The organism is Pedobacter soli, assembly GCF_900101435.1.
GTDB classification, from domain to species: domain Bacteria; phylum Bacteroidota; class Bacteroidia; order Sphingobacteriales; family Sphingobacteriaceae; genus Pedobacter; species Pedobacter soli.
This window is the reverse complement of record NZ_FMZH01000002.1, coordinates 288,357-346,027: the sequence shown is the minus strand read 5'-3', so window position 1 is coordinate 346,027 and position 57,671 is coordinate 288,357. Positions and strand designations below refer to the sequence as shown.

The following is a 57,671-nucleotide window of genomic DNA, read 5'->3' as shown; positions in this document are numbered from 1 at the left end:
AAAGTACGACCGCTACCGCAGGTTAATTGCTGTGGTAGTCAATACTAAAAAACAGGTGGTAAACCAGGAAATGATTAAGCAGGGTATGGCCTGGCACTACAAAAAATATTCTACAGATCAATTGTATGCTCAACTGGAAATAACTGCCCGCAAAAATAAGGTAGGCTTATGGAGTGATGCTAGCCCCACACCGCCCTGGGAATGGCGGAAACCGAAGCACAATAGCCTGCCTGGAATAAGTATTTCGAAATAAAAGGCGTAAAAAATAAACCAGCATTGTAGTTTGCTGTTATTACCTTTGAGCATCATCCTTTTTATATGAAGAAAGCTATTTCCATCTTTTGGTTCCGCCGCGATTTACGTTTAACCGATAATGCCGGATTTTACCACGCGTTAAAAAGTGGTCACCCGGTTTTACCCCTCTTTATTTTCGATAAAAACATTCTCGACAAACTGCCTGAAGACGATGCCCGCGTAACCTTTATTTACCAAACGATAGCAGATTTAAAAAAGGAGCTGCAAAAACACGATTCAGACCTTTTGGTTAAATACGGTAAACCCGAAAAAATCTGGTCCGAAATTTTAGGTGATTATGAAGTAGCTGCTGTTTACACCAACCACGATTATGAGCCTTATGCCCGCGAACGCGACGATAACATGGCCGAATTTTTAACCAGCGAGAAAATTGCCTTTAAAACCTACAAAGACCAGGTTATTTTTGAAAAAGGTGAGATTTTAAAAGCAGATAAAACACCCTACACTGTTTTTACGCCCTTTTACAAACAATGGCATGCCAAATTAAACCCTTTTTATACCAAAGCCTACCCTACTCAAAAGTATTATAAAAATCTGTTGCCTTGTAAGGATCTGCCCTTGCCTTCGTTAAAGGAAATGGGCTTTGAAAAAAGTAAGCTTAGCTTTCCAAAGCTCAGCTACAAAAGTAAACTGGATAGTTATGCGAAAGAGCGCGACTTTCCTGCTTTGGATGGTACTACGCATATTGGTTTACATTTACGTTTTGGTACCTTAAGCATCCGTAAGGCGGTACGTGATGCCATTGAAGCAAAATCGAATATCTGGCTTTCTGAGCTGGCCTGGCGTGAGTTTTACATGAGTATACTCTGGCATTTCCCCTATTCGGCTGCCGATTCTTTTAAAAAACAATACGATAAGATTAAATGGCGCAATAACGAAAGCGAATTTAAGGCTTGGTGCGAAGGCAATACGGGCTACCCTATTGTTGATGCAGGCATGCGGCAATTGAACCAAACGGGCTGGATGCATAACCGCGTGCGGATGGTAGTGGCAAGCTTCTTAACCAAACACCTGCTCATCGACTGGCGCTGGGGCGAAACTTATTTTGCCGAAAAGCTTTTAGACTACGAAATGGCCAGTAATGTAGGTGGCTGGCAGTGGGCAGCTGGCTCAGGTAACGATGCGGCTCCGTATTTCAGGGTATTTAACCCTGAACTGCAAACCAAAAAATTCGATCCGAAGCTGGAATATATTAAAAAATGGGTACTAGAGTTTGGCACAAAAAAATATGCCCAACCAATAGTTGAGCATACTTTTGCAAGGGAAAGAGTTTTAAAAGTTTTTAAAGAAGCTTTGGCTAATTCGTAACGCTTACAATTTCGATATCGAAATCCAGAACGGCATTGCCTGGGATAGTACCATTTCCTAATTGCCCGTAACCTAAATCAGATGGAATAAATAACCTGATTTTTGTTCCCGCCTTGAAATTTGTTAAAATACCCCAGCCTTTTATCGCATTTGCTAATTCGATAGAAACAGCTGTGCCATTGGTTTGATCAAAAATAGTTCCGCTCAATAATCTACCTGTATAGTTAACCGACAGTGTACTTGATGCCAGTACCTGATCGCCAGTTCCCTGTTGCGTAATGATATAACGTATTCTTGAAGGATCTTTTATTGCGGTTAATGAATTAGCCGATAAGAAATTGTTAATCTCCAATTCGTCAATTTGATGAACTTTCGATTCTGTATATATTCCTAAATCAACGAGGATATTCTCATTAGATCCAATGTTCAAAAAACTTATTCCATTTTTACCAAAAGCCATACTAGAAGGCATAATTAACGTTGCTTTACCACCTCTTTTTAGCTTAGTCAGCACTTCTCTTATCGGTTTAAATACATAAGATACATTGTTAATTGTAAACCGATCTGTATAACCTAAAAAAGTACCAGGAATCATGACATTTGATGTTTGATTTAACAACTGTCCAGATAAAGTCTTAAAAGTGTAAGAATAATATACTGAATCAGAATTTTTAATTACATCTCCTGTTCCATCAGTAGTAACTTTATAATAGTAGCCGCTGGTGTCTTTCTCAAAGCTTAAATTATTCTTTTTCAGGTAAGCCTGAATAGCTGCATCATCTATACTTTGGATAGACTCATACTCTTTTTTACACGAGCTGAAAATCACTGTAGCCAGCAAAAGCGTAAATAGGCTAAGTTGAGTAAATTTGTTCATTTATTATTGTACGTCTGTAAGTGTTATTGTAAAATCGAGTACTGCATTTGCCGGAACGGAACTTGAAGGCGACTGCGTTCCATAAGCATAATAAGAAGGGATAATCAACCTGATTTTGCCTCCTTTTTGTATCCGCTGGATACCGATCTGCCAGCCAGCAATTACATTTCCGAGTAAAAACGAAGTAGGTGTCCCTTTGGTGCTATCGAAAATGGTTCCGTTTAAAAGACGCCCTTCGTAATCGGCAGTAATTTTGGTAGAAGCGGTATAGGTTATACTTCCCGAGCCTGGTTCAATAATCTGGTAAAAAATACCATAGCCATCTTTTACAGCTGGAATATTATTGGTTTTCACAAAAGCACTAATTGCTGTTGTATCAGACTTAAACTGCGGTAGCGGATCATAATCGTCTACCGGTGTGTTCTTTTTACAAGCTGCGAAGCATGCTGTAATACAAACTAATAGGATAATATATTTAAACTTAGCCATTCCGCAAAAATAAGCTTTTAATACGGATGCTACAATTTTTAACCAATTTTAACAAATAGCGCCCTGCCCTTACTGGGTGTCGGAAAGTTGAATGGTAAAATCGAGAACCGAATTACCCGGTATTGGCCCTACAGCGCTGCTTCCATAACCTAAACCCGGTGGCACAATTAACCTGATTTCGCCCCCTTTTTGAATTTTCGGAATCCCGATTTGCCAGCCTTGAATTAATTCGGCCAGATTAAAAGTTTGTGCTTTACCACCACCGTTATCGAAAACACTTCCGTCTAATAAGCGGCCTTCGTATTTAATGGTAATTTTGGTATTGGCCGGATAAGTAAAAGAACCTGTGCCTGGTTTAATGATCTGGTAATATAATCCTGACGCATCTTTGGTTGCATTGATATTGTTCTTCTGGATAAATTCGGCAATCTGCTTTTCGGGATCTTCGTCTTTTTTACAGGCTGAAATGGCTACTAGGCAGCAAAAGAGTACGGTAAGCAATCTAAGTTTAATCATGCAGCGAAAGTAAAACTTTAATGTGGATGCTGCAATTATTAACCAAAACATTGGAGTTATTACGGTCGTTTTTTGCTATTGAATTATATTGCCAAGTCAATTTCAATTGGTTGGAGCAATCCTAATGCGTTTGCCATAATCATTCTGTAAGATTGCTTCCCCGAAAGTCGGGGCAGGCTGTCGTTCCTCTTCGCAATGACGAGGTAACGAAATCGCCAAAATAAAAAAAGGTCAAGTGCTTAATACACCTAACCCTTAAACCCTCAACCTGCTAACCCTCTACCTTAAAAGATATACTTATTAGCTTCGATTAATTGTTGCGCTACCCTTTGACGGGCATCTTTAACATTAAACGGTTCCATTTTGGTAAAACGGCGTAAACCTACCTGCATCATACGCAACTCATCGCCTTCGGCAAAAGCCCATAAGGCTTCTTTTCCTGCTTTGGCAATACCATCAACCGCTTCAACCAGGTAAATGCGCAGTAAATCCAGCTGACCTGCAACTGCGGCTTCGCCACGCATGGCAACCAGTTTTTCGGTTCTCAGCAATGCTGATTCGGCTACATACACGTAACTGGCCATGTCCGCAATGTTCATTAAAATTTCCTGCTCCTTGCTTAAAGTCATCATGAGCTTTTGCACCGCGGCACCAGCCACCATTAAGGTTGCTTTTTTCAGATTAGCCAATACTTTTTTCTCTGCAGCGAACAATGTGGTATCTTCTTCACCAAAATCAGGGATACTCATCAACTCGGCGGCAACCGCAGTAGCCGGAGTCATCAGATCGAGCTCTCCTTTCATGGCACGTTTTAACATCATATCAACGGTAAGCAAACGGTTAATTTCGTTTGTACCTTCGAAAATGCGATTAATACGGGCATCGCGATAGGCCCTGTCCATTGGTGCATCGGCAGAGAAACCCATACCACCATAAATCTGCACGCCTTCATCTACGGCATAATCTAAAGCTTCAGATCCCCAAACCTTTAAAATGGCACACTCAACGGCAAACTGCTCAACCGATTTCAACCTGGCCTTACCCGATTCCATTCCACCGGCAACCAATTGATCGTAAGTATCGTCGATATTTTGTCCGGCACGGTAATTTGCCGAATCAACAGCATAGAGTTTAGATGCAGTTTCGGCAATTTTAAAACGAATGGCCCCATATTTCGAAATCGGGCGATCAAACTGAATCCTTTCGTTCGAGTAATTAATTGCAGTATTTAAGGTAGCTTTTGAAGCGCCTATTGCCGCAGCCGATAGCTTGATACGACCAATATTTAAAATATTTACAGCAATTTTAAATCCATTCTCCCGATCGCTGAGCATGTTCTCAACCGGTACCGGGCAATCGTTAAAAAACACCTGGCGGGTTGATGAACCTTTGATACCCATTTTATGTTCTTCAGGGTTCATGGTAATACCACCAAAATCCTTTTCAACTATAAATGCGGTCAGGTTTTTATCATCTTCTATTTTGGCAAAAACGATAAAAATATCGGCAAAACCACCATTGGTGATCCACATTTTTTGGCCATTGATGATGTAATGTTTGCCATCTTCGCTTAATTTAGCCTTGGTTTTACCCGAATTTGCATCAGATCCCGAATTGGGTTCTGTTAAACAATAGGCTGCTTTCCACTCGCCAGACCCCAGTTTAGGAATATATTTAGCTTTTTGTTCTGCATTACCATAGTAGAGAATAGGCAGAGTACCAATGCCGGTATGGGCAGAAAGTGCAACGGCAAAAGAATGACCGGCACCTACCACATCGGCAACCAACATGGAAGTATTAAAATTCTTACCAAAACCACCGTATTCTTCAGGCACTGAAACACCTAAAATACCCAGTTCGCCGGCCTTGGTCAGCAATGAAGGCATTAACTCCGGATCTTCCTGTTTATCAATTTTATCTAAGTTCGGATAAACTTCTGCTTCGAGAAAATCGCGGCAGGTTTGTGCAATCATCTGCTGCTCTTCATCAAATTCTTCAGGGATAAATACTTCCTGATAAGTGGTGTCTTTAATTAAGAATTCGCCACCTTTAATTGTCTTTTTTTCAGTTGTTTCCATTGTTATAGTATCTAGTAGCAAGATTTAAGTATCAAGACATTAGTAGCAGGTATCAAGACATCAGTATCAAGATAAGTTTATATCAAAAAAACCTATTATGCAATCCAATCTTGATACTTGATACTCACATCCTGACTCCTAATACCCACATCAAATTAATTTTCTTTCCAGGGCATAAATCATCTTTTGAACCTCAGTAGTTTTTTCAATCAGATCAATAGTAAGCGGATCATCCAATAATCCCAGTCTATTTGAAATAATCACCTGAGTTTCCAGTTCAAAAGCAGAACCCTGACTTATAGTTAAAAAATATTTAAACTGTGCACCGGTTCCTCTACCCGCTCCTTCAGCAATATTGGAGGATATTGAAACAGCGCATCTTTTCATTTGAGAAATCAAACCGTATCTCTCATCAACAGGCAAAAACGAACTAGCTTTGTAAACATCAACTGCTAAATCAATTGATTTTTGCCAAACTTTTAATTCTTTAAAATTGTGCATATATGATTAGTATTAGTGACTGAGTAATATGTCGGGATGATTTTATAAACTGGTTTATTCACCTATTATTAAATCTTGATACTACATACTCATATCTCGATACTAATTAAAGCAATTCAAATATCCCCGCAGCGCCTTGCCCGGTTCCTACGCACATGGTTACCATTCCGTATTTTTTGTTTTGTCTTTTAAGTTCGTTCATGATTTGCACGGTAAGTTTAGCGCCTGTACAGCCCAGTGGATGCCCCAGTGCAATTGCCCCACCATTTACGTTAATCACATCAGGGTTTAAATCCAGGGTTCTGATTACCGCTAACGATTGCGAAGCAAAGGCTTCATTCAATTCAATCAAATCGATATCTTCTTTTTTCAAACCTGCCTGTTTCAACGCTTTTGGAATGGCTTCAATCGGACCAATACCCATAATACGTGGCGGAACACCTGCTACCCCGTAACTTACCAGCCTGGCAATGGGTTCGGCGTTTAACTCTTTCATTTTCTTTTCAGAAACCACCAGAACAAAGGCTGCTCCATCTGATGTTTGAGAAGAATTACCTGCTGTTACGCTACCAACGGCATCAAAAACAGGCTTCAATTTGGCGAGTTTATCCAGCGTAGTATCTGCACGCGGCCCTTCATCTGTATCCACCACGTAAGAACGGGTTTTCTTTTTCAGGTTAGCATCCAGATAATTTTCATTTACGGTAATGGGCAATACTCCATCTTTTAAATGACCATTTTTAATCGCGTGAACCGCTTTTTCGTGTGATTTTAAAGAAAATGCATCCTGGTCCTCGCGACTTACCTTATATTCTTTGGCAACAGCTTCGGCAGTTAAGCCCATTCCCCAGTACCAATCAGGATTATTTTTAGCTACTTCTGCATTCGGCACCAGTTTCCAGCCGCCGAAAGGCATCCCGCTCATTACCTCTACACCACCTGCAATGATACAATCGGCCATTCCGGCTTTGATCTTAGCCACCGCAGTAGCAATGGTATCTAAACCCGATGCGCAATACCTGTTAACAGTAACACCCGGAACCTTATCGGTATCTAAGCCCATTAGCGAAATCATCCGGCCAATGTTTAAGCCCTGCTCTGCCTCTGGGGTTGCGTTACCTACTATTACATCATCAATTTGTTCGTTATCTAAATTCGGCACCGAGGCCACCAAAGCCCTGATTACTTCTGCAGCTAAATCGTCGGCCCTTGTGAAACGGAATACACCGCGGGGTGCTTTACCCACTGCTGTACGGTATCCTGCTATTATATATGCTTCCATTTTTTTAGTATTTCTTATGGCCAAAAGGCCAATATTATATTTTTATTTTTTCGCAGCGTCATGCTGAACTTGTTTCAGCACCTCTCAATAAAAAAACCTCATAAAAGATTGCTTCGTACCTCGCAATGACGATTACGCTAATTCCTTAACGGTTTCCCCTTCGTAATAATGCTCTGAATCCGCTCGAGTGATTTTCTTTCGCCAGCCAGTGATAAAAATGCTTCTCTTTCCAGATCGAGTAAATATTGCTCAGTTACTTCCGTAGGTGAAGATAAATCCCCTCCGCACATTACATAACCCAGTTTCTCAGAGATTTTCTTATCGTGTTCGGAAATATAATGACCAGCGTACATACTGTTCGCACCGGCATACACAATACCTAAACCTTGTTTACCTAAAACCTTGATATCATTACGTTGAACAGGCTTGGTATAACCAGCATCAGCTAGCTCAATTGCTTTTGCTTTTGCATCGGCCAGTAAACGGTTGCGGTTCATCGAGATTGAGAACTTATCTTTTTGCAGATAACCCAGCTCATAAGCTTCGTAGCCAGAAGTAGAAACTTTAGCCATACCAATGGTTAAGAAACGGTCTTTCAAGGCATTTTGCACAATCTGATCGTCTTTGTATTCATCGGAAGCACGCAAAGCAAACTCTTTGGTACCACCACCGCCAGGAATTACACCCACACCAAATTCAACCAGTCCCATGTAAGTTTCGGCAGAAAGCTGAACATGATCGGCATGTAAGCTAAACTCGCAACCACCACCCAATGTAAGGTTATGTGGCGCAACCACCACCGGAATTGAAGAATAACGGATGCGCATCGATGTATTCTGAAACATGCGGATGGCCATATTCAACTCATCCCATTCCTGCTCTACGGCCATCATAAAAATCATCCCAACGTTGGCACCAGCCGAGAAGTTAGCACCATCATTACCGATAACCAGGCCACGGTAATCTTTTTCGGCCATATCAATGGCTTTATTAATACCCGAAATTACATCGCCACCAATGGTATTCATTTTGGTGTGGAATTCTACATTCAAGATACCATCGCCCAAATCGATAATGGAAACACCAGAGTTTTTCCAAATGGTTTTATTTTCGCGAAGGTTGTCTAAAATGATAAATTCATTTGTGCCCGGTAAAGCTTTGTAGGTTTTAGAAGGGATATCATAATATTTTTTAACGCCATTTTCTACCTTATAGAAACTTGTATTTCCGGCAGCAAGCATTTCATGTACCCAGGCTGCAGCTTTATTTCCATATTGCTCCATGCCTTCAAGCCCTTCTTTAACACCTACGGCATCCCAAAGCTCAAATGGACCAAGCTCCCAGCCGAAACCTGCACGCATGGCATCATCAATACGATACAATTCGTCAGAAATTTCCGGAATCCGGTCAGAAACATATTCAAACAAACCAAAAGAAGAATGGCGGAACAATTCGCCGGCTTTATCTTTGCCTTTAGCAAAAATTTTCATGCGCTCGCGCAGGTTTTCAACCGGCTTGGTCATTTCTAAAGTGGCCGATTTTACTTTTTGCTGTGGTTTATATTCCAGCGTTTTTAAATCAAGCGCCAGAATTTCAGTTTTACCATCTGCCGTTTTTGTCTTTTTATAGAAACCCTGTTGTGTTTTATCGCCCAGCCATTTGTTTTCTTCCATTTTTTGCACATAAGCCGGAAGTTTAAACAAATCGTGTGCTTTATCGTCAGGGCAGTTATCGTAAAGGCCTTTGGCTACTTTAATCATGGTATCTAAACCTACCACATCCGAAGTACGGAAAGTAGCCGATTTTGGTCTGCCCAAAGCTGGTCCGGTGAATTTATCTACTTCTTCTACGGTTAAATCCAATTTTTCTACCAGGTGTAACAAGGCCATAATGGAATATACCCCCACCCTGTTAGCAATAAAAGCAGGGGTATCTTTACACAATACTGTGGTTTTGCCCAGAAACTTATCGCCATAATGCATTAAGAAATCAACGATTTCGGGTTTGGTATGTGATGTAGGGATAATTTCAAGCAATTTGAGGTAACGCGGCGGATTAAAAAAGTGTGTTCCGCAGAAATTGGCTTTAAAATCATCGCTCCTGCCTTCGGCCATTAAATGAATAGGAATACCCGAAGTGTTCGAAGTAATTAAAGTACCCGGTTTACGAAATTGCTCTACCTGTTCAAAGACTTTTTTCTTGATATCGAGATTTTCGACCACAACCTCAATTACCCAATCGTAACCGGCAATTTTCGACATATCATCGTCGAAATTTCCGGTTTTAATTTTGTTTAATGCTTTTTTGGTGTAAACCGGCGATGGATTTGTTTTAACGGCTGTTTGCAAAGCGGCATTTACAATCCGGTTTTTTACAGCTGGGTTATCCAGCGCTAATCCTTTTGCCTGTTCTTCGGCACTCAGTTCTTTAGGGGCAATATCTAACAGCAAAACCTCTACACCAATATTGGCGAAATGGCATGCAATACGCGATCCCATAATACCCGAACCTAAAACAGCAACTTTATTAATGCTTCGTTTCATTACTTTATATATTTTTCTTTAGGTCTGATTAAACCTGTACAAAGTGAATTTATTTTGCCTCAGATTATATGTGATTAATCAACAGCATAGGCTACTGTGATTTCATTTAGTTTGATCAACAGATTAATGAATGTTTCTTTCTCCTTTTTGGTAAAGTGCTCATCCAGATATTCGTTAAACTTACGCACAACACCTTTGGCCAGCTGCTTTTTTTCTTTACCAAAATCAGTCAGGAAAACTTTTACAGAACGTTTATCGCCAACAGATGTTTCGCGATAAATGAGATTAGCCTCTTCCATGTTGTTTAACATACGCGAGAGGCTGGTGGCTTTTACGCCAAGCAGGCCAGCCAGGTTAGAAACAGCAGTACCTTCTTCATCATTAATGTTAATTAACATATAACCAATAGCCTGGGTAATACCAAAACCTGATGCCATTTGATTATATTTATTAAACATGTTTTGCCAGGCAAACTTAACATGGTAGTCTATTGTTTGTTGTTGTTTCATTCCTTAATTTATTATGCTTGCATAACAAAGCTAACGAATGTATTTTGTTAATGCAATAGAAAAAAACAAAATAATTGTCAAAATTTTCTTATTATGGAAACACACAAATGAAAACGACTTAATATGCTAAAAGCAAAGCATCTCGCCCTATTCAGCTCATTTCTTTTATGGGCGCTGATTGGTAAAAGCCAGGTATCTTACTTTGGTAATTCGGCTGCCAACAGTCAGAAACTCGATATTTTTAAAAAGACAACCACCTTGTTTACCCTGCAATATGCAGATTATGCAGAACTGGAAAAATTTGACCAGGCGATTAAAAAAGTCTGGACGGTAACACCCTATAAAATCATTAAACCCGAAGAACTATCTCGCTACGATACGGTGGCCAATTATTCTTTTTTCTATTTTGACGGTTATGCTGAAAAAACAGATAGTACGAACATAGCCAACATTGTATATGTATTGAAACTGATTACACCAGGTAAAAAGCCAAGGGCAAAGGAAGAAAGTGTGTTGGCAACCATTACGCTTTTTGCCGACAGGTCTACCAACTTCCTGGTTGAAATACAAGATCAGCAGTATGGATCGAAAAAGAGCATTAAAAACTACCTCCTGTCTAATCTTTACAACAAATCGCATTTCAACAATTGGTCGCCAGGCTTTTTAAGCGGTTACCTGAAGCAAATTAATGGCGGATTAAGCGCTGCAGAAAACCGCGGAATGGATTATCAGTTTTACAATAAAATACGCTTGCCCGAACTGGCAAAAGAAACTTTATACATCCCTGAATATATTAAAACAGAATTTTCGTCGAAACTGGCACTGCTACCACAATCGGGCATTGTTGCAGCACCTTATAATTACAAACTAAAATTTGTGCCGAACAAACAGCTCGATAGCTTAATTTTAAATCAGGCTACACCTGTTAAATATGTAATCTATACACAGCGGTCTAACGATAAAATCATCAGCGTTTATGATAGTAAGGATAATCAGATTATTTACCAGCGCTTTTATCCCAATTTACCAAACTTTGAGATGAACGATTTAAGCGAGATTAAGAAAACGATCATATCGATTAAATAAAAGCTTTAAACCAAAAAAGTCCCGGCGCAAGCCGGGACTTTTCTTTTTTATTTTTTAAAACAGACTAGTAAAGGGTAAACTCTACACGGCGGTTTTGCTGACGGCCGGCTGCTGTTTTATTACTTGCAATTGGCTGACCCATGCCATAACCTGTAGCTTCGATACGTGATGCATTTGCACCTTGTGATACCAAATAAGCTTTAACAGATTCAGCTCTTTCTTTCGATAAACGTAAGTTCAATTCTTTTGAACCAGTGTTATCAGTGTGACCAGCTAATTTTAAGCTAAAGTTTTTCTGAATTAATAAAGCAGCTACTCTGTTTAATGATGCATAAGATTTAGAACGGATAGTAGCTTTACCTAAATCAAATTCAAGATTTTTAATCGCTTCGTTAACTACCTTGCGGTCTTCTTCAGTTACGATTACTTTTTCTACTACTTTTTCTGGAGTTTTTAACGGACAACCAGAACCATCTACTACAGTACCTGCAGGGGTATCCGGACATTTATCCAATTTATCGGCAACACCATCACCATCAGAATCTTTAAGCAAATCGGTCATTTCTGAACGTAATTTTGCATTTTCAGCTTTCTGGGCATCTAAATCGCTTCTCAAACCATCGGCAGTTTGTTTTGCTTTTACGGCTTCATCGTAAGTTAAAGCAACCGGATTGTGGAAAGCCAATTGTTTACCGCTACCTAAGGCAAACTCTAAACCCGCGTAAGCATAGTTGTATTTATCATTTGATCCTCTGTAATAGCCATCTAAATTATCACCATCAACAAAATTGATTGTCCAGCCTAAATCGAAGTTAACGGCATCAGAAAGTTTAAATTTGGCACCTAAACCAACCGGAATAATTAACTCCTGAATGTTTTTATCGCCAGCATACAAAGAAGTACCTGCTGCAGTGGTAATGGTAGGTTTATAACCCGCAATACCGGCACCAGCCGAAGCATAAAGTTGCAAAACATTCTCTTTTTTAAACATATCGATGTTAAACATGTTTACTACCGCATTTAAACTTCCTGAATAAGCCAGCTGGGTATCGAATGCTCTTACAGGCGAATTGTTTACCACACCACTTTCGTAAGGTTCGGTATTATCGCCTTTTAATTTACCGCGAACTCCATCTAAGCGAAGAGAGAAATAAGGGGTAAATTGTTTTTTAATGTACAAACCATAGCCGAAGCCAGATTTGTTGTTACTAAAGTCGTTTTTACCGCCCAGGGGAGAAAGCGGCGTTAATACACCAGCATTTACACCAACGGACCATGTTCTGAAAGTAGTTGAGCTTGCCGGCTTCTCCTGTGCAGAGGCTGCCGATCCGATAAGCAATCCAGCTAATGCAACCGGAAGCGTTTTGAATAGTTGTAATTTCATAGTTTTTCTATATAACGTTGAATAAGCGTTGCTTACCCTTTGCAATAGCCATACCAAAAACTACAGACGCGTAAAAATACTTATCAACTTTTCCACAACTTCAGGTTTAAATGGTATCCAATTACTGCTTCACCTTATCTATTTAATATTACCGGCAAATTTCCATCGCGTACTAAAATTTTCGGGTAATTGCTGGTTGGTTAACAGCGCTCTAACCATTTCAACCGGCATGTTATTTTCGCGCAATATGCGATCGTGAAACTGGATGTTGGTCATTTTACCACTTTGTACAAGCTCCTTATGCAAGGCCCTGAACTGCAGCCCGCCCAACATATAGCCAATTTGATAAAGCGGCCCGTAACCTCCGGTAAAAGAACGACGCACCTCTGCCTCTGCGTTGGCCCGTTCAAAACCTACACGATCTACCAGAAAATCGATACATTGCTTAGGTGTCCATTTTCCTAAATGATAATTCATTGAAAAAATAATGCGTGCACAACGGTGCATGCGCCAAAAAAGCATTCCGATTTTATCTTCAGGAGATTTAGGGAAATTCTGGTCCCAAAGCAGCATTTCCCAGTAAAGCGACCAGCCTTCAGTCCAGAAAGGTGTACTAAACACTTTTCGATAAGGCTTATAGCGACTTTGCATAAAATATTGCAGGTTATGTCCGGGAATAAGTTCATGAAAAACCACTGCCCTTGAAAAGTGTCTGTTATTACCGCGCAAGGTCATCATTTTGGCCTCTTCGCTCATATCTTCTGTTGGGTAAGCAATTAATACCGATTCGCCACCTAAGAAAAACGGAGCAAACAATTGTTCCTGCGGGCTTAACATGCGCATACGCCAGCCTTCTTTGGCCATTGCCGGAATAGCAATCAGCTTGTTTTTTTCTACAAAATTTATGGCTTCGTTAGCCAGTTCATAAACCAGTTCGGGCTGTTTACCCAATTCGGGATAATCGGTTTTTACCTTTTCGAGCGCTTTTTTCCAATCATTACCAAAACCCATTTGTTGCGAGGCTTTGAGCATTTCGGCATCGCACCAGGCAAACTCACGCATGGCAATGGCTTCGATCTGTTCGGGTGTATAGGCAATCATTTCATCCTTTAAATTGCTTAACAAGGCATTCCTGCCTATCGGATTACCAATAATACCACTTCCATCATCCTGAACGTTAGCGGGTTTGGCTATTTTACCCAATACCGCAGCATAATCTTTCAGCGCATCAACCACTTCCGGATAAACCGATTTGGTAGCTTTGGTGAATTGTGGATCGTAGCCATCGTAAAATTTATAGGCTTCGGTAAATACAGTAAGGTATTGATTGATGGTTTGCTGCGCCCAGAAAGCCTGTACAGGGTTAACAGCAAGTTCATTGTTTTCTACCGCCTTTGCGGTTTTGCGTATTGATGCCTGCAATTGTTCGAATTGCTGTTGGGCTGTTTTACCATCCTGCTGCTGACCAATCCTTCGCTTTGCTTCAAAATCGAGCAAGGTATTGGCAAAAGGCAAAGTAAAAATACTGGTTTTAAAATCTGCATAGTTTTGTTGTAAAACTGCAGCATCGGAAAGGATATCGCGCTTAAGTAAGAGGTAATCTACCCTTTCGTTTACAGTAAGTTTATTAAATGGCAGTGCCTTTAATTGTTTTTGCCACGTAGCATAAAAGCGTTCCATGCGCTTAAAGTATTCTTCCGACCGCTTGAGGCTGTATTTGCGATTAAGCATGGTCTCATCAGCCTGATATTGATTAATGAGTGGGCTTACAAGGCTGGCTTCGTTGTTTTGGGCCTGTACTTTTACCGTAAAAATTAAAAGTAAAAACAGCGGAAATAGTTTGCGCATAAATGGTTTGGGTTAGCTGACGCAATATAAATAAACAGAAAGAATTGGCCACAAAGAAGCAATGTAACTTCTTGAAGATGCACTGCTATCACCGTTACACGATGCTTAAACGGAGTGCTTTTAATCCGCTTAATCCCTGCAGATCTTCCAAATCAAGATCTTCGGTTTCTGCACCCAATACTCCGGTTTCCTGTAAGTATTTTACAAAGGGAAGGTAGTCGTCTATATCCCGCTTATTGAAATAAATCAGTGCCAGTTTATCAGGCTGGGTTAGCCGCTCCTCTGAATTACGGATGAGCACTTTATCGATCCGTTTTTTAATCATCTGGTACCTGATGTTGTAAGCTCCTTCAACATCAAACTTTCTTTCATCAATTCGGAAACTGATGTCGATTGGATGATTGTGAATAAAAATCAACTGAGTAGTGGCCAGTTTAACAGGCAGATCAGGCTGGCGCTGCCGCACCATTTTAGCAATTGCCGCCATTGATGAAAGTTGCCACAAACGCAGGTTTTTCAGATGAAAGTGATTAAAAATCCGGTCTGGAGCGATAGATTGCCCAATGTAGATGTCGTACTCCACCCCATCGGTTCTGAATTTTTCGAAATAACAGGGGAAAGATTCCTGCAATTTTTCGCGTTCAGCTTCGAAATAATTGTTAATATCGGTATTAATCAGTTGCATGGAGGTTTCTAAAGCCTGCCGGTTCTTGTACACCTCACCACCCTGAATTGAAATACTTTCGAGATACTGACCGATAATCTTTTGGGTATTGGGATGTGATTGCGAAATGAGTTTTAAATAATCGCTGGTTTCTTCATTGAGGAAAATATTGAGGCTGTTTTCTTCGGTGGTATTCAACTCGTTACCATGCAAAATGGTATTCCATTTATTGCAGTTAAAAATAATTTCAACCAGTAAGGCATCGGTATAAGTTTTACTGAGCTGTTCGAGTGTATCGCGAAGCAGGCTTAGATGTAGATTCAGATCAGCCTTACTCGCGGCATTTCTTTCGGTCGTAGAATTTCTGATATCTATTGCTCCATAAAATGGATAAACTGCTGTAAAGCTGATATCTTCGGTACGCAGAGGCAAATTCTTTTTCCTATCGTGCAGGTAATGCCAGGCTGCCTCATTAAATTTCCATTGTACAGCAGGTTGAATAGACGTATATTTTTCTTTAATGATGTTTTCGATCTCGAGATTAAATTCATCTATATACACCTGAAGTAACTGGGCAATGGGTGCCAATACCTGCTCCAATAAAGTGATTTTCTTTTCATCGAAAGTTTCGCCGACCCAGGTATGCATGCCCAATACCCCAACCAAAACCTGATTATGAAATACTGGCAAAAGCGCCATCGATTTCACATTAAGTTCTCTAAAGCGCTCTAACCAGGGAAACATTTCCCTGCTTTCGGCCCAGATATCGGGCGAATAAAAGGAATTAGGGTTTGCTGCGTAGCCTTCTGCAATTTGCTGAAAAGCTTCGGGGCTTAAGGTTTCTTCGCCCCAAACCGAGAAAAGCAATCCACTACCTCCTTTTACATAACCATAAACCATTTTATTGTTAACCCTTACAAAAGGGAAAAGATCGAACTGGATATTGGCATTTTGAACCAGGACTTTAAGCGATTGAATGACTTCTGCATAAGCCACCCCTTCATTACCTGGAGCCCGACTCAACCTTACGGCTTTAATATTTTCGACGGCCTGCCTTGCTGTAACATCGGTAATGGTGAGTACCGAAATCCCCCTGAGTTCGAAAAGCGACAAAGGCAATATCTGCTGCAGTTTTTCAAGTCCGGCTTCATCGCTTAAATATTGTTGCAGTTCGCGATAACTAAGCTCGGGCAAAGGTTGCTTAGCTTTTACCCCGATAAAATCTGTGTTTACGCCAATATGAAAATAACCTGGCAAAGCCGTATCTGAATTGATTCCGGCATGATATTTTTCCTTTAACGGAGCATGGAAAGCATACAGTTCATTCAGGATAAAAGAATAGATAAAATGCAGTCGATCCTGTTGCTGCTGTTCGGGGCTTCTCGATCCGGCAAAACTGTTGTTATCTTTTTCTTTCTGTTCGAGCAGCTCATACATCAGCCCGGTTCCGTAGAAAGTGATGGGCTGCATAGGTGCACAAAGGCCCCAAGCCTGATAATCTTCGGTTAAAAGTGTCGACGAAAGACAGGCGTACATGTGCTCCAACAGTAACTCGTGCTGGTAAATGTCTTCCAGGGGAATAACCTGATTATCGATTCCCTGCTTTTCAAATTCTTTTAAGGCATTGCGGTAAAGGGCAGATTTTACGGTTTGCTCTTCTTTAATTTTCCGGCGCAGGTATTGTATAAAGGGGCCAAAAGAGATGGCCGAATCTACACCGTGTACATCCGGAAAATTCAAAGCAATGTTAAATATGCGCTTTTTCATCTCTTTAAGTTTAAATCATACCAGCTGCAGCACGGTAAAAGCTTAAGAAAAACTTAATTTAAATACCCCTCTATTTGTTTATAAAGTTTTTCTTTATCGCTAGGCCTTAGTGCGTCGGCTACTGCGAGCTTGCCATTTTTCAAAATGAGGTACCTCGGTATACCATAACCTTTGCCTTCCCAAAGTTTATTAATCAAATCGGTTTGCAGCGCCATATTGGTTCGAATATGATTGCCGGATAGCTTGTAATATTTGATCATGTCTTTCCATTGCTGATCTGCACTTTCCTTATCCATAGAAATATAAAGCATTTCTACTCCTTTAGAGGTAAGAAACTTATCCAGATCTGCACCATGCGCAAATTCTGCTTTGCATGGACCACACCAGGTGGCCCAGATATCAACAAATACTGTTTTATCTTTAAATTGCCCCATCAGCTCATCCAAACTATTAACCTGATCGTAGTTAGCTACAAATTTCTGACTTGTAACAAAATCCTTTTGGGCATTTTTATGGAACACAAGCACTTCATTCGCTACTGGCTGCAGATAAGCCGTATAAGCACTTTTTGGATAGCTAGTTTTAAATTTATTAAAGAGTTCAACCAAAATAGGTTGATATTTTTGCTGCATCAATTCATCAGAGAGGAAACTGGCCAGCATATACTCCCTCACATTACCTGTTAAATTCTTTTCGAAACCAGCATAACGGCGTTCAAGATAGATCTCTTCTGAGGCAGGGGCTTCAATAACATTCCCGCCATTTTTCTCATGTAAGTATTTACCAGCGTAATAATCAGAATAATATCGAACATAATAATAAAAGTCAGGCGCATTAAGTCCCTGACTACCATTAACCGGATATTCTTTATAGATTTTTGCCCAAAGGTCTTTAAATTCTTGTTTAAATACAGCTTTACTTCCAGGCTTCAGCGTTGCAAAATAAAGCATCACAGGCACATGCGCTGCAATTGCTGCATAATCACTTGCTACCCTTTCCTTAAAAAACTGATAGAAGGTGTTGGTAATCTTATTTTCTTTTAACAGCTGCTCATACGGCATAAGCTCCTTTTTTTCATCAGCAGCCAAAAGTGCCATCATACCGCTAGCAGTACTATCGGTCTTATAATAATTATCTGCACGCGATTGGTAAAAGGCTGTGCTCCGCTGGTTGAGCAGCAATTGACCGTCCTTGTTGCTCCCCTGATATTGGATGGTTTGTACCCCGGTTTTATTGAAATCGAATACTATTGAGGTTTCGCCTGGCTCGATAAAAAAATTAAACCGCTTTTCGCTGTTGATTAAATAAACATTGGCAATCTTACTAATCTTGAAATTCAGGTTTAAGGTACTATCCTTATCAAACCACATTTCTTTTCTTGCAGGATAAAAAGTAGTATTATTAACCGGTAACTGAACAATAACCTTTTTCTCTTTTGCGGCTATAAACTTAATTTTCAGCGTGGCTTCCTGGGCAAACACCATTAAATTTATGCTCAGGAGCAATAAAGCAAGTACATATTTTTTCATAGGATTGATACTTCAGCGTTTTTGATTACTAAACCAAGTACTTTAAATTGCTAAATAGAACTAAAATAGCAAATTTAACCTATAAAACTATCCTTCACTGAAGTAAAAATATGATGCGTAGCTACCAGCCAATAGCCTTATCATCTCCACGTGGGTCTGCCCCGCCCTGGTAGTTGCCCCATTGAGTTCTTAATATGGCATCTACCCTTCCTATCGATCCCCTTTGTACAATATTATAGCCTTTAGCTTTTAATTTTTGTGTAGCCAGGCTATCAATTGCATCTTTTTCTACATATACCTCATCAGGCAACCATTGGTGGTGAAACTTTTTAGCAGCCACGGCTTTTTGCATTGACATATCGAAATCAATTACATTAATGATGGTCTGAAATACGGAGGTAATAATGGTTGAGCCACCAGGTGTACCTACCACCATAAACAGTTTCCCGTCTTTCTCCACAATTGTAGGCGTCATGGAGCTTAACATTCTTTTATTGGGCGCTATGGCATTGGCTTCGCCACCAACTAAACCATACATATTGGGGGCACCGGGTTTAACCGAAAAATCGTCCATTTCGTTATTCAAAAGAAAACCGGCTCCCTTTACTGCGACCAACGAGCCATAAGATCCATTTAGTGTAGTGGTAATAGAAACGGCATTCCCATCGCGGTCTACGATAGAAAAATGGGTGGTTTCTTCGTGCTCTATACCTTTAATTTCTCCGGCTATTATACTACTGCTGGGGGTTGCCGCAGCCCAGTTAAAGTTTGCCATTCGGTTTTTATTATAGGCAGCATTTAATAACTGTTGTTGCGGTACAGCATAAAAATCAGGATCGCCTAAATGTGTTGCGCGATCTGCATATACCCGCCGCTCAGCCTCTACAATTACCTGTACAGTAGAATCGGCATTGTGTCCCCATTTTTTTAAAGGATATGGCTCTACAGATTGGAGCAACTGAATTAAAGCAATACCGCCGCTACTGGTTGGCGGCATGGTAATAATCTTATAACCTTTATAATTACCGGTAATTGGTTTTCGCCAGGTAGCGTGGTAGTTTTTTAAATCCGCCAGGGTAATTAAGCCTTTGCCACGTTGCATTTCGGCCACAACCGAATCAGCTACGGCACCTTCGTAAAAACCTGCCCTGCCTTTCTCCTGAATCAGCTTTAAGGTATTGGCCAATTCCTGCTGTACCAATACATCATTTTCCTGCCATGGGTGTTCTAAATTTACAAGCGCTGTTCCGTTAGGATTAAAATCCATTAATTTTCTGTGCAAACTATTCAGCTCGCTGGCTTGCCGGCTCGTAATTTTAAAACCATTCTTGGCCAGATCTATTGCAGGCTGTATTACCTGTGCCCAGGTTAGTTTTCCATATTTTTTATGGGCTTCTACCATGCCATCAACCGATCCGGGTACTCCGGCAGCTAAATGCCCATACAAACTCTTATCTACTATCGGATTACCGGCGGCATCCAGGTACATATCCCTGCTTGCCGCAGCCGCCGCCTTCTCCCTAAAATCCAAAGCATTTATTTCGCCATTTGCACCGCGGTATACCATAAAACCACCGCCGCCAATGTTACCGGCGTTGGGGTAAACAACAGCAAGGGCAAACTGTACGGCTACAGCCGCATCAACAGCATTGCCGCCTTTTTTTAAAATATCAATCCCCACCTGCGAAGCTTCGGGATGGGCAGAAACCACCATGCCATTTTTATATTCTCCGCTATTGTTTTTACCTAATTGCCCGGTTACGCAACCTGCCAATAAAGCAACAAGGCTGAGGAAGCTTACCGATTTTTTAAAATTATTGAGGGGCTTTATAGTTCTCAGCATCTTTGTATATCTTTTCAATTACTTCGTTATTTTTCTCGGTAATTACTTTTCTTTTCAGGCTTAATTTTGGCGTAAGTTCACCACCATCAATGCTCCACTCTTTAGGTAATAGCGCAAATCTTTTTACCTGCTCCCACTTACCGAAATTTGCATTAGCCGCTTCAATCACTTCGTTGTATTTAGCTAATACCTGTTCGTTTTTAATCAACTCATCTATTGTTGTAAAATTAATACCTTTCCGTCCTGCCCAGGTTTTTAAAGTTTCGAAGTTAGGTACAATCAGTGCAGAAGGGAATTTCCTGTTTTCGCCCAAAACCAGAATCTGTTCGATAAAGATCGATTCCTTGTATTTATTTTCAAGTATCTGAGGGGCTACATATTTGCCACCTGCAGTTTTAAACATTTCTTTCTTGCGATCGGTGATCTTTAAAAAACGGCCATCTACCAATTCACCAATATCACCTGTATGGAACCAGCCATCCTGGTCTATCGCTTCACTGGTTAAATCAGGGCGGTTATAATAACCTTTCATTACCTGGTGTCCCCGGGTTAATACCTCGCCATCTTCGGCAATTTTAACTTCAACGCCTTTAATTACTTCGCCAACGGTGCCAAACATGGTGCCGCCAAAATGGTTTACGGTAATTACCGGTGATGTTTCGGTTAAACCGTAACCTTCAAAAACCGGCATACCAGCTGCCCAAAATATCCGCGCTAAACGTGGGTTCAGTGCCGCCCCTCCTGATACGATTACCACAATTTCTCCGCCTAAAGCTTCCTGCCATTTTTTAAACACAAGTTTGCGGGCAATGCCCAGCTGAAAGTTATACCAGGCACCTGCGTTAACCGAATATTTTTCGGCCAAAGCAACCGACCAGAAGAAAATGCCTCTTTTAATGCCAGTTAACGATTTCCCCTTCTCCATAATCTTATCGTACACTTTTTCGAGTAACCTCGGAACGGTAGAAAATGCATTGGGTTTCACCTGCTGAATATCGGCTACAATGGTTTCCATGCTCTCGGCATAGTACACTGCTGTAGAATTGAACAGGTACAGGTAAATAATCATCCGTTCGAAAATGTGCGATAAAGGCAAAAAGCTTAATGCTTTTTTCACCCCCTCGGGAATCACTACCGATGAATTAACAAAGTTAGCCACCAGGTTGTTGTGCGTAAGCATTACCCCTTTAGGTGTACCTGTTGTACCTGAAGTATAAATCAGCGTCAAAACGTCTTCGGGCTCTACTTTTGCCCGATAATCATCCAGATTGATCTCAGTAGCAGCTTTACCTTCGGTTATCAGCACATTCCAGTTTTCGGCTTCGGCAATTTCATTGAAACTGTAAATCTTAATGGCTGGGTTGATGGCATCGGCACAGGGCTTTATTTTTTTATACAATTCTTCGTCGGCTACAAAAACAATCGAGATCTCTGCATCTTTTAATATAAACTGGATGTCGTGTTCGGCCAGTGTAGGATACAGCGGAATCTGGTAAGCCCCAATTTGGTTGGCGGCAAAATCGGCAATGTTCCATTCGGGCCTGTTGTGCGACATTACAGCCACTCTTCCGCCCTTGGTAATGCCTTGTTTAATTAAACCGCGACTTAAATTATCTACTGCTTCACAAAAATCGGCTGTACTATAATTTATCCATTTGCCTTTAATTTTCCCACTGATGAATTCCTGCTTGGGATTTTCGAGGCTATACTTCAAAAGATCAAAAACCCGTTTAATTTCTGCCGCCATATTGAATTGTTATTATTTGGTTAAGTTAAAAAATCAATCATAAAGATTGACCATTATGCTCCTCTTTAATTAAAATAATACATCCAGCTTAGCCAAAAGCCGTATTTATTCTGATCAAAAATTTAAAACTAAACTTAGCAATTACAAAATTACTATGCAAGCATTGTTTTTTAATCGTTCATGATTTTGACCTTAAAAACAGAAACGGCATCAAAGTTGTTAGGCAGATAATTATTTTACAAAAACATATCAATTATGAAAAAGTTATTTACAATTTTAGGATGCATTGCATTATTTGCCCTGAGTACAACAAACGTTAAAGCTCAAAACTATAAAACCGGATTAGGTTTAGGTATTGATTTTGGCGATGGTGCAACATTGGTAGGTCCATCGATCAGACACCACTTCAGCTCAAAAGCTGCTATTCAAGGCGATGTGTTATTTGGTGGTAATTCTACCATCATCCAGGGATTTTTACAGTACAACTCTTCAATTCCAGGAGCAAAAGGTTTAGATTGGTATCTTGGTGGTGGTCCATCTATTCAATTGTATGATGGTGGTTCTAACTTCTATTTGGTACCAATGGTTGGTTTAGACTATAAATTTTCAGGAGCTCCTTTGGCACTTGCCTTAGACTGGAGACCAAGACTTTACATCGGATCTAACGACAGCGATTTTAATGCCGGCAGATTTGGTTTAGGTTTTAGATATACTTTCTAAGCTAAGCGCAGCGCACATGGCGCTATGCATAAAAAAATCCCGTAAGAAATTAATCTTACGGGATTTTTTTATGCACAACTGAGCACTGCCAACTGAAAACGGTTAACTATACTCCAGTCCATTTTTTCAATACTGCTTTTTGAGCTGCTGTTGCATTTTCGTTCACAGTTGCTTTTAAGCGAACATTCGGATTTTCTTTCAGGGTTAAAGAAATTTCTTTTTCCAGTCCATCACGTTTAACTTTAAGTTTAAGCACATCGCCAATGTTCTTTTTGGCAACCAACGGAATTGCATCTAAAGAAATCATAGGGCTTTTTAACCTCACGGTTGATAATGCATCGCTCAATGAGGTATCATCCAAGCTCAATACTATATCGTTCACATTTAATCCACTGGTCCAGGCTGCAGAATTTCTTACTGTAGCAGTAATTGCCAAACCATCGTTGGTTAACTGTCCGGAAGCACCGGTAACCGGTTTACCTGGGGTAGCATTTTCGGTCGAAACATCAACACCAGCATAACCGAAATATTTCACATATTCTACATCATCAACACCATTAACATATTTTGCCCAGAAATTGGTAAAGCTAATGCCCGATATTTTTTCGACCATAGCTTTAAATTCTGCATCGGTATAACCGCGTTTTAAAGTTTTGCATTGCAGGTACATCGCTTTCATCACATCATCTAAGCTTTTAGCACCTTTTGTGGCATTAATAATTTCCAGATCCATCAAAATACCGATCACCTCACCTTTATTGTAGTAAGAAATCGAATTGTTTTTTGAGTTTTCATTAGGTCGGTAGCCAATAATCCAGGCATCGTAACTGGAAGAAGCTGCCGACTGGTACTTAGCACCCGGTGTGTTTAGAACTGTACCTACACCACCTGCCAAATCTTTTAAAAATTCGTTTACATCGGTAAAACCTGCACGGTGCAAATATTTGTTTTCGTAATAAGAAGTAAAACCTTCAGCAACCCAAAGGTTGGTGGTGTAATTTTCGTTATCGTAATCGAATGGGCCTAAAGCAATCGGGCGCAAACGCTTCACATTCCAAAGGTGGTGATACTCATGCGCAACCAAACCTAAAAAGCCTTTGTAACCCTCAGCTGTGTTGTAAGCATTTCTGCTTGCACCTAAAGTGGTAGAGTTTAAATGCTCTAAACCACCGCCACCTTTTAAAAAGTTGTGAACAATAAACAAGTAGTATTTATTTGGATTTTCGCCATAAACTGCAGTTTCTTTCTCTACAATTTTAGCCATATCCACTTTCAGTTTTTCTTTGTCGTAGTTACCTCCGCCATACATGGCTACTTCATGTCGCACACCTGCAGCAGTAAACTCAAAGGTATCCTGGTTACCTACTTCAATCGGGCTATCGTACAAGATATCGAAATCGGTAGCTTTATAGGTAAACTGCTCGCCCGCAACCGGGGTTAAACCGGTAGAAACTTTAGACCAAGTATTAAATGGAATAATTTTAACTGTACTTGGCGATTTAATCATGCCATCCGGATGCATAAAAATTGCCGTAGGCGATAAAAATGCATGCGACTCATCGATAAATGCTGTACGAACAGAAATTTCAAATGCATAAACACGGTAGTTAACCTGAATATCTTTGGCTTTTGCCGAAAAGATCCGCCAGGTATTTTTTCTTACTTTTTCTACCTTAACGGCTTTGCCAGCTGCAGTAGCTTTAAATTCTTCAACGCTTTTTTCAAATTCGCGAACCAGGTAAGAACCAGGGGTCCAAACCGGCATTTTTACATCTACATAATCTTTTGCCAGGCCAGAAATATTCATCTGCACCTCAGCATAATGCGCTTGCGGCTCTTTAAAAGAAACCTCAAAGCCTATTTTTACCTGCGCCTTCGCTGCCATAATACACGTTAGTAGTAAAACTAAACTTAAAATTGATTTTTTATTAAACATATTCACTTGCTTTGCTGCAAATTTAGATTTATTGACGGGTTTTCGGTATGAAATAGCTAAATGTGATGTAAAATAGTTGTTTCTGTCCTATTGGGTCATGGTTGATGGCTAATGATCTTTTGGCCAGTTAAACTATAAAACTCAATCGCCATTCTTGCCTCAAACTGATTTGTAGCCTTAAAATATGCGTTACACCTTGTTCACGATTAGCTTAACTCTCAACTGAAAACTGCCAACGCTAAACTGTAGAGCTGTAACATCCTTAATACAACAAATTTAGGACTAAACTATTTGGATATTTTTGCGCTCTAATGTTGGAACATTAATGTTATTTTAATGTTTTGAACACGCACGACACAAATTTTAACATGAAGAAAAGGTATATATTTTATGCTGTTTTAGCACTGGGCCTGGCCTATCTGGTATATTACAGAATTAACGCAAACAAAAAACTAGAGGGAAAAGGTGGTGCATCTGCTGGTGCAGGGAAAGGTAAATCAGGTGGAAAAGATGGCAAACAGGCACCGCTTGTGGTTGATGGTATTGTGGTTAAACCAGTATCGTTTGATAATGATCTGGAAGTAACCGGTGCTATCGAAGCCAATGAATCGGTAGTGCTCAAAAGTGAAGTTTCGGGCCTGGTTACCGGCATTTATTTCCAGGAAGGCACCACAGTATCTAAAGGCAGTATATTGGTAAAAGTAAACGACAGAGATATACAGGCGCAATTGCAGGATGCACTAACCAAGCAAAAACTTTCTGCAACTAACGAAAACCGGGCAAAACAACTACTGGCTAAGGGAGCTATCAGTCAGGAAGAATACGATACTGCCCTTGCAGATTTAAAATCATTGCAGGCACAGGCACAACTAATCAGGGCACAGCTGGCCAAAACTACTATCCGGGCACCTTTTACAGGCCGTGTGGGTTTGCGTAGTATCTCTGCCGGCACCTATTTAACCCCTGCCACCGTAATTGCCAATCTGGTAAGCACCAATCCGGTTAAGATTACTTTTTCAGTTCCGGAGAAATATGCCGGTCAGGTTAAAATCAATTCTGAAATTATTTTTACGACTGATGGCTCTGCTAAACAAAACAAAGGAAAAGTGTATGCGATAGAACCCGGCATCAATGCCACTACACGTACTTTACAAATCAGGGCTTTAGCCCCCAATGCAGATAATGCGCTGTTACCAGGATCTTTTGCTAAAATTAAACTGGCATTAACTACGCTTCAAAATGCAATCCTGATCCCTAACGAAGCCGTTATTCCGGTTTTAAAGGGTAAGATTGTTTATATCCAAAAGGATGGTAAAGCACAGGAAGTTAAAGTAGAAGCTGGCACCCGTACCGATGAAAATATTGTGATTACCTCAGGACTTAAAGCAGGCGATACGGTTTTAACTACCGGATCGATGGCTTTAAAGAAAGATGCACCGGTTAAAGTTCATTTGGTTAAAGAATAATTATGAGTATCTCCACCACGAGTATAAAAAGGCCGGTTCTGGCCATTGTAATGAACTTGCTGATTGTTCTATTTGGGATAATTGGCTACACCTTTCTGGGTGTGCGCGAGTACCCTTCTATCGATCCGACGGTGGTTTCGGTAAGAACCTCTTATCCAGGGGCCAATTCGGATATTATTGAATCGCAGATTACCGAACCGCTTGAAAAATCGATCAATTCCATTGATGGGATCAGGAATATTTCTTCATCCAGTAACCAGGGCGCAAGTAACATCACCATTGAATTTAACCTCGATAAAAATATTGAAGAGGCAGCTAACGATGTCCGCGATAAAGTTTCGCAGGCAGCCAGAAACCTGCCTAAAGATATTGACGGATTACCGGTTGTAAGTAAGGCTGATGCCAACTCCGACCCGATTTTATCGATGACGATCCAGAGCGATAAACGCAACACGCTCGAATTAAGCGATTTTGCTGAAAACGTAATTGCCGATCGTATTCAAACCATTCCGGGGGTAAGTAGTGTTCAAATTCAGGGTCAGCGCAAATATGCCATGCGCATTTGGATGGATCCGAATAAACTGAGCGCTTATGGACTAACCTCGCAGGATATAGTTACCGCTTTAGATAACGAAAACGTAGAGCTGCCATCGGGTAAAATTACCGGCGCAACTACCGAACTTACGGTTAAAACCCTCGGTAAACTAACCAACGAAAGCCAGTTTAATAACCTGATCTTAAAATCAGACAGCAACCAGGTGATTAAATTAAAAGATGTAGGTTATGCCGTTTTGGGACCTGAAAATGAGGAAACCGTTTTACGCGAATCAGGCAGACCGATGGTTGCGGTTGCCATTATTCCACAACCGGGAGCGAACTACCTCGATATCAGTAAAGAGTTTTATAAACGTTTCGATAAATTGCAGGCCGATATTCCGCAGGATATCAAGTTAAAAGTAGCCTTAGATAATACGCTCTTTATTAAACGTTCTGTTACTGAAGTAGCTGAAACCATCGGCTTATCGCTGGTACTGGTAATTTTAATTATTTACCTGTTTTTTAGGGATTGGGCTATTGCTTTCAGGCCGTTGATCGATATTCCGGTATCGCTCATTTTCACTTTCTTTATCATGTATGCCTTTGGCTTCTCAATCAACGTGTTGAGTTTACTGGCTATTGTACTGGCAACTGGTTTGGTGGTGGATGATGGTATCGTAGTTACCGAAAATATATTTAAAAAGGTAGAAGAAGGCATGTCGCCATTTGAGGCCGCGATAAAAGGATCAAACGAAATCTTTTTTGCTGTAATTTCGATTTCGATCACCCTTGCCGCGGTGTTTTTACCCGTAATTTTCTTGCAGGGTTTTGTGGGCCGTTTATTCCGCGAATTTGGTGTGGTAATTGGTGCTGCCGTATTGGTATCGGCCTTTGTTTCGCTTACGCTAACCCCAATGCTGAATGCCTACCTGATGAAAAAAGGTGGACATAAACCATCACGTTTCTACAATTGGACCGAACCTTACTTCGTAAAATTAAACGATGCCTACGAAGCGAACCTGAATAAATTTTTAGATAGAAGATGGCTTTCGGTACCAATTATCCTGGTTTGTATAGGCCTTATTTTCCTTTTCTGGAAGATATTGCCAAAAGAAACTGCTCCTTATGATGACCGTAGTGCGATTAATATCAATGTATCTACACCAGAGGGTGCCTCATTTGCCTATACCGATAAGTTCATCATGAAACTGAACCAACTGGTAATTGATTCCGTTCCCGAAAAGAATGTGAACATTACCATCAGCTCGCCAAGTTTTGGTGGTTCGGGTGCGGTAAACTCTGGTTTTGTGAGGATGGGGTTAACCGATCCGGAGTCAAGGGAACGTTCGCAGAAGGACATTGCAGACATGCTTACGCGTGTAACTAAAAAATATACCGAAGGTAAAACCATTGTGAGCCAGCAACCTACCATTTCCGTTGGTCGCCGTGGTGGATTGCCCATCAGTTACATTATTCAGGCACAAAATTTTGAAAAGCTGCGCGAAAAAATTCCATTGTTTATGGATGCCGTAGCCAAAGACCCTACATTTACCGTTTCGGATGTGAATCTGAAATTTAACAAACCCGAAATTAACCTGACCATTGACCGGGATAAAGCCAAAAATTTAGGCGTTTCTATTTCAGCAATTGCGCAAACCCTTAATTTAGGATTAAGCGGACAAAGGTTCTCTTACTTTTTCATGAACGGGAAACAATATCAGGTAATTGGCCAGTTTGACCGTGGCGACAGGAAAGATCCGCTGGATTTAAGTTCGGTTTACGTACGTAACGATAAAGGCGAACTGGTTCAGCTCGATAACCTGGTAACTGCTAAAGAAGAAAGCAGTCCGCCGCAATTGTACCGCAACAACCGGTTTATTGCGGCTACCGTTTCTGCAGGTTTAGCTCCAGGCAAAAGTATTGGCGAAGGTATTGATGCCATGGATGCCATTTCGAAAAAAGTATTAGACGAGACTTTCTCTACTGATTTGAGTGGCGAATCGCGCGATTTTAAAGAAAGTTCATCTAATACCGTCTTCGCTTTTGGCCTGGCTCTTCTATTGGTTTATTTAATCCTTTCGGCACAGTTTGAGAGTTTTAAAGATCCGATTATTATCATTTTAACCGTACCTATGGCAGTTGCGGGCGCCTTTTTATCACTCTGGTTATGTGGTCAAAGCTGGAATATTTTTAGCCAGATTGGTACCATTATGCTTATTGGCTTGGTAACTAAAAACGGTATCTTAATTGTAGAATTTGCCAATCAGCTCAAAGAAAAAGGCATAGCTATTCCCGAGGCCATCAGAGAAGCTGCTGTTTCGCGTTTACGCCCCATTTTAATGACGAGCTTAGCCATCGCCATTGGTGCCTTACCTATTGCACTGGCATTGGGTGCTGCGGCAAAAAGCCGTATGAGTATGGGAACCGTAATTGTGGGTGGCACCACGTTCTCGTTGGTATTAACCCTGTTTGTAATCCCGGCCATTTACTCTTACTGGGCCAAACCTTACAAGCCGAATAAAGAATTAAAAGAAGCCCATCGTTTTGAACAGGAAGCTTTACATATAGAAGAATAAGATGAGCAAGAAATTAAGAATATTTATCCTGCTGATAAGCTTATCGCTTTCGGGTTTTGCGCAAGAAAAGCTTAGCCTGCAAGAAGCCATTACCATTGCTTTACAGAATAATTACGATATAAAAATCAGCAAAAACCAGGTTGATATTGCAAAAAACAATGCCAATATTGGTAATGCAGGTATGCTACCCAACCTAACCGGAAGTTATACCAACGGCGGAAGTATCCAGAATACCCGCCAAACACCTGCAACCGGACCAGACAGGGTAATTACCGGTGCTAAAAGTACCAATAGCAGCTATGGTGCCGATTTAAACTGGACCATTTTTGATGGTTTTACCATGTTTGCCAATTACGATCGACTGAAAGAATTGCAAAAACAAGGAGAGTTAAATGCCCGCTTAACCATTTTAACTACCGTTGCCGATGTAATTAATGCGTATTACGATATTGTAAGACAACAGCAGTTGGTTATTGCAGCCGATAGTGCTATGGATGTTTCCGTATTGCGCGCCAATATTGCCAAAACAAAACTACAGCTCGGCCGCGGTTCTAAACTGGATGTGTTAAGTGCACAGGTAGACTATAATACCGATACTTCCAGCTATTTGCAGGCAAAAAATACGCTACAGGTAGCCAAAGTGCGTTTAAACCAGCTAATGGTGAGGGATGCTGGTACTTCGTTTTCGGTGGATAATAAAATTGATGTAGATAAAGCCATTTCATTTAGTAAAATGGCCGAAATGGCCCAACAGCAAAATCCGAATGTGCAAAATGCGTTTATTAACCAGCGCATTGCCGCTTTAAACCTAAAATCAATCCGCGGAGCGCGCTATCCATCTGTAAGCTTAAATTCAGGCTACAGCAGGGCAAACAGTACCAGCCCAACGGGTTTTAACCAAAAGTTTGCGGCAAACGGGTTTACCTATGGTGTAACAGCCAGCATTAATCTGTTTAATGGCTTTTTACAACGCCAGCAGGAACGCAATGCCAAAATAGAGATCGATAATTCGGCCATTACCTTAAACAAAACCAAACTGGATGTAAATTCACAACTGCTTAGTGCATACGAAAATTACAGCACCTACCTGGATCTGATTAAGCTGGAACAGCGTAATGTAGATATTGCCAAAGAAAATCTGGATATTACCTTAGCCAAATACCGCTTAGGCAGCATTGCCCCATTAGAACTACGGGAAGCACAGCGTAATGCCATTGATGCTCAAAACCGTTTCATCGAGATGCAGTACCAGGCCAAAATAGCCGAAACCACTTTAAAAACAATTAGCGGAAGTATTGATTTGATTAATTAGCCCTTTAAGCTCGTATAAAGTAGTCTGAGCAGGTGGATGTTGAAACTTAAACTATCGGTTTGTTTCTACACGGGCTCTTTTTAAATTAAAAACGGCAATTATTTCTGATTAATGTTTAAAATACCTAAACAATTGATTAAAAACCTTTAACAAAATACGTCTCAGTTAAAATACTGCCAATAAGCGTTAAAATGAGGTAACGAAATTATTGCAAGTTTAAAATTCTGTAATTTATCTTTATATTTAATCCATGATACTTGTTGCAGATAGTGGCTCTTCAAAAACCGATTGGATGGGCTATCACAATGGCGAAACGCTTAAGTTTAGTACGCCGGGAATAAACCCTTATTTTTTAAATGAGCAGGAAATTTCCAAGTTAATTGCTAAAAATGAATCCCTAATCCAATATGCAGATGAGGTTAAAGAAATTTACTTTTTTGGCGCGGGTTGCTCTTCTCCTGATAAGCATGAAGTGGTTTCGAACGGGTTATCAACTGTTTTCACCAAAGCCTTTATTTCAGTAGATCACGATCTTTTAGGTTCGGTATACGCTACATGTGGAAATGCTGAAGGTTTAAACTGCATTTTAGGTACGGGTTCTAATATTTGTTATTTCGACGGGAAGAAAATACATGATGGTCACCATGGCCTGGGTTATGTTTTGGGCGATGAGGGTTCTGGTACTTTCTTCGGAAAAAAAGTACTGTTAAGCTACCTGTACAATAAAATGCCTTCAAACTTAGCTGCCGAATTTAAAAAAGCCTTTCCGGCAGAAAAAGAGCAGATCATTACCAATGTATACCAAAAACCATTTCCAAATATTTATTTGGCAGGTTTTAGCCGTTTTATGGCCAGCCATAAAGACCACCCTTTTATTCAGGAAATATTAAGAAAAGGATTTCAGGAATTTGTAGACACCAACGTTAAAGATTACCCGAAACATAAAAATGTGCCTTGTCATTTTGTAGGTTCTATTGCTTATTATTATCAGGATGCACTTATTTCGGTATTGCTTGAAAACGGCATCGAACCCGGCAAGATTCTGCAAAAACCTATAGATGAATTATTTAACTTCATCTTACATAAAGAAGGCATTGTACAACAGGCCAGCTAAATCTAAATCTACTTAATGCTATCATAAATTGTTAAAATATGTTTAAGATTGTAAACATAACGACACAAACTTTTGTTATACGTTTAAAAGCATATAATTGCTAACACATATGAAGAGAATACTGGTAGTAGATGATGATATTGAGGTTTTAGAAACCATACAATTGATACTGGAAATTGGCGGCTTTAAAGTTTCAGCACTAAACGATGGAGAAGAAATTTTTAACCGTATAGCACAATTTAACCCGGATTTAATTTTACTTGATATTTCGCTGGGCCACATCGATGGACGTATTTTGTGCGAACAGTTAAAATCTATAGAAAGCACTTCAAAAATTCCGATTTTACTGATTTCGGGCTTATATGATCCGAAAGATTTTACAACCCTGAACTATGGTCAGGATGATTTCTTATCCAAACCTTTTCAGATGGATGTACTCCTGAAGAAAATTTCAAAAATTCTTTCCCTGGAAGAAGACCAGCCAAGTTTTCTTTTAAATTAGAAACATCATACACGATTTTAAAGCCAAAAGACATACCGTTTTTTGGCTTTTCTCTTTTCGCCCCTTCCTTAACCAATCTGTCATTTTGGCAAACAAAACCCTTTGGAACAACCCTTGTTATGCAGGATATAGATTAAACAATTTACTTACATATGAGCATACAGGAAAAAGGAAATATCTCCATCCATACCGAGAATATTTTCCCTATAATTAAGAAGTTTTTATACTCTGATAACGAAATTTTTCTTCGTGAGTTAGTTTCTAACGCAGTAGATGCAGTTCAAAAGATTAAAAGACTAGGTTCACTGGGCCAGTTTAACGGCGAAGTTGGTGAGCCATTGGTACAGGTTGCAGTTGATAAAGCAGCAAAAACCATTACCATTAGCGATAATGGTTTAGGTATGACTGCCGAAGAAATTAAAAAATACATTAACCAGGTTGCATTTTCGGGGGCAAGTGAGTTTGTAGAGAAATTTAAAGATGCCAAAGATGCTAACGAAATCATTGGTAAATTCGGTTTAGGTTTCTATTCGGCCTTTATGGTAGCTGATTTGGTAGAAATACAGACCCTATCTTATCAGGATGGTGCAGAACCTGCTCGTTGGGTTTGCGATGGCAGTACCGAATTCGAGATCACCGAAGGCACCAAAACCACCCGTGGTACCGATATTATTCTTCACGTAAATAAAGATTCGGAAGAGTTTTTAGAAGAATCGAAACTTCAGGAAATCCTGGATAAATACGCTAAATTTTTACCTGTTCCAATTAAATTCGGCACCAAAACACAATCTGTTGGTGATGGTGTTGATGAAGAAGGTAAAGCAAAATACAACGACGTAACTGTTGATAACATCATCAACACCACGAACCCAATCTGGACAAAAGCTCCTGCAGATTTGTCAGACGAAGATTACCTGAGTTTTTACCGCGAATTGTATCCGTTTTCAGAGGAACCTTTGTTCTGGATCCACTTAAATGTTGATTATCCGTTTAACTTAACCGGCGTATTGTATTTCCCTAAGTTGAAAAACGACTTCGAAATGCAACGCAACAAAATCAAATTATACTCACGCCAGGTATTTATTACCGATGAGGTAAAAGATATTGTGCCTGAATTCCTGATGTTGTTGCACGGTGTAATCGATTCGCCTGATATTCCGTTAAACGTATCGCGTAGTTTCTTACAAGCTGATAGCAACGTTAAAAAGATTAACAACTACATTACCAAAAAGGTAGCTGATAAACTGGCCGAACTGTTTGCTAAAGACCGTAAAGCATACGAAGAAAAATGGAAAGACATTGGTCTTTTTGTTAAGTATGGTATGATTAGCGAAGAGAAATTTTACGACAAGGCTAAAGATTTCGCTTTGGTTGGCAACACCAAAAATGAACTTTATACTTTACCCGAATACAAGGAGAAGGTATCGCCTTTACAAACCGACAAAAATGGCAGCGTGGTTTATTTATACACCAACGATGCAGCTAAACAGGATGCCTTTATCCAATCGGCTAACAAAAAGGAATACGATGTTCTGGTACTCGATTCGCCGATCGACAACCATTTCATCAATCAATTAGAGCAAAAACTGGAAAAAACTTCGATTAAACGCGTTGATTCAAGTGTTGCTGATAAATTAATTGAGAAAGATGAGCAGAACGAACATGTTTTAACCGAAGATCAGGTTAAGGAAGTAACTGGCATTTTTGAAAAGGCCATTACCAAACCAGGCATGCACGTAGAAATTGTGGCTTTACATCCTGAAGAACTACCTGTTACCATTACCATGGATGAATTTATGCGCCGTATGAAAGATATGGCTGCCATGGGAGGCGGAATGGGCTTTTACGGCCAAATGCCTGACAACTACAAGGTAGCCATTAACGGTAACCACAAGCTGATTAGCAAAATCCTTAAATCGGATGAGGCAGAGCAAAGTACCTTAGCTAAACAAGCGGTAGATTTAGCGCTATTGGCACAAGGTATGTTAACAGGAGCAGAATTAACCGCTTTTGTGAGCAGAAGCGTAGCGTTAATTTAAGCAGCCTTAAAGCTGATTTATATAAAGGGGAGCACCAATTGGGTTGCTCCCCTTTTTTGTGGATTAATCAGCAAATCAGGGCAAAAAAAAATCCTGATTTACATCAGGACTTTAGGTAAGAATTTTCGGGAACTCTTAGATTAAAATTAATATTGTATTGGCTACTTTAAAGCGGCTTATTTCTGATTTACGTTAAAGTAATCTTTATGATCTTCGATCATTTTTGCAATGGTAGCAGCTTTTGTATCTGTAATTTTAAATTCAAAAGCAGGCTCCTGGTTTTTCTTAGATCTAACCATTTTCTCTGTATAAAAGCGGTATACTAAGCCGTTGGTTAATAAACCGTATTTAGCTTTAGTTTTACGGAAATATTTAGATAAGCGTGAATCGTGAATATCTAAATTATCGTTATGGTGTTTACACTCCACTAAAATAGTTGGTTCGCCATCTTTCATAATGGTATAATCAACCTTTTTGCTTTTCTTAACACCAAAATCTAAAACGGCTTCAGATTGAACCTCAGAAGGATCAAATCCTAAGATTTGAATAAAAGGCATTACTAAGGCATTCCGCGTTAAATCTTCAGATTGAACTTGTGGAAGCATTTTCTTAATTCTTACGGCAAATTGCCCGATTTCGTCTTTTAATTCCATGGTTATATCTTATTGGTAATTAATTTTTTAAATTATATTGACTGAATACCGAATTAGCAGTGATGATAATCTGATCTAAACTTTGTTTATCGAAAAAATTCCTGTTCAACATATCAACCATATAAGTAAGCTTAGTAATATCACCGGCACGCATGGTGAACTGAAAACTCTTCATTCCATCTTTGATGGCTTGTTGTACATAGTTACGCACAACCAGGAAAGATTTTCTGAAAGCATATTCGCTATCCAGCTTGCCCTCTACCATATTTTTCATATCAAGATTGCTGTATTCGTTCTGCATTCTCTGATAAATATCTGCGTTCATTCCTTGTTTTTTAAGGATGCCGTTGTAGTAGATTTTATTAAGTAAATACTCGTATTCGTTGTGTTTCATTTTGGAGGAAGATAGATGTAGGGGAATATTTTCTTGTTTCTCGGTATTATTTAAATCTTTTTATTGTTTTCAATTCTTTTAATTTCTAACCCAGCATTGTATGGCCTGTTTTTAATTAGCTTATCTACAGGCTACACAAGATTGGGTAGGCAGATGTTTTTCATCGGGAGCTTTTTAACACTTCCAATTATTTGTTTTTGGCAAACAGTTTAAAGATTAGAAAAAGAAGTTGGGCTGGTAAGTTTTTTACATGAACCCCTGAGAATTTTACACGAAACCCCCGGTTTTTTCTGATAAACCAGGGTAGAAGTTTTTTTAAGCGCAATTGCTAAATGAATGCATTTTTATTTAACTTGCAACAAATCATAAGAACAAACATATTTTAATAATCATGAATCTAAAATGCGTTGTTATTGACGACGAGCAGCATGCAATTGAGGTACTCACTGATCACATTGCCGAAATGCCTGGTTTAACTGTTTTTAAGACTTTTACCAGTCCGGTACAGGCACTCACTGAAATTAGTATTGACGATGAGATTGATTTATTGTTTATGGATATCGACATGCCAGGTATAAATGGCCTGGAGCTGGCTAAAAACATCAGAGAGAAAGCTAAATATCTGATATTTACCACCGCACATCCCGACTATGCCCTGCAAGCATTTGATGTACAATCAGATCAATACTTACTTAAACCTATTTCATTCGCAAAATTTGCACTAGGCATTGACCGGATTTTAAAGAAAGAGGCTAACGCTGCAAAAGCTACTCCCAGAGAAGCCGAGCAAGTTGCTGCCCTTTACATTAAAGGCGATCACAAGTATGCGTTTTCAAACATTGCGATCGATGAAATCCTTTATATCAAAGCTTTACAAAACTATATTCAGATTATTACCAAATCTGAAACCCATACTACATACCTTACTTTAAAGGAGATTGAAAAAGCGCTCGAAACTCACGCATTTATCAGGGTAAATAAATCAAATATTGTTGCCAAAAGCGCCATAAAAAAAGTAGATGGCAATATTATCCGTTTGGTAAACAATGAAATGATACAGATTGGTGAAGGTTATAAAGATGCTTTCTTTGCGTACGTTCAAAGCAGCTTATTAAAATCAAACCGAAATCAGTAATTAAAGGATTACGTCGATCCAGCTGGTCATTACTATTGTGTGACTTTGATCGCCGGTTGGAGTAGTCTGAAAATTACTTTGCGCTCTAACGTTTTTATAAACGAAAACAGTTTTTTTGGAAAGTTTAGCCGATGTATTTATTTGTTGAGCTTTCATGGTATGACACTAAAATATAGAAGATTATTTAAAAAATTAAATTGTTGATTAGATTATATCAATCCAGCTGGTCATTACAACAGTGTGACTTTGATCTCCGGTTGGCGTGGTTTCAAAAAGGCTGTTTTTAGTTTTGATGTTTTTATAAACAAAAACAGTTTTTTTAGCAAGTTTAGCTGATGTATTAGTATGTTGAGCTTTCATGATATTATTATTTGAAATAGATTATAGAAAAAATTAAATAGGTATTAGATTACATCAATCCAGCTGGTCATTACAACAGTGTGACTTTGATCTCCGGTTGGCGTGGTTTCAAAAAGGCTGTTTTTAGTTTTGATGTTTTTATAAACAAAAACAGTTTTTTAGCAAGTTTAGCTGAGGTATTAGTATGTTGAGCTTTCATGATATTATTATTTGAAATAGATTATAGAAAAAATTAATTAGGTATTAGATTACATCGATCCAGCTGGTCATTACAACAGTGTGACTTTGATCTCCGGTTGGAGTGGTTTCAAAAAGACTGTTTTTAGCTTTGATATTTTTATAAACAAAAACAGTTTTTTTAGCAAGTTTAGCTGATGTGTTAGTGTGTTGAGCTTTCATGATATTATATATTTTAATTTTGTATTTATCGTTGTGATTAATTTTCTGTAAAGATGCGGCTGAAAACAAACTGCTGCCATTTTTTTACACAAAACCCTAATTTTAGTAGACAAAAACCCACATTTTAATAGATTTAAAGCGAAAAAATGACGTTATCAATCATCAAATCATTATATAAAAAGTATAAACTTCACCTGTTTATCTGGATTATTTACATCGTTTACGAGATAACTACTTTAGGTTTTACAGCTAAACAGTTTAGACCTGCCGGAACATACCTCCTCATATACACCACCAACATTACGGCGTTTTATACCCATGCATTTTTGTTAAAAAAAGTATTGAATAGCCAAAACCAATTGTTTAGGTTCTTTAAAATTTTATTACTTATTGTGGTGATGGGTGCAGCTTATATCGCATTAAGCTTTTTGCTGTTATTGGCATTTCAAAAGATCGGCATTGTAAAATTCGACATGTCAAATTTTGATAGCCGTAACTTTATCCTTTCCTGCTTATACCGTTCTATTTACTATATTGGTTTTGCCACAGGTTATGTTTACCTGGTTAAATCATTTCAGGATCAAAAGAAAGTAGAAGCCCTCGAAAGACAGAACCTGGTTACCCAAATTGAAAAACAGGCATTGGAAAACGACCTGATACAATCGCAGAACAATTACCTGCGGAGCCAGATTAATCCGCACTTTTTATTTAATACCCTAAATTTCATCTATAACGATGCCCGTAAAAAGGCCCCTATGGCAGCCGATGCCATTATGAACCTTGCCGAAATGATGCGCTACGCCCTTAAACGGCCTGAAGCATCGGAGGTAGTGCCTTTAAGTGAAGAGATTGAGCAGATTGAACACCTGATTAACCTGCATAAACTCCGTACAGCCAACAACATTAACCTCGAACTTGATGTAACCGGCGATTTATTTGGACTGAGATTTCCACCCCTTATTTTGTTAACTTTGGTAGAGAACATTTTTAAACATGGAAATGTTTCGCACTCTACCCAGCCTGCCCAGATTAAAATTGCTTACCAGAACAACAACCTGAATATCACCACCATTAACATGATTAATGATAATAAGGGCAAACAAACGGAAAGCCACCATGTGGGGATAGAGAATATTGCTAAACGCCTGAGCAATTTTTATGGCGAAGACTATGTATTCAGGTATTATCAGGATCCGTTAAACCGGTATATTACAGAAATTGATGTAAATATTGTTAATCCAATGGCCAGGTTAAACCGCTAGCGGGCCATTGCATTTTGACGCTGAATTTCTTTTAAAAGAAAATAATACATTACCATTTCATGTGTGCGCTGATCTTTATTAAACAGCCTGTTAACATGCATGTGCATTAAATCGCTAAACAGCTTTCCTTGCATTGGAGGATCGCACTGCTTCAGAATATGAATTAACGATGCCGATAATGCGTTGAATTTTTGTTGCTGATTTTCATTTAACCCACCAAACGGGGCTTTTTTGAATTCCTGATACTGGTTGTTCAGCTGTTTAAAGTCAGCAGCCTCTAAATGATGTTCGCGGTTAAATGCATCGGAAATTCCGCCAACCAATTTAAACAGACTTGTCCTGTCTATTATTTTTGAAGTTCCCAGAGTTGATACCAAAGCAGCACACAACTTATATTTATCGAAATGATCGGGTTGAGTTTCAAAAAGTGATAGCACAAAATCGCTATCCACTGCGAAATGCTTTTCTACATCCTCCATTTTATCACTTCCGTAACGTTCCAGTTCGCGTTTATAGGTTTTAATCTGCACATCAGATACCAGGCCACTGTTTAAAAGTCCGGCCAGATCTGTCATCAGGTCTGAAATGAGTTGCTGTGCTTTAAGTTCATCATTTAATTGCAACCTGAAACGGATGTGATTTCCATTTTCGTTATACCGGATAAAAAACCAGTTTTTGATATCAGCTTCATGCTTTTCCAGGTAAGGCGCAATAATTTCGGCCAAAACCTGATCTGACCGTTGCTGGTGTGTATAAATTTCGAAATACAACCATTCTTTACCCGGCGGGAAAAAACGGGTTACTGCTGCAGACTTGCTCCTGCTTGTAATTCCGGCATAGCGCTGCTGGTTATGTGTAAGACTTAAAATAAACTGGGCAATATAAGGTTGCGATTTTTCATCAACCACTGTACTTTGCTGAGGGAAAGTAATCTCTTCTACATAAATACTGCTTTGTTTTTGCATGTACTGCAAAAAAGCGGTTAAGTCTTCATCGCTATCGAGTTCGAAACATAATGTCTGATCGGAAACACCTGTCCTAAAGTAAGGGCTCACCCCAACTGTTTTAAGATATTCCCGGCAGTTGGTAACAGGCAAAAACTTTTTGTCAGGCCCCAACAGTTTTTCCTTTTGGATTTTCCACTTGTTGTTGCTTAAAACAATATTCTGGAATTGCAGGCGCGGATAGTAATCCAGATCAGGGAATATGCTATCGAGCGGTAGGGAAAGGTTGCTCTGTAAACCCTGATACTGCAGATCGCACAGCAACCTGAATACAGAAAGATCTGATCGGGAATAGTTATAAGCCGAGGCTAAGCGTGGCACCAGGCGCTTATTTAGCTGTTTAGAACGTAAAATTATTTCATTCCCCCGCACAGCAAGCTGAATATCGTTTAAGGTTAACGGAGCAACTGAGGTATCGAAATTCAGGATAGCTAACTGGTGATCATAAATCAGTTTCCGGCGGTTTACATTATCAACATTGGTTTCGACCATATAGGCCACATCAAAAAACAAAACATCGGGGTTAGCCTCCTGTTCTATTCGGGCAATGCTTCTGGTATAATCTTCAACAGCTGCGCTGGCCATGGTAAACCGTCCTGTTAGGGCATTCGAAGTTGCACCACCAATCTGTTCGGCAAAAATAAGATCGTCCTGAACAGACATAATCATACTTAGCGAATTGGGCAAAAGCAAAGGCTTTTCGTTAGGTGTAAATGAAAGTTTATTCAAAAAAACAGTTTTACCTTTTTCAAAGCCCTGCGGAGAGAGGTTTGTACCCAACAAGGTTTTAATCTGTTCGCCTTCGGTTGCTTTTTTTGAGGGTTTGTTATTTAGCCTGGCGATAAAATCGTCGTTTTGCCCCGCCTGTTCAAGCTCATCATAACCTACGCCCATTTCAGGATCTAAAGCTACCAATAGCGGAATTTCCTGATCTTCGAATTTCTTTTTAAAACGTGTGGTAAACTGCCCAAGGGCGCCTTGCTCTTTAGCAGGTAAAATATCCTGCATTAATCTGGCTAATGCCGGAATGGACTGAAGTAAACGTTCTTCCAGATTTCCAGACTGGACCTCGCGTTGTGCCAGAAGGTATTTTGGCAGATTTGCAGTATCAGTAAGGCCAATGCGCTCAAAATAATCGGCACCAATTATGTTCGGATCGTAATTGGTAAACAGGAGCTGCAGATCGTGCATATCCTGCAATAAACCAAATAGTCCATCAAGTTCTGTGTCTTTCAGTTCGAGGGTTTTAACCAGATCGTTAACGCGGATTGGGGCTAAACAAGCATCTAAAATCTGTTTTACAGTATTATCGTAGTCAAGTTCTGCCAGTTCGAACACTCCATCGGCACAAGCAATATATCGAATGCTATCTGGCGTTAAATAATAACTGCTATTGCTAAAAAGCATGCAGTTTTTTTTGAATAGTTCGGTAAGTTGAAACCGGATGTTATTTTTATGTGGCCAATCTACCAGCTTACGTAGCTGTAATGCTTCCTGAATAACTATAGCGCTACCCACTGGCTTAATGGCATTATTTAAGATGCTAAAACTGGCAAAGGTACCATAAGGGGTTGCCCGGAACTTAGATCTGTTAAAGTATTTCCAGATGGTGAACTGGATCTTCGGTGGAAGACCTGCCAATTCGTTTGCCTTTACCTCTTTTATGGTTTCGTAAAAGGCAGCAGAAGAAATGGAAATGGCTTCTTTTAATTCTTCCCAACAATCAGCAAGTTCTGCCTGATATGAAAATTTAGGTGTTCTAAAAATTACTGTTGGTTGGATTTGAAGTTTCATTGTTTTTAAATGGCAGGCGGAAAATTACAAAGATTAATTTAAAAGGGTGGCTATAAAAACAAAAAAGCCATCTCCTAAAAAGAAGATGGCTCACCGGGATGCTAATTTTATTATTTTTTGGTTACTTTAAATTCTGTTCTTCTGTTTTTCGCCCTGCCTTCGGGGTTATCTTTTTTCTTGCGTTTTACCACTATTTCGTTTGGAGCAATCGGCATCGATTCGCCATAACCTTTAGAAGTCATCCGTGATGCGGCAATACCTTTACTCTCCAGATAATCAACACATGACTTGGCCCTTCTGTTTGATAGATCGAGATTATACTCGTCGGTTCCGATATTATCGGTGTGCGAGCCCAATTCGATTTCCATTTCCGGATTGTCTTCCATAATCGGGATTAAGAAATCGAGTACTTTTTTAGAAGGCTCGGTAAGCTCTGCACTGTTAAACTCGTAATACACATTATCCAAAGCCATTGGTATACCCAGTTTGAAAGGGCTTAAGCAATAATCTTTATAAATTAAGGTATCGGCTTTAGCCAGTTCTTCGTAAGGGTAATTACGGGTAATGGCGAAGTAATTGTCTTTGGCAAAAAGTAATTTAATTGGTCTTTTCGAATCTACTTTAAACCTGTAAACCCCATCTGTACCTGTAGTATATTTTTGCGGGCCTTCTGCATTGGTTAAGGTTACTGCTGCATCTGCCAAAGGTGCTTTGGTTTTACAATCGGTTAAAATGCCCGAAATAGAAAGGTATTCTTTTTTAACCTCGAAAAGCTCTAAACAGCACGATGATTCGCGATCGGAGCTGATATAACCTCTCGTTCCACTGTCATCAATTGCAGTGAAATAAAGATCGTCTTTTGATGAGTTGAAAGGATAGCCTAAATTTTTTGGTGTTGACCAGGTAATCAAATCGCCTTCCGACTCGAAAAAGTCGAGGCCACCGAAACCAATTCTGCCATCGGTACTAAACAAAAGTTTTTTGGTTAAACTGTTGTAATAAGGCGCGCGCTCATCATCTGCGGTATTAATTGCCGGACCAAAGTTTACGGCCTGGCCTAAAGACCCATCTTCGCGGATGGCACAGTACCATAAATCGAATTTACCATAACCTCCACTCCTATCCGATGAGAATAGCAGGAACTTACCATCGCTGGTTACAAAAGGTTGAGCTGAATTAAAATCTTTACTGTTTACCTGCAAACCAACAGGTTGTGGATCTGACCACTTATCGCCTGTTTTTTTCGAACTGTAAATGCCATATTTTTCTTTGTCCTTCCAGGCAGTAAAATAAGCTACAGTTCCGTTAGGCGAAAAAGCCGGCGCAGCGATTTCTACATTTTTAGGGAAATTGATATCCACCATTTTAACGGCAATATCGCTACCGTTCAATTCTCCTTTAGCAGTATAAATGTTATTGATGAAAGGGTTACTTTTGGTCGAAACCTGAACATCACCTGCATCGGTTTTAACTAAATCGCGTTTACTAGCTACTGCAATAGGGCGCGAAGAAGTAAAATAAAACTCATTGTTCAGTTTAACAGGTGCATAGTTAGAACCCAAACCGTTTAAATTAGCGGGTAACTTTTTTACCTGTACCATACGGGGAAAACGCATTTCTTCAATGGCAAAATTGCATGATTCAATTTCTTTCTGTGCTTCTTTGGCCAGTGCATCGCCAGGATTTCTCTGAATATACTGTTGAAAGGCATCGATAGCGAGATTGAACTTTTTGTTAGCACGTAAACTTTCTGCGTAGTAAAAAAGGGCCTTCCTATATTTGGTATTGGAAAAAGTAATGGCTACGGCATAGTACTTTTCTGCCTCATTATATTCACGGTATAAACGGCTCGATTCGGCCAGGTTATAAACCGATCCTTCGTAGTCTTCTATCGCTCTATTATCGGAAGTAGAATTTCTTTCTTTACCATAGGGTAAAATTGCGTATGTAGTATCTCCCGTAATTTTTAAGGCTCTTTTATAAAATGTAGAGGCCGCATAGTAATCCTTATTTTCAAAATAGGTATCGGCAACTTTTTTATAATTTACCACAAACTGTGCGTTTGCATAACTGCCAAATGCCACTAGCAAAAAGAGTAATATTTTTTTCATCTTTCTAAATTTGGTTTCAACGGTGATGAAGCTATCATGGTTCGAAAACCATGATGATTTCATCAGAATAATTATAAGCGTGGACAAAAGAAGTTTGGACCGATGATTCCGTTGCGGCCGATTAGCGAAATGGATAATTCTAAACCGCCGTTGCTATTTGATGCACGGTTAAAAGTAGAGGTATTGACATCGTAACTCAAGCCAAAAACCATGTTTTTTAACTGTAAGCCAACAAAAGCAATTGCAGCATCTTTGGCGCGGTAGTTACCGCCAAACAAAACATTTGCCGATGGATTAACATTTAACTGTGCATAAGCACCTAACGAAACCTCATTTGTATTTCCCTGATACATTACCAAAGCATTTGGTACAATATCCAACAATTGCGAAGCACGGATTCTGGCACCACCATGTGCAATAACACGAACAGGGATTCTTGAATTACTACCCGAAAAGCGATCCATTGGGCGGGTTAAATGTGCAGCACTGGCGCCCAGGAAAACGTTTACACTTTTATTTGGATTACCATCAAAAAACATCACACCAGCATTAACATCAGGCACTAAAGAAGATTGTGACGATAATGTTTCGCCACTCATCATACCACCATCGTAGCCCGAAATTGGGTTAAACTGGTTACCAAACCTGGCTTGCGAGAAATCGAAACTGCGGTTAATGATTCCAGCCTGTAAGCCGAAACTGATCATCTGCAAACCTTCGGCACCAAAGCGTAAACGGTACGATCCGGAAACGAGCGCAGTGAGGTAGTTAAAATCGAGCTCCCCTGCCCTTTGGTTCATTACTGTTGCACCAAAAGCAAAGTTCTTTTTAGGCGCTATATCAAACGAGGCACCTCCGGTTAAGAAAGAACTGTTTAACGCACTCCACTGTTGCTTAAAATTTACCGAACCGCGGTAATCGCCATCAATTACCCCAGTTAAGGCTGGGTTCAGCCATAACGGGTAAGCATAATATTGTGAAAAATGCGGATCGGTTTGTGCAAAGGATTTTGCTGTACACAGCAGTAATCCGAACATTGCAACATATATTTTTAAAGCCGATAATATTTTCATGGTCTATGATTTTATCTGTTTATTATTAATCCTCTTCTTATCTAATCAGCGTTACTGTTCCTTTTTTCAGGGTGGTTGTTCCATCGTTAAAGGTTACCTCAACCATGTACACGTAAACTCCAATTGGCTGGTTAACTCCTTTAAAGGTTCCGTCCCATCCGTTTGCCACGTTATCTGACTGGAATATTAACTGTCCCCACTGGGTGTAAATGCTCATTTTAGCACTTGCAATGGTATTGCCATAGATTAGGAATACATCATTTTTACCATCGTTATTTGGCGTAAATGCATTTGGTATGTACACCTGGTTTCCAAGCGGATTAGCTGCTTTGCCGGTAACCGGAGTAGAGTTTGCACTGGTTTGGCAATCTAACTGACCTTTTGCTCTTACCACAATGGTAACACTTTGATCAGGTTTTAAGCCCAGGGCTGTATAGCTGGTTCCTGTTGATCCACTTGTTGGGCTAATCCATGTTAAGCCATTATCAAGCGAAACTTCGTAACCTGTTGCATTTGCAACCGCAGCCCAGCCAAATGTTACACTATTAGGTGTAGTGCTTTGTACTACCACCACTGGTTTATCGAGCACCGGAAGTACATTTACTGTAACCGCTGTCCGGCTAGGACTAGCACAGCCACCTACCGCAATACTTTCTACGTAGTAAATAGTTGTAGCGTTTAATGCAGGCGTGGTAAAAGTGATACCCTCGGCCAACACTGTACCACCAGAGCTTGCAGCGTACCATCTGTAAACTATTCCTGTTACCGGATTGTTCACCGTTAATATGGTTGAGCTACCTGCGCAAAGTGTTCCGTTTGCTGCTGTTACCGATGCAGGTGCAACTGGTACTTGCAAGGCGGTAACATTTACCGGCGTTCTTGATGCAGATGTACAGGTTCCGTTGGCACCTTCTACATAGTAAGTTGCGTTCGCATTCACGGCCGGAGTAGTAAAGTTAACTCCGGTTCCTACTGGCGATCCACCGGTTGAAGCCGTGTACCAATTGTAAGTAACTCCTGTTTGTGGGTTGCTAACCGTTAATACTGCCGGACTTCCGGTACAAACACTTACCGATGATGAAGCCACTGTAGGAACAGCTGGTTTTGCATTAACGGTAATCGTTACTTTAACCCTGCCACCATTGTTGGTACAGCCACCTGTTCCGGTTGCAATTACATAGAAATCGGTTGTGGCGGTAAGTGCCGTTGTGTTAAATGTGGTACCTGAGAATAACAGGTTGCCACCGGTTGCAGCATCATACCATTGGTAAGTTACCCCTGGCTGAATGTTAGTGATGGTTAAAGTTGCCGCATCGCCCGCGCAAATACCACCTGCAGGAGCTGATACTGTTGGCGTAGTTGGTGTGGCGTTCACTACAACATTCACTGATCTTGCCGTAGCAGCAGAGTTCTCACATTTGTTATCGCCTTTAACGGTTACATAATAAGTGGTATTGGTGCTTAATGCCGGCGATACAAATACCGGTCCGGTAAACACTACGGTAGTTAAGGCTGCATCACTGTACCAGGTAAATACCGGGTTAGTAACAGTGGTGCTGGTTGCGGCTAAAGTTGCTGCTGTATTGGCACAAACTGAGGTAGAACCATTTACGGTAATATCCGTTGCTACTGCAATTGGGTTAACCGTAACCGTTACGGCTTTGGCATTAGCCGCACTGTTTTCGCATTTATTGCTGCCTTTAACCGTTACATAATAAGTTGTAGTAGTGGTTAAGTTTGGCGTGGTAAATATCGGGCCTGTAAATGCTACACTGGTTAGTGAGGCATCGTTGTACCAGGTAAATACCGGACTGGTAACCGTGGTAGAACTGGCGTTGATTACTACCGAACCAGAACCACAGATTTTAGCCGGGGTTGATAAGGTAATATCGGCAGCAGTTGCAGCCGCATTTACATTTACGGTTACTACTTTCACTGTAATTTTTGAATTTTCACATTTGTTATCGCCCCTAACCGTAACGTAGTAAGTAGTGGTTGCAGTTAATGCTGGTGTAACAAACGATGTACCTACATAAGCTACCGATGTTAAATTGGCATCGTTATACCAGGTAAAGGTTGGATTGGTAACTGTAGTAGTACTGGCTACCAAGGTAGTATTAGAACCTGAACAGATAGTAGCATTGGCTGCCGTAATATCGGCTGCTGTAGCTACAGGATTTACTGTAATGGTAATCACCCTTGCTGTACCTGGTGCATTTTCGCATTTATTATCACCCTTAACCGTTACGTAATAAGTAGTCGTGCTGTTTAAGGCTGGAGTGGTATAATTTGCACCGATGAAACTTACATTGGTTAAAGCAGCATCGCTGTACCAGGTAAACACCGGATTGGTAACTGTTGGAGAGGTTGCACTCAACACAGCCGATGATCCGGCACAAGCCACAGTACTTCCATTAAGGATAATATCGGTTGAGGTTGCCAAAGGATTAACTGTAACCGTTACTACCTTTGCATCTGCTGCACCGTTTTCGCACTTATTGGCACCTTTAACGGTTACATAATAACTCGTAGTAGCCGTTAAGCCGTTTACCGTAAATGTTGGACCTGTAAACACTACACTTGTTAGTGAAGCATCGCTGTACCAGGTAAATACCGGTTGCGTTACTGTTGTGCTCGAAGCCATCAACATTACGGTAGTACCAGAACAGATACGGGCATTGCTCACTGCAATATCGGCAGCGGTAGCAAACTCTTTAACTGTTACCGTAACCACTTTAGCGTTAGCCGGTAAATTCTCACATTTATTATCGCCCCTTACAGTTACATAGTAAGTAGTAGTTGCGTTTAATGCCGGTGTAGTAAAGCTTGCACCTACATAAGCCACTGTTGTTAATGCTGCATCACTGTACCAGGTAAATACCGGGTTAATTACAGTTGTTGTCGAAGCAGACAGTGCTGCTGTAGATCCTTTACAGATTGAAGTTATACCGTTAATAGCAATATCCGAATCTGTAGCTTGTGGATTAACAGTAATTGTAATCGATTTTGCTGTAGCAGCTGTATTCTCGCACTTGTTATCGCCTTTTACAGTTACATAATAAGTGGTAGTTGCATTAAGTGCAGGCGTAATAAAGCTTGCACCTGTGTTTACAACCGTAGTTAATGCTGCATCGCTGTACCAGGTAAATATTGGGTTGGTAACCGTAGTGCTGCTAGCCGTTAAGGTTACTGTAGAACCACCGCAAATGGTGCTTGTTCCAGCTAAATTAATATCAGTCGGACCAGCAACCGGGTTAACGGTAACGGTAACCTCTTTTGCATTACCTGGGGCATTTGCACATTTATTTGTACCGCTAACGGTAACATAGTATTTAGTGGTAACCGTAATGGCTGGTGTGTTAAATACCGCGCCCACATTAACCACTTGTGTTAAGGCAGCATCGCTGTACCAGGTAAACACCGGACTGGTTACTGTTGTGCTGGCAGCAGTTAATACTGCCGTACCCGAAGCACACAATGATGTTGTTCCGGTTACAGTTAAATCGGCAGCAGTTGCTGAAGGATTAACCGTAATAGAAACTTTGGTACGGGTTGGGTTGGTACAACCCGCTCCGCTTACAGCTTCTACATAATAATCGTGCGGACCAACTGCAAGAGATGCAGGAGTAGTAAAGCTGCTGTTGTTTGTAACCAGCATGTTTCCAGCTACAGCGGCATCGTACCAATTATAGGTAATACCTGCAACAGCCTGAACACTTAAGGTTGCAGGTGTGCCGATACAAGTTGTAGCCGGGTTAGTAGTTGAAGCAATTGGAGGTGCTGCCGGAGGCAATATGGTTACAACCACTTTGGCGCCAACAGTTTCGCAACCATTAGCTGTTGCTGTTACCGAATAAGTATAAGTACCAGCAGTTAATGTCGGATCGGTGGTGAAAGTTGCACCATCTTTTCCGGCCTGGTAAGTTGAACCTAAGTACCATTTGTACACTACACCCGCCTGTGGATTCTGCACACCTAAGGTGGCCGATGAGCCCTGACACGCAGTTGCTGTAGCTGATGTTACTGTAGGTGTAGTAATTACACGTTGTGCATAATCTAAATTAACTGAAGTTAATGCACCCAATAAACCTGAGCTCAATCGCAGTTCTACACCGTCGAATTTACTGGTTGGAACAAAGCTTAATATAGCTGAAGTTCCACCTGCTAATAATTTTAAGCTGATTAAAGGATTAGATACCGAAACTGCATCGTTGTTGCTGGTGGTTCCCTGGAAAGTAGTTACCGTTAAGTTTGGCAATACTGCAACTGAAAGCAATGTGCCAGGGGTAGTAATTTTCACTCTTAAGGTATCGCCTACATTCGATAGTCCGGTAAAACCAACCTGATGATAAACAGACGCACCTAACAGACCTGCCGGGATAACCAGGCTCGATCCTGTATTCACATCATTATCAACCGCATAAGTTGGGTTGAAAACACCCGCTAAAACAGCCACACCTGTTACACCGCTGGCCACAGTTGTTGTTGCAGCACCGCAAGGGGTAGTAACTGGTGTACCGTTAGGAATAACCGTAACGGTAACAGTGGCTCTGCTGGTAGCTGTACAACCACCTGCAACAGTTGCCTCTACATAATAAGTTGTAGTAGCCGTTAATTGTGGCGTTACAAAAGTTTCGCCGGTAAATACAGGTACTACTCCATTTGCAGTTGTGTACCAGTTAATGGTTGCACCTGCTGTGCTCGAAGTTGCTTTTAATACAGCAACTGAGCCTTCGCTGATGGTGATCGATGGCGGCGTAATTACCGGAATATCTATCGTACCCAGTACAATCTTACCTTCAGTTCTGGTTGATGAAGTACCACAGCTATTTACCGCAGCAACAAAATAGCTGGTATTTGCAGTAATTAATGGCGTGGTAAAGTTATCGCCGGTAAATAATACCGTATTCGATGTTGCACTATCATACCAGTTATAAGTTGTACCTACAACCGGATTTTTAACCTGGAAGGTAACCGAGGTATTCGGACAGGTATTTACCAGCGTCGAAAGTAGATCAGGTGTTACCGGAGCTGGGTTAGTAGTGATATTAACCACTGTTTTGTAGCTCACACAACCCGTTGGAGAAACTGCGGCAACATAGAATTTAGTATCGCCTGTTAAAACCGGAGTGGTAAATATAATGCCATCTTTACCAGTCAAATAAGTACCGGTAGCATCGTACCATCTGTAGGTTAAGCCTGCCGATGGATTACTTACCTGCAATTGGGTTGTAGCGCCCACACAAGCTGTAACATTAGCCGCAGTTACTGTTGGTGCAACCAATATCCGTTGTGCATAATTTAAGTTTATTGAGGTTAAGGCACCCAATATTCCAGAGTTTAATCTAACTTCTACACCATCAAACACTGTTGTTGGCGCAAAAGTGACTAAAGCCTGTGTATTACCGCTTAACAATTGAATATTTAGTACGTTATCGTTCAACAATTTCGAATCGCCATTGCTGTTGCTGCCAACAAACGTAGTGATTGATGCATTGCCCAATAACGAAAGTGATAATAGTTTGCCTGGCGATGATACCAATACACGTACGGTATCGCCAACGCTGGATAATGAACCAAAACCAACTCTTTGGTAAACTGATGCGCCTAAAACACCTACCGGCATTACCAGTGATGAAGCAGTCTGCGTATCGTTATCGATAGCCAATGTAGGGTTAAACACACCTGATAATAAAGCTACACCAGTAACACCGTTAACCTGAGTGGTTGCAGCCTCGCATGGAACCGGATTTGGAGATCCGTTGCCATCAACCGTAATGGTAATCTGTACACGCGTAGCCGATGCACAACCATTGGTTGAAACCGATTCTACGTAGTAGGTTGTGGTTGCCATTAATGGCGGTGTTACATAAGTAGCACCTGTATATACCGGCGTAGTAGCTGCTGCTGAAGTATACCAGTTAAATGTATTGGTTGCATCAGCCGAAGTTGCGGTTAAAATAGCAGTCTGACCAGCACTTACTGTTGATGAGCTGGCAGTTACTACTGGTAATCCCGGACGAGGGTTTACCGATACCGCAGCCGCAGCACGTGCAGCACTGGTACAGTTACCCTGCGATGCTTCTACATAATAAGTAGTAGCGGTAGTTAAAGCTGGTGTTTGGAAAACTGCACCTGTAAATACCAGGTTACCCGCTACAGCCGCATCGTACCATTTGTAAGTTATTGCAGCATCTGGGTTAGCAACCGATAAAGTTGCCGAAGAACCTTCACAAACATTTACAATAGTAGCCAATACTGGTGTTGGAAGCGCTGGTGTTACCGTTACAGTTACCGGAACACGTGTTGGATTTGGACAAGTACCTTTGCTTACTTCAATGTAGTAAGTAGTAGTGGCTGTTAAGGCTGGTGTAGTAAAGGTTTCGCCATCACCTAGTTTAGTGCCGCCTGTTGGAGCATCGTACCAGGCCAGTGTAGTACCACCATTTGCAGTTGCTGCCAATGAAGCCGTACTACCCGCACAAATGGTTTGTGAGCCAGCGGTTATAGTTGGGTTAGGATATACAACTGTAGCGCCGTACACATCCAGGCTGGTTACAGCCGAAACCAATCCGCCGAAGCTAACCTGTACCCTATCGTAAACGCCACCCGCAGCTAAAGTTGCAGCGAAGCGATTACCCGAAAGTAATTGAAGATTTAATAATGATGAATTAAGCTGAACCGTTCTAACTACTGTAGTTCCGTTCATAATATTTACGGTAACATTACCTAAGGCCGTTAAATCTAGTAGGCCACCTGGCAAGGCTAAGTCTAAACGTACACTATCGGTAGCTACCCCGGCCGATGGGAATATTAATTGTTGGTAACCCGAAGCACCAACACCTACCGCAAGTGATATTCTGGTAAAGTTGCTCGCATCAGCATCGGTAGAGTTTCCTGCACCGGTAATTCCGCACAGTAAACAAATCCCGTTAATACCCGAGTTTTGTGCGTTTGCAGCATTACAAGCTGTTCCACCGCCACCATTTAAAACAGTAACGGTTACCGCTACGCGGCTTGCGCTCTTACAACCATTGCTGCTGGTTGTTTCTACGTAGTAAGTTGTATTGGTAGTTAAGGCCGGAGTAGTAAACGAAGTACCTGCACCTACCTGGTTTCCACCGGTAGCGGCATCGTACCATTGAATGGTGTTACCTGCATCGGCAGTAGCCAGTAAAGTAGTAGACTGACCGCTGTTAATTACCTGGCTGTTGGTAGTAACCGTTGCCAAAGTTGCAGCAGGGTTAACCGAAACATTTACTGCAGTTCTTGAACTTACTGCAGTTCCAGATACCGCTTCTACATAAAATACAGTTGCTGAAGTAATTGCCGGGGTTACAAAAGTACCATTGTTATTGGTTGCCAATGGCGTACTTCCGGTTGAAGCATACCAGTTATAGGTTACACCTGCCTGCAGATTGCTAACACTTAAGGTAGCCGGACTGCCGGCACAAACTGTTGCTGCTGCTACCACAGGTGCATTAACCGTAACGGTTAAGCTGTAAGCCGTTGTGGCTTTGTTTCCGTTTGCATCAGTAGCCGTTAATGAAATGGTATAGTTTCCACCTAATGTTGGTGTACCTGTAATTTCTCTTGTTGCAGTATTAAAGCTTAATCCCGGAGGAAGGCCTGTTGCTAAATACGTATATGGTGCAGTACCGCCTGTTACAGCTGGTAAAGTTTGCGTTGGATAGGCTGTACCTACCACACCGTTTGGCAAGGTTGCACCTGGTAATGATAATACACCAATTACTTTTAATGCATAGGTATTACTTGCAGTTCTGCCCTCGCTATCCGTAACGGTAACACCAACCGAATAATTTCCGGCTTGTGTAGGTGTACCAGAAATGGTTCTTGTAGCAGGATCAAAAGTTAAGCCGGCTGGTAAATTCGCACCTACGTAAGTATATGGACCAACGCCACCTGTTGCTGCTGGTAAAGTTTGAGTGGCATAAACTGTTCCCTCTGTTCCATCAGGCAGGGTTGCTGCTGGCAACAATAGCGGATTAACCACCGTAATGCTATAGTTGGTTGTTACTGTTTTTCCATCAGCATCGGTAACCGTTACCGGCACTGTGAAAGTTCCGGCGGTTGTTGGAGTACCGGTGATTTCTCTTGTTGCAGGGTTAAAGGTTAATCCGGCAGGAAGACCAGTAGCGGCATAAGTGTATGGCGATGAGCCGCCAGTTGCCGATGGAATAGTTTGTGTTGGATAAACCGTTCCGGTAGTTCCGTTAGCTAAAGTTGCTGCAGGTAATACCAGCGGATCGGTTACTTTTAAGGTATAACTTGAAGTAATGGTATTGCCATTGGCATCAGTTACAGTAACCGGTATAGTAAAGGTTCCAATTTGTGTTGGCGTACCTGTAATTTCTCTTGTGGCAGGGTTAAAGGTTAAACCCGGAGGCAAACCTGTGGCCGAATAATTATATGGACCCGTGCCACCTGTTGCAGCCGGAATTCCGTTTGTGGTATAGGCTGTACCTGTTACGCCATTAGGCAATGCTCCAGGAGCTAATGCCAGCGCAGGTGTTACTGTTAAGGCGAAAGTAGCTGTTGCCGTACAATTTTTGCTATCGGTAACCACCACATCAAAAGTTGGGTTGCCCGTAGCAGCTGGTGTTCCGCTTACTAAACCACCTGGCGATAAGGTTAAACCAGCTGGCAAAGTACTGCCTGCTGCCAATGCATAAGTATAACCTGGTGTACCACCTGTTGCAACCGGAAGCTGTTTGCTGTAAGCCGATGCAATTGTAGCATTGGTTAAAGTGGTGCCTGCAAATACAATTGCCGGGTTAACCGTTACGGTAACCGGTACTCTGGTTGTATTTGAGCAACTGCCTTTGCTTACCTGTACATAATAAGTAGTGGTAGTGGTTAAAGCCGGAGTAGTAAAATTTGCTCCGGTACCAACCTGTGTGCCACCTGTTGGTGCATCGAACCAGGCTAAAGTAGTACCACCGTTTGCTGTTGCACTTAATGCTGCAGTACCACCCGAGCAAATAGTTTGTGCCCCCGAAATAAAGGTCGGGTTCGGATAAACTACAGTCGCTCCATAAATATCTAAACTGCTTAATGCCGAAACTACGGCACCGAAGCTTACCTGTACCCTATCGTATACGCCACCCGCTGCAACAGTTGCCGCAAAACGGTTAGCCGATAAAAGCTGAAGGTTTAATAATGATGAACTGATTTGTGTAGTTTTTACTACTGTTGTACCGTTATACACCGTAACCGTAATATTGTTTAGCAAACCAACATCGGCAAGGCCGCTTGGTAAAGCCAAATCTAAACGGATGCTATCGGTAGCTACACCAGCCGCAGGGAAAATTAACTGTTGGTAACCTGTTGCACCTACACCTACTGCTAGATTGATTCTGGTAAAGTTAGTTGCATCGGCATCAGTAGAATTTCCGGCACCGGTAATTCCGCACAATAAACAAACGCCGTTTATACCCGAATTTTGTGAGTTTGCCGCGTTACATGCAGTTGCACCACCACCGTTAATTACGGTAACGGTTACTGCTACACGACTCGCGCTTTTACAACCGCTTGAACTGGTTGTTTCAATATAATAAGTTTTAGATGCTGTTAAAGCAGGCGTTGTGAACGAGTTTCCGGTTCCAACCTGTGTTCCGGCTGTTGGGGCATCAAACCAGGCAATGGTATTGCCGGCATCGGCTGTTGCAGTTAATGTTGTGCTTTGGCCCGAATTGATATTCTGATTATTGGTAGTTACTGTTGCCAGCGTAGCCGGTGGATTAACCGAAACCGAAACGGACGTTCTTGTACTTACTGCTGTTCCGGAAACGGCTTCAACGTAAAATACAGTTGCGGCATTTACTGCTGGTGTTACAAAAGTACCGTTATTATTGGTAGCTAGTGGTGTACTACCTGTTGAAGCGTACCAGTTATAGGTTACGCCCGGCTGTAAATTGCTTACCGTTAAAGTAGCAGTACTACCCGAACATACCGTAGCAGAAGCTACAACCGGTGCATTCACACCAACAGTTATGGCATAAGTTGTAGTGGCTTTGTTTCCGTTGGCATCTGTTGCCGTTAATGCTACGTTATAAGTACCGCCTTGTGTTGGTGTTCCACTAATTTCTCTCGTGGCTGGATTAAATGTTAATCCCGGAGGCAGATTGGTTGCCGCATAAGTATAAGGAGCAGTACCACCTGTTACAGCTGGTAAAGTTTGTGTCGGATAGGTTGTACCCACCACACCATTAGGTAAAGTTTTGGTTGGCAAGCTTAATGTTCCGTTTACTTTAATCGGATAGGTATTGCTTGCTGTTGTATTCTGGCTGTCGGTAACGGTAACACTAATGGCATAATTACCTGCCTGTGTTGGTGTACCGGTAAGCTCTCTTGTTGCCGGGTTGAATGTTAAGCCTGCCGGAAGATCGGTAGCTACATAAGCATACGGACCAACACCGCCTGTTGCTGCCGGCAAAGTTTGCGTAGCATAAACCGCTCCCTCCGTTCCATCAGGCAAAGTAGCTGCAGGTAACAATAAAGGATTGTTAACCGTAATACTGTAATTGGTGGTTACGGTTTTACCATCAGCATCAGTTACAGTAACAGGCACAGTATAAATACCGGCAGTTGTTGGCGTACCCGTAATGGCCCTGGTTGATGGATTAAAGGTTAAACCCGGAGGAAGTCCTGTTGCCGAATAAGTATAAGGCGTAGTACCTCCCGTTGCAGCAGGTATAACCTGCGTAGTATATGGTGTCCCGGTAGTTCCGTTAGCCAATGTTGCTGCCGGTAAAATTAACGGATCAGTAATTTTTAGGGTATAGTTTGAAGTAAGCGTATTGCCGTTGGCATCAACAACCGTAACCGGAATGGTATAAATTCCGGGTTGGGTTGGCGTTCCGCTGATTTCTCTTGTTGCCGGATTGAAAGTTAATCCCGGAGGAACACCCGTAGCCGAATAAGTATAAGGCCCTGTTCCGCCTGTTGCAGCAGGAATGGTTTGTGTGGTATATACTGTTCCGGTTACACCTTCTGGCAAAGCACCTGGTGTAAGGGCTAAAGTTGCAGTAACAGTTAAAGTATAAGTTGCAGTTGCGGTACAGTTTTTAGTATCTTTTGCTACAACAGAAAAAGTGTAGGTATTCGGCACACTTGGTGTTCCGGTTATTGCACCACTTGCCGATAAACTTAAACCAGCGGGCAAAGTACTGCCGGCTGCTAAGGCATAGGTATAACCTGGTGTACCACCTGTGGCCACATCCAGTTGTTTAGCATAGGCAAAGCCTGCAGTGGCATTGGTTAAGGTCGATCCGTTAAAAATAATCTGCGGGTTTACCGTAATTACAACTGGTACCCTAACCGACTCTGCAGTACAACCTACCCTGCGGGCCGAAACATAATAAGTTTTATTTGCAGTTAAGGCCGGTGTGGTAAAAGTACCGTTATATGCAACCGTTTGTAAGGCAGTTCCTCCTTCTATCGCATCGTACCAGATCAGTTCGTTTGCGCTTAGTGTAGTTGCCTGTAAAGCAACAGGTGTATTGTAACATGCAGCTATGGCATTACTTGCCGGAGCTGTAAAAGTAGGCCTGCCCGCCGAACGGGTTACCCCATAAACCTGAATGGTTTGTGTAAGGTTTAAGTTAACCAACGAACCAAGGGTAACTTTTACCCGGTCGAAAACAATATTTGAACCAGGCGTGAATGGAATGGATGCCGGCTGACCGCTGTTTAACAGTCCCAGTAAATCTAAGCTTAACAAAGCCGGATCAACCGTTGAAGTATAAACCTGCTGGTTGCCGTTATAGGCAGTAATTGAAATATTTTTTAAAACACCGGCATTCAATAAAGCTGGCGTAGAGCTCAGTCTAAGCGTAATATCATCGCCTACGTTTGAAGGGGTTGCAAAATAAAAATTTTGGCTAATGGATGATGCCACGCCAAGTATACCTAAACTAAGTTGAGAAAAATTATTCGGATCAGCATCAATGGCCCTTTCGCTGTTGGTAACACCTGAGCTACCCAACTGAAGCGCATCGAGCGTTATTCCTGTTCCCTCATATCCCGTGGCAAATGCCTGGGCGCAGGGATCGGTACCAGATGTATAAAATGCATAATATACCTTGGTATTGTTAGATACGCCGAGTAATACTGCATTGGTTACATCTTTTATATATACCCTATCATAAGCCTGTGTTGGCGTAATGGCTACATAAAAGAAACCATTGGCATCTTTAACCAATCGTAAATTTTCGGCAGAGAAGGCTGCAGTGCTGCTCCCGCTTAATACAGAAGTAGCACCATTTCTGGCGCCAACCTCGAAAGAGTGGTTACCCAGTACAACAGTTCCGCCTACATTGGCAAGCAAGCCACCCAGGCTCCCTCCCAGTAGCCTGTTTAATATATCTCCGTCAAAATCAAGCCTGATGTAAGAAGTAATACCTGCAGAAACTGCTGCCGGATATTTGAGTTCTAACTCACCGCTATAGCTACCTATACCAACAGCAACACCACCATAAGAATTTACGGTAGCAAAAGTGTTGTCGTTCAAAGTTGCATTTGTTGCATTATCCACACGGTTTTGTGCAGATACAGTATTTGCAAAAACTTTTGTTTGCGCATACGATTTTGAAGAGAAGAGCGTTAATAAAATGATGATTGCAACACATGTATTGCGGATTATCCCTATTCGGGACGAAAAAGTATGAGTTTTCATCATGTCAGGCGTTGTTTAGAAGACTTACTATGTTGTGGTAATGCTGCCGTTAGGTAAATGTTTTTATAGGTGCATTATATAATCATGACAAATCTAAATCTTGGACAGGTTGCTATTTCATCCATTGCTATTCATTTTCCGCAAACCCAATCCATTCATTTTATTCATAGCGAGCATTCTTCGTGAATAGATTTCCTCAATTGTGAAATTTTGATGACATTAGCGTTAGTCATCCCCATACGTTAATTCATGAATGCTAACGATCTCCTTATTGAACTTAGGAAGTTTGTCCTTATAAAAT

The 57,671-nt window shown here is 40.9% G+C and carries 35 protein-coding genes (1 of these 35 only partly in view); 12 read left to right on the top strand and 23 right to left on the bottom strand.

Annotation, left to right across the window (positions count from 1 at the left end):
* Positions 1 to 253 carry the 3' portion of a thermonuclease family protein gene (locus tag BLR37_RS05385; RefSeq protein WP_090765598.1) on the top strand. The gene continues 290 nt to the left of window position 1, outside the view, so only the last 253 of its 543 coding nucleotides appear in the window; the start codon falls outside the window, past its left edge; the stop codon is at positions 251 to 253.
* A 65-nt stretch (positions 254 to 318) separates the two neighbouring features.
* A complete protein-coding gene (locus BLR37_RS05380) occupies positions 319 to 1,623 on the top strand; it encodes a cryptochrome/photolyase family protein (RefSeq protein ID WP_090765595.1) in 1,305 nt (434 codons plus the stop codon).
* On the opposite strand, the gene BLR37_RS05375 is transcribed toward BLR37_RS05380, so the two are convergent.
* The 8 genes from BLR37_RS05375 to BLR37_RS05340 form a co-directional block, all read right to left on the bottom strand.
* On the bottom strand, positions 1,613 to 2,500 hold the full coding sequence (locus BLR37_RS05375; RefSeq protein ID WP_090765592.1) for an FKBP-type peptidyl-prolyl cis-trans isomerase: 888 nt from the start codon (positions 2,498 to 2,500) through the stop codon (positions 1,613 to 1,615). The genes BLR37_RS05380 and BLR37_RS05375 overlap by 11 nt on opposite strands.
* A 3-nt stretch (positions 2,501 to 2,503) precedes the next feature.
* Entirely contained in the window at positions 2,504 to 2,989 is a 486-nt protein-coding gene (locus tag BLR37_RS05370; RefSeq protein WP_090765589.1) for an FKBP-type peptidyl-prolyl cis-trans isomerase, read from the bottom strand.
* A gap of 69 nt (positions 2,990 to 3,058) precedes the next feature.
* Positions 3,059 to 3,505, bottom strand: coding sequence for an FKBP-type peptidyl-prolyl cis-trans isomerase (locus BLR37_RS05365; RefSeq protein ID WP_090765586.1), 447 nt, complete (start codon positions 3,503 to 3,505; stop codon positions 3,059 to 3,061).
* Between the two features lie 284 nt (positions 3,506 to 3,789).
* Complete coding sequence (locus BLR37_RS05360) at positions 3,790 to 5,583, bottom strand: acyl-CoA dehydrogenase family protein (RefSeq protein ID WP_090765583.1); 1,794 nt, start codon at positions 5,581 to 5,583, stop codon at positions 3,790 to 3,792.
* Positions 5,584 to 5,733: 150 nt separating this feature from the next.
* Complete coding sequence (locus tag BLR37_RS05355; RefSeq protein WP_039471539.1) at positions 5,734 to 6,084, bottom strand: four helix bundle protein; 351 nt, start codon at positions 6,082 to 6,084, stop codon at positions 5,734 to 5,736.
* Positions 6,085 to 6,190: 106 nt separating this feature from the next.
* Complete coding sequence (locus tag BLR37_RS05350; protein ID WP_090765580.1) at positions 6,191 to 7,366, bottom strand: acetyl-CoA C-acyltransferase; 1,176 nt, start codon at positions 7,364 to 7,366, stop codon at positions 6,191 to 6,193.
* Between the two features lie 137 nt (positions 7,367 to 7,503).
* The gene (locus BLR37_RS05345) at positions 7,504 to 9,909 is read right to left on the bottom strand and encodes a 3-hydroxyacyl-CoA dehydrogenase/enoyl-CoA hydratase family protein (protein WP_090765577.1); all 2,406 of its coding nucleotides are present in this window, start codon (positions 9,907 to 9,909) and stop codon (positions 7,504 to 7,506) included.
* 74 nt (positions 9,910 to 9,983) lie between these two features.
* Positions 9,984 to 10,418 (bottom strand): MarR family winged helix-turn-helix transcriptional regulator, encoded by a 435-nt coding sequence (locus BLR37_RS05340; RefSeq protein ID WP_090765574.1) that lies wholly within the window; start codon positions 10,416 to 10,418, stop codon positions 9,984 to 9,986.
* A 123-nt stretch (positions 10,419 to 10,541) separates the two neighbouring features.
* Between BLR37_RS05340 and BLR37_RS05335 the strand changes: the two genes are divergently transcribed.
* Entirely contained in the window at positions 10,542 to 11,504 is a 963-nt protein-coding gene (locus tag BLR37_RS05335) for a hypothetical protein (RefSeq protein ID WP_090765570.1), read from the top strand.
* Positions 11,505 to 11,568: 64 nt separating this feature from the next.
* Here BLR37_RS05335 and BLR37_RS05330 read toward each other — a convergent pair whose 3' ends face one another.
* From BLR37_RS05330 to BLR37_RS05305, 6 genes are all read right to left on the bottom strand, one after another.
* Positions 11,569 to 12,888 (bottom strand): DUF6089 family protein, encoded by a 1,320-nt coding sequence (locus BLR37_RS05330; RefSeq protein WP_090765565.1) that lies wholly within the window; start codon positions 12,886 to 12,888, stop codon positions 11,569 to 11,571.
* A gap of 138 nt (positions 12,889 to 13,026) precedes the next feature.
* Positions 13,027 to 14,736: a DUF885 family protein gene (locus BLR37_RS05325; protein ID WP_090765562.1), complete on the bottom strand. Its 1,710-nt coding sequence runs from the start codon at positions 14,734 to 14,736 to the stop codon at positions 13,027 to 13,029.
* A 94-nt stretch (positions 14,737 to 14,830) separates the two neighbouring features.
* Positions 14,831 to 17,167, bottom strand: a complete 2,337-nt coding sequence (locus BLR37_RS05320; protein ID WP_090765559.1) for a GAF domain-containing protein — start codon at positions 17,165 to 17,167, stop codon at positions 14,831 to 14,833.
* 53 nt (positions 17,168 to 17,220) lie between these two features.
* On the bottom strand, positions 17,221 to 18,696 hold the full coding sequence (locus tag BLR37_RS05315) for a TlpA family protein disulfide reductase (protein WP_090765556.1): 1,476 nt from the start codon (positions 18,694 to 18,696) through the stop codon (positions 17,221 to 17,223).
* 121 nt (positions 18,697 to 18,817) lie between these two features.
* Positions 18,818 to 20,539, bottom strand: a complete 1,722-nt coding sequence (ggt, locus tag BLR37_RS05310) for a gamma-glutamyltransferase (RefSeq protein WP_090765553.1) — start codon at positions 20,537 to 20,539, stop codon at positions 18,818 to 18,820.
* Positions 20,511 to 22,286: an AMP-dependent synthetase/ligase gene (locus tag BLR37_RS05305; protein WP_090765550.1), complete on the bottom strand. Its 1,776-nt coding sequence runs from the start codon at positions 22,284 to 22,286 to the stop codon at positions 20,511 to 20,513. The genes ggt and BLR37_RS05305 overlap by 29 nt, the downstream gene beginning before the upstream one ends.
* A 255-nt stretch (positions 22,287 to 22,541) precedes the next feature.
* Between BLR37_RS05305 and BLR37_RS05300 the strand changes: the two genes are divergently transcribed.
* Positions 22,542 to 23,006: a hypothetical protein gene (locus BLR37_RS05300; RefSeq protein WP_039471518.1), complete on the top strand. Its 465-nt coding sequence runs from the start codon at positions 22,542 to 22,544 to the stop codon at positions 23,004 to 23,006.
* A gap of 106 nt (positions 23,007 to 23,112) precedes the next feature.
* Here the strand turns inward: BLR37_RS05300 and BLR37_RS05295 are convergent, their stop codons facing one another.
* Positions 23,113 to 24,891 (bottom strand): M61 family metallopeptidase, encoded by a 1,779-nt coding sequence (locus BLR37_RS05295; RefSeq protein ID WP_244154601.1) that lies wholly within the window; start codon positions 24,889 to 24,891, stop codon positions 23,113 to 23,115.
* A gap of 419 nt (positions 24,892 to 25,310) precedes the next feature.
* Between BLR37_RS05295 and BLR37_RS05290 the strand changes: the two genes are divergently transcribed.
* The 6 genes from BLR37_RS05290 to htpG all read left to right on the top strand — a co-directional run bounded on the left by BLR37_RS05290 (position 25,311) and on the right by htpG (position 34,488).
* The gene (locus tag BLR37_RS05290) at positions 25,311 to 26,408 is read left to right on the top strand and encodes an efflux RND transporter periplasmic adaptor subunit (protein ID WP_090765545.1); all 1,098 of its coding nucleotides are present in this window, start codon (positions 25,311 to 25,313) and stop codon (positions 26,406 to 26,408) included.
* A 2-nt stretch (positions 26,409 to 26,410) separates the two neighbouring features.
* Positions 26,411 to 29,521, top strand: a complete 3,111-nt coding sequence (locus BLR37_RS05285; RefSeq protein ID WP_039471512.1) for an efflux RND transporter permease subunit — start codon at positions 26,411 to 26,413, stop codon at positions 29,519 to 29,521.
* 1 nt (position 29,522) lies between these two features.
* Positions 29,523 to 30,833 carry a TolC family protein gene (locus BLR37_RS05280; RefSeq protein WP_090765542.1) on the top strand — a complete coding sequence of 437 codons (1,311 nt, stop codon included), beginning with the start codon at positions 29,523 to 29,525 and terminating at the stop codon, positions 30,831 to 30,833.
* Between the two features lie 250 nt (positions 30,834 to 31,083).
* A complete protein-coding gene (locus BLR37_RS05275; protein ID WP_039471509.1) occupies positions 31,084 to 31,947 on the top strand; it encodes an N-acetylglucosamine kinase in 864 nt (287 codons plus the stop codon).
* Between the two features lie 109 nt (positions 31,948 to 32,056).
* The gene (locus BLR37_RS05270) at positions 32,057 to 32,449 is read left to right on the top strand and encodes a response regulator (RefSeq protein WP_039471507.1); all 393 of its coding nucleotides are present in this window, start codon (positions 32,057 to 32,059) and stop codon (positions 32,447 to 32,449) included.
* A 152-nt stretch (positions 32,450 to 32,601) separates the two neighbouring features.
* Positions 32,602 to 34,488 carry a molecular chaperone HtpG gene (gene htpG, locus BLR37_RS05265; protein ID WP_208599603.1) on the top strand — a complete coding sequence of 629 codons (1,887 nt, stop codon included), beginning with the start codon at positions 32,602 to 32,604 and terminating at the stop codon, positions 34,486 to 34,488.
* A gap of 176 nt (positions 34,489 to 34,664) precedes the next feature.
* Here htpG and BLR37_RS05260 read toward each other — a convergent pair whose 3' ends face one another.
* Both BLR37_RS05260 and BLR37_RS05255 read right to left on the bottom strand, forming a co-directional pair.
* Positions 34,665 to 35,141 (bottom strand): type I restriction enzyme HsdR N-terminal domain-containing protein, encoded by a 477-nt coding sequence (locus BLR37_RS05260; protein ID WP_052265911.1) that lies wholly within the window; start codon positions 35,139 to 35,141, stop codon positions 34,665 to 34,667.
* Between the two features lie 19 nt (positions 35,142 to 35,160).
* The gene (locus BLR37_RS05255; RefSeq protein ID WP_090765539.1) at positions 35,161 to 35,535 is read right to left on the bottom strand and encodes a hypothetical protein; all 375 of its coding nucleotides are present in this window, start codon (positions 35,533 to 35,535) and stop codon (positions 35,161 to 35,163) included.
* 391 nt (positions 35,536 to 35,926) lie between these two features.
* Between BLR37_RS05255 and BLR37_RS05250 the strand changes: the two genes are divergently transcribed.
* Positions 35,927 to 36,670 (top strand): LytR/AlgR family response regulator transcription factor, encoded by a 744-nt coding sequence (locus BLR37_RS05250; protein ID WP_090765534.1) that lies wholly within the window; start codon positions 35,927 to 35,929, stop codon positions 36,668 to 36,670.
* Positions 36,671 to 36,874: 204 nt separating this feature from the next.
* Here BLR37_RS05250 and BLR37_RS25265 read toward each other — a convergent pair whose 3' ends face one another.
* Positions 36,875 to 37,030 (bottom strand): hypothetical protein, encoded by a 156-nt coding sequence (locus BLR37_RS25265; protein WP_156131379.1) that lies wholly within the window; start codon positions 37,028 to 37,030, stop codon positions 36,875 to 36,877.
* 243 nt (positions 37,031 to 37,273) lie between these two features.
* Positions 37,274 to 37,429, bottom strand: a complete 156-nt coding sequence (locus BLR37_RS25260; protein ID WP_156131378.1) for a hypothetical protein — start codon at positions 37,427 to 37,429, stop codon at positions 37,274 to 37,276.
* A 146-nt stretch (positions 37,430 to 37,575) separates the two neighbouring features.
* Between BLR37_RS25260 and BLR37_RS05240 the strand changes: the two genes are divergently transcribed.
* Positions 37,576 to 38,691: a sensor histidine kinase gene (locus tag BLR37_RS05240; RefSeq protein WP_090765528.1), complete on the top strand. Its 1,116-nt coding sequence runs from the start codon at positions 37,576 to 37,578 to the stop codon at positions 38,689 to 38,691.
* Here BLR37_RS05240 and BLR37_RS05235 read toward each other — a convergent pair.
* The 4 genes from BLR37_RS05235 to BLR37_RS05220 form a co-directional block, all read right to left on the bottom strand.
* On the bottom strand, positions 38,688 to 41,489 hold the full coding sequence (locus tag BLR37_RS05235) for a lantibiotic dehydratase (protein ID WP_090765525.1): 2,802 nt from the start codon (positions 41,487 to 41,489) through the stop codon (positions 38,688 to 38,690). The genes BLR37_RS05240 and BLR37_RS05235 overlap by 4 nt on opposite strands.
* A 110-nt stretch (positions 41,490 to 41,599) precedes the next feature.
* On the bottom strand, positions 41,600 to 43,600 hold the full coding sequence (locus tag BLR37_RS05230) for an OmpA family protein (protein WP_090766514.1): 2,001 nt from the start codon (positions 43,598 to 43,600) through the stop codon (positions 41,600 to 41,602).
* A 71-nt stretch (positions 43,601 to 43,671) separates the two neighbouring features.
* Positions 43,672 to 44,673 (bottom strand): PorP/SprF family type IX secretion system membrane protein, encoded by a 1,002-nt coding sequence (locus tag BLR37_RS05225; RefSeq protein WP_090765522.1) that lies wholly within the window; start codon positions 44,671 to 44,673, stop codon positions 43,672 to 43,674.
* 37 nt (positions 44,674 to 44,710) lie between these two features.
* Complete coding sequence (locus tag BLR37_RS05220; RefSeq protein ID WP_090765519.1) at positions 44,711 to 57,373, bottom strand: gliding motility-associated C-terminal domain-containing protein; 12,663 nt, start codon at positions 57,371 to 57,373, stop codon at positions 44,711 to 44,713.
* Positions 57,374 to 57,671 lie beyond the last annotated feature (298 nt).

What these genes read in the sequence shown, in the direction of transcription:
- BLR37_RS05270 (WP_039471507.1), top strand. Translation starts at nt 32,057, where the DNA reads ATGAAGAGAATACTGGTAGTAGATGATGATATTGAGGTTTTAGAAACC.
- BLR37_RS25260 (WP_156131378.1), bottom strand. Translation starts at nt 37,429, where the DNA reads ATGAAAGCTCAACACACTAACACATCAGCTAAACTTGCTAAAAAAACT.
- BLR37_RS05320 (WP_090765559.1), bottom strand. Translation starts at nt 17,167, where the DNA reads ATGAAAAAGCGCATATTTAACATTGCTTTGAATTTTCCGGATGTACAC.
- BLR37_RS05365 (WP_090765586.1), bottom strand. Translation starts at nt 3,505, where the DNA reads ATGATTAAACTTAGATTGCTTACCGTACTCTTTTGCTGCCTAGTAGCC.
- BLR37_RS05235 (WP_090765525.1), bottom strand. Translation starts at nt 41,489, where the DNA reads ATGAAACTTCAAATCCAACCAACAGTAATTTTTAGAACACCTAAATTT.
- BLR37_RS05295 (WP_244154601.1), bottom strand. Translation starts at nt 24,891, where the DNA reads ATGGCAGCGAAGGCGCAGGTAAAAATAGGCTTTGAGGTTTCTTTTAAA.
- BLR37_RS05355 (WP_039471539.1), bottom strand. Translation starts at nt 6,084, where the DNA reads ATGCACAATTTTAAAGAATTAAAAGTTTGGCAAAAATCAATTGATTTA.
- BLR37_RS05300 (WP_039471518.1), top strand. Translation starts at nt 22,542, where the DNA reads ATGAAAAAGTTATTTACAATTTTAGGATGCATTGCATTATTTGCCCTG.
- BLR37_RS05325 (WP_090765562.1), bottom strand. Translation starts at nt 14,736, where the DNA reads ATGCGCAAACTATTTCCGCTGTTTTTACTTTTAATTTTTACGGTAAAA.
- BLR37_RS05360 (WP_090765583.1), bottom strand. Translation starts at nt 5,583, where the DNA reads ATGGAAACAACTGAAAAAAAGACAATTAAAGGTGGCGAATTCTTAATT.
- BLR37_RS05380 (WP_090765595.1), top strand. Translation starts at nt 319, where the DNA reads ATGAAGAAAGCTATTTCCATCTTTTGGTTCCGCCGCGATTTACGTTTA.
- htpG (WP_208599603.1), top strand. Translation starts at nt 32,602, where the DNA reads ATGAGCATACAGGAAAAAGGAAATATCTCCATCCATACCGAGAATATT.
- BLR37_RS05250 (WP_090765534.1), top strand. Translation starts at nt 35,927, where the DNA reads ATGAATCTAAAATGCGTTGTTATTGACGACGAGCAGCATGCAATTGAG.
- BLR37_RS05370 (WP_090765589.1), bottom strand. Translation starts at nt 2,989, where the DNA reads ATGGCTAAGTTTAAATATATTATCCTATTAGTTTGTATTACAGCATGC.
- BLR37_RS25265 (WP_156131379.1), bottom strand. Translation starts at nt 37,030, where the DNA reads ATGAAAGCTCAACATACTAATACATCAGCTAAACTTGCTAAAAAAACT.
- BLR37_RS05280 (WP_090765542.1), top strand. Translation starts at nt 29,523, where the DNA reads ATGAGCAAGAAATTAAGAATATTTATCCTGCTGATAAGCTTATCGCTT.
- BLR37_RS05240 (WP_090765528.1), top strand. Translation starts at nt 37,576, where the DNA reads ATGACGTTATCAATCATCAAATCATTATATAAAAAGTATAAACTTCAC.
- ggt (WP_090765553.1), bottom strand. Translation starts at nt 20,539, where the DNA reads ATGCTGAGAACTATAAAGCCCCTCAATAATTTTAAAAAATCGGTAAGC.
- BLR37_RS05260 (WP_052265911.1), bottom strand. Translation starts at nt 35,141, where the DNA reads ATGGAATTAAAAGACGAAATCGGGCAATTTGCCGTAAGAATTAAGAAA.
- BLR37_RS05275 (WP_039471509.1), top strand. Translation starts at nt 31,084, where the DNA reads ATGATACTTGTTGCAGATAGTGGCTCTTCAAAAACCGATTGGATGGGC.
- BLR37_RS05255 (WP_090765539.1), bottom strand. Translation starts at nt 35,535, where the DNA reads ATGAAACACAACGAATACGAGTATTTACTTAATAAAATCTACTACAAC.
- BLR37_RS05350 (WP_090765580.1), bottom strand. Translation starts at nt 7,366, where the DNA reads ATGGAAGCATATATAATAGCAGGATACCGTACAGCAGTGGGTAAAGCA.
- BLR37_RS05345 (WP_090765577.1), bottom strand. Translation starts at nt 9,909, where the DNA reads ATGAAACGAAGCATTAATAAAGTTGCTGTTTTAGGTTCGGGTATTATG.
- BLR37_RS05330 (WP_090765565.1), bottom strand. Translation starts at nt 12,888, where the DNA reads ATGAAATTACAACTATTCAAAACGCTTCCGGTTGCATTAGCTGGATTG.
- BLR37_RS05285 (WP_039471512.1), top strand. Translation starts at nt 26,411, where the DNA reads ATGAGTATCTCCACCACGAGTATAAAAAGGCCGGTTCTGGCCATTGTA.
- BLR37_RS05230 (WP_090766514.1), bottom strand. Translation starts at nt 43,600, where the DNA reads ATGAAAAAAATATTACTCTTTTTGCTAGTGGCATTTGGCAGTTATGCA.
- BLR37_RS05375 (WP_090765592.1), bottom strand. Translation starts at nt 2,500, where the DNA reads ATGAACAAATTTACTCAACTTAGCCTATTTACGCTTTTGCTGGCTACA.
- BLR37_RS05220 (WP_090765519.1), bottom strand. Translation starts at nt 57,373, where the DNA reads ATGATGAAAACTCATACTTTTTCGTCCCGAATAGGGATAATCCGCAAT.
- BLR37_RS05305 (WP_090765550.1), bottom strand. Translation starts at nt 22,286, where the DNA reads ATGGCGGCAGAAATTAAACGGGTTTTTGATCTTTTGAAGTATAGCCTC.
- BLR37_RS05335 (WP_090765570.1), top strand. Translation starts at nt 10,542, where the DNA reads ATGCTAAAAGCAAAGCATCTCGCCCTATTCAGCTCATTTCTTTTATGG.
- BLR37_RS05290 (WP_090765545.1), top strand. Translation starts at nt 25,311, where the DNA reads ATGAAGAAAAGGTATATATTTTATGCTGTTTTAGCACTGGGCCTGGCC.
- BLR37_RS05225 (WP_090765522.1), bottom strand. Translation starts at nt 44,673, where the DNA reads ATGAAAATATTATCGGCTTTAAAAATATATGTTGCAATGTTCGGATTA.
- BLR37_RS05340 (WP_090765574.1), bottom strand. Translation starts at nt 10,418, where the DNA reads ATGAAACAACAACAAACAATAGACTACCATGTTAAGTTTGCCTGGCAA.
- BLR37_RS05315 (WP_090765556.1), bottom strand. Translation starts at nt 18,696, where the DNA reads ATGAAAAAATATGTACTTGCTTTATTGCTCCTGAGCATAAATTTAATG.